Origin of the sequence: Melghiribacillus thermohalophilus, assembly GCF_004342905.1 — a bacterium.
In the GTDB taxonomy this organism is placed as follows: Bacteria; Bacillota; Bacilli; order Bacillales; family Alkalibacillaceae; genus Melghiribacillus; species Melghiribacillus thermohalophilus.
Genome location: NZ_SMAN01000023.1, coordinates 1 through 50,064 on the forward strand (window position 1 = coordinate 1; position 50,064 = coordinate 50,064).

The 50,064-nt window shown below is 42.4% G+C and carries 49 protein-coding genes, 2 tRNA genes and 1 rRNA gene; 49 read left to right on the forward strand and 3 right to left on the reverse strand.

Translation table 11 applies throughout. The annotated features are described in order from the left end of the window. The 11 genes from rrf to rsmI all read left to right on the forward strand — a co-directional run. Positions 1-89, forward strand: a 5S ribosomal RNA gene (rrf, locus tag EDD68_RS13005); the annotation flags it as partial. A gap of 386 nt (positions 90-475) precedes the next feature. Continuing rightward, positions 476-670 (forward strand): sigma factor G inhibitor Gin, encoded by a 195-nt coding sequence (locus EDD68_RS13010; protein WP_132372727.1) that lies wholly within the window; start codon positions 476-478, stop codon positions 668-670. 206 nt (positions 671-876) lie between these two features. Beyond that, complete coding sequence (locus EDD68_RS13015) at positions 877-2,301, forward strand: aminotransferase class I/II-fold pyridoxal phosphate-dependent enzyme (protein WP_132372728.1); 1,425 nt, start codon at positions 877-879, stop codon at positions 2,299-2,301. 13 nt (positions 2,302-2,314) lie between these two features. Beyond that, the gene (tmk, locus tag EDD68_RS13020; protein ID WP_132372729.1) at positions 2,315-2,947 is read left to right on the forward strand and encodes a dTMP kinase; all 633 of its coding nucleotides are present in this window, start codon (positions 2,315-2,317) and stop codon (positions 2,945-2,947) included. Positions 2,948-3,006: 59 nt separating this feature from the next. Next, on the forward strand, positions 3,007-3,336 hold the full coding sequence (locus EDD68_RS13025) for a cyclic-di-AMP receptor (protein ID WP_132372730.1): 330 nt from the start codon (positions 3,007-3,009) through the stop codon (positions 3,334-3,336). 27 nt (positions 3,337-3,363) lie between these two features. Continuing rightward, on the forward strand, positions 3,364-3,804 hold the full coding sequence (locus EDD68_RS13030) for a YaaR family protein (RefSeq protein WP_132372731.1): 441 nt from the start codon (positions 3,364-3,366) through the stop codon (positions 3,802-3,804). A gap of 15 nt (positions 3,805-3,819) precedes the next feature. After that, positions 3,820-4,806, forward strand: a complete 987-nt coding sequence (holB, locus tag EDD68_RS13035; RefSeq protein ID WP_132372732.1) for a DNA polymerase III subunit delta' — start codon at positions 3,820-3,822, stop codon at positions 4,804-4,806. A 6-nt stretch (positions 4,807-4,812) separates the two neighbouring features. Continuing rightward, the gene (locus EDD68_RS13040; RefSeq protein ID WP_132372733.1) at positions 4,813-5,640 is read left to right on the forward strand and encodes a PSP1 domain-containing protein; all 828 of its coding nucleotides are present in this window, start codon (positions 4,813-4,815) and stop codon (positions 5,638-5,640) included. Between the two features lie 16 nt (positions 5,641-5,656). Next, entirely contained in the window at positions 5,657-6,016 is a 360-nt protein-coding gene (gene yabA / locus EDD68_RS13045; protein WP_132372734.1) for a DNA replication initiation control protein YabA, read from the forward strand. Positions 6,017-6,160: 144 nt separating this feature from the next. After that, positions 6,161-6,922 (forward strand): tRNA1(Val) (adenine(37)-N6)-methyltransferase, encoded by a 762-nt coding sequence (locus EDD68_RS13050; protein WP_132372735.1) that lies wholly within the window; start codon positions 6,161-6,163, stop codon positions 6,920-6,922. A gap of 14 nt (positions 6,923-6,936) precedes the next feature. After that, a complete protein-coding gene (gene rsmI, locus EDD68_RS13055; protein ID WP_132372736.1) occupies positions 6,937-7,809 on the forward strand; it encodes a 16S rRNA (cytidine(1402)-2'-O)-methyltransferase in 873 nt (290 codons plus the stop codon). 229 nt (positions 7,810-8,038) lie between these two features. Here the strand turns inward: rsmI and EDD68_RS13060 are convergent, their stop codons facing one another. Further along, positions 8,039-8,317, reverse strand: a complete 279-nt coding sequence (locus EDD68_RS13060; RefSeq protein WP_132372737.1) for an AbrB/MazE/SpoVT family DNA-binding domain-containing protein — start codon at positions 8,315-8,317, stop codon at positions 8,039-8,041. Between the two features lie 367 nt (positions 8,318-8,684). Between EDD68_RS13060 and metG the strand changes: the two genes are divergently transcribed. The 25 genes from metG (at position 8,685) to EDD68_RS13185 (ending at position 33,272) form a co-directional block, all read left to right on the forward strand. Continuing rightward, positions 8,685-10,631: a methionine--tRNA ligase gene (gene metG / locus EDD68_RS13065; protein WP_132372738.1), complete on the forward strand. Its 1,947-nt coding sequence runs from the start codon at positions 8,685-8,687 to the stop codon at positions 10,629-10,631. Positions 10,632-10,771: 140 nt separating this feature from the next. Continuing rightward, the gene (locus tag EDD68_RS13070; protein ID WP_132372739.1) at positions 10,772-11,542 is read left to right on the forward strand and encodes a TatD family hydrolase; all 771 of its coding nucleotides are present in this window, start codon (positions 10,772-10,774) and stop codon (positions 11,540-11,542) included. Positions 11,543-11,688: 146 nt separating this feature from the next. Continuing rightward, a complete protein-coding gene (locus EDD68_RS13075) occupies positions 11,689-12,918 on the forward strand; it encodes a G5 and 3D domain-containing protein (protein WP_132372740.1) in 1,230 nt (409 codons plus the stop codon). A 119-nt stretch (positions 12,919-13,037) separates the two neighbouring features. Beyond that, positions 13,038-13,595, forward strand: coding sequence for a ribonuclease M5 (gene rnmV, locus EDD68_RS13080; RefSeq protein ID WP_207902591.1), 558 nt, complete (start codon positions 13,038-13,040; stop codon positions 13,593-13,595). Beyond that, positions 13,588-14,475: a 16S rRNA (adenine(1518)-N(6)/adenine(1519)-N(6))-dimethyltransferase RsmA gene (rsmA, locus tag EDD68_RS13085; protein ID WP_132372742.1), complete on the forward strand. Its 888-nt coding sequence runs from the start codon at positions 13,588-13,590 to the stop codon at positions 14,473-14,475. The genes rnmV and rsmA overlap by 8 nt, the downstream gene beginning before the upstream one ends. A gap of 62 nt (positions 14,476-14,537) precedes the next feature. Beyond that, positions 14,538-15,449, forward strand: coding sequence for a sporulation peptidase YabG (yabG, locus tag EDD68_RS13090; protein ID WP_132372743.1), 912 nt, complete (start codon positions 14,538-14,540; stop codon positions 15,447-15,449). A 257-nt stretch (positions 15,450-15,706) separates the two neighbouring features. Then, entirely contained in the window at positions 15,707-15,961 is a 255-nt protein-coding gene (gene veg / locus EDD68_RS13095) for a biofilm formation stimulator Veg (protein WP_132372744.1), read from the forward strand. A 307-nt stretch (positions 15,962-16,268) separates the two neighbouring features. Further along, positions 16,269-16,451 carry a small, acid-soluble spore protein, alpha/beta type gene (locus EDD68_RS13100; RefSeq protein WP_132372745.1) on the forward strand — a complete coding sequence of 61 codons (183 nt, stop codon included), beginning with the start codon at positions 16,269-16,271 and terminating at the stop codon, positions 16,449-16,451. Positions 16,452-16,589: 138 nt separating this feature from the next. Continuing rightward, positions 16,590-17,456 (forward strand): 4-(cytidine 5'-diphospho)-2-C-methyl-D-erythritol kinase, encoded by an 867-nt coding sequence (ispE, locus tag EDD68_RS13105; protein WP_132372775.1) that lies wholly within the window; start codon positions 16,590-16,592, stop codon positions 17,454-17,456. A gap of 55 nt (positions 17,457-17,511) precedes the next feature. Beyond that, a complete protein-coding gene (gene purR / locus EDD68_RS13110; protein ID WP_132372746.1) occupies positions 17,512-18,327 on the forward strand; it encodes a pur operon repressor in 816 nt (271 codons plus the stop codon). Between the two features lie 210 nt (positions 18,328-18,537). Continuing rightward, positions 18,538-18,828: a septation regulator SpoVG gene (spoVG, locus tag EDD68_RS13115; RefSeq protein WP_132372747.1), complete on the forward strand. Its 291-nt coding sequence runs from the start codon at positions 18,538-18,540 to the stop codon at positions 18,826-18,828. A 415-nt stretch (positions 18,829-19,243) separates the two neighbouring features. Next, complete coding sequence (glmU, locus tag EDD68_RS13120) at positions 19,244-20,623, forward strand: bifunctional UDP-N-acetylglucosamine diphosphorylase/glucosamine-1-phosphate N-acetyltransferase GlmU (protein WP_132372748.1); 1,380 nt, start codon at positions 19,244-19,246, stop codon at positions 20,621-20,623. Positions 20,624-20,640: 17 nt separating this feature from the next. Further along, positions 20,641-21,594: a ribose-phosphate diphosphokinase gene (locus EDD68_RS13125; protein WP_132372749.1), complete on the forward strand. Its 954-nt coding sequence runs from the start codon at positions 20,641-20,643 to the stop codon at positions 21,592-21,594. Positions 21,595-21,688: 94 nt separating this feature from the next. Further along, a complete protein-coding gene (locus EDD68_RS13130) occupies positions 21,689-22,309 on the forward strand; it encodes a 50S ribosomal protein L25/general stress protein Ctc (RefSeq protein WP_132372750.1) in 621 nt (206 codons plus the stop codon). A gap of 219 nt (positions 22,310-22,528) precedes the next feature. Next, positions 22,529-23,086, forward strand: a complete 558-nt coding sequence (gene pth / locus EDD68_RS13135) for an aminoacyl-tRNA hydrolase (RefSeq protein ID WP_132372751.1) — start codon at positions 22,529-22,531, stop codon at positions 23,084-23,086. Positions 23,087-23,156: 70 nt separating this feature from the next. Beyond that, the gene (gene fin / locus EDD68_RS13140) at positions 23,157-23,387 is read left to right on the forward strand and encodes an anti-sigma-F factor Fin (protein WP_132372752.1); all 231 of its coding nucleotides are present in this window, start codon (positions 23,157-23,159) and stop codon (positions 23,385-23,387) included. A gap of 121 nt (positions 23,388-23,508) precedes the next feature. Beyond that, positions 23,509-27,060: a transcription-repair coupling factor gene (gene mfd, locus EDD68_RS13145; RefSeq protein ID WP_132372753.1), complete on the forward strand. Its 3,552-nt coding sequence runs from the start codon at positions 23,509-23,511 to the stop codon at positions 27,058-27,060. A gap of 376 nt (positions 27,061-27,436) precedes the next feature. After that, complete coding sequence (spoVT, locus tag EDD68_RS13150) at positions 27,437-27,970, forward strand: stage V sporulation protein T (protein WP_132372754.1); 534 nt, start codon at positions 27,437-27,439, stop codon at positions 27,968-27,970. Positions 27,971-28,115: 145 nt separating this feature from the next. Further along, positions 28,116-29,693 carry a putative polysaccharide biosynthesis protein gene (locus EDD68_RS13155; RefSeq protein WP_165902186.1) on the forward strand — a complete coding sequence of 526 codons (1,578 nt, stop codon included), beginning with the start codon at positions 28,116-28,118 and terminating at the stop codon, positions 29,691-29,693. After that, entirely contained in the window at positions 29,690-31,171 is a 1,482-nt protein-coding gene (gene yabN / locus EDD68_RS13160; RefSeq protein WP_132372756.1) for a bifunctional methyltransferase/pyrophosphohydrolase YabN, read from the forward strand. Before EDD68_RS13155 ends, yabN begins: the two co-directional genes overlap by 4 nt. An 8-nt stretch (positions 31,172-31,179) precedes the next feature. Next, positions 31,180-31,455 (forward strand): RNA-binding S4 domain-containing protein, encoded by a 276-nt coding sequence (locus EDD68_RS13165; protein WP_132372757.1) that lies wholly within the window; start codon positions 31,180-31,182, stop codon positions 31,453-31,455. Between the two features lie 79 nt (positions 31,456-31,534). Next, positions 31,535-31,834, forward strand: coding sequence for a sporulation protein YabP (yabP, locus tag EDD68_RS13170; RefSeq protein ID WP_132372758.1), 300 nt, complete (start codon positions 31,535-31,537; stop codon positions 31,832-31,834). Further along, positions 31,831-32,430: a spore cortex biosynthesis protein YabQ gene (gene yabQ, locus EDD68_RS13175; RefSeq protein ID WP_132372759.1), complete on the forward strand. Its 600-nt coding sequence runs from the start codon at positions 31,831-31,833 to the stop codon at positions 32,428-32,430. The genes yabP and yabQ overlap by 4 nt, the downstream gene beginning before the upstream one ends. A gap of 6 nt (positions 32,431-32,436) precedes the next feature. Further along, a complete protein-coding gene (locus tag EDD68_RS13180; protein ID WP_132372760.1) occupies positions 32,437-32,817 on the forward strand; it encodes an FtsB family cell division protein in 381 nt (126 codons plus the stop codon). Between the two features lie 74 nt (positions 32,818-32,891). Then, positions 32,892-33,272: a S1 domain-containing RNA-binding protein gene (locus EDD68_RS13185; RefSeq protein WP_132372761.1), complete on the forward strand. Its 381-nt coding sequence runs from the start codon at positions 32,892-32,894 to the stop codon at positions 33,270-33,272. A gap of 314 nt (positions 33,273-33,586) precedes the next feature. Here EDD68_RS13185 and EDD68_RS13190 read toward each other — a convergent pair. After that, positions 33,587-33,658, reverse strand: a tRNA-Glu gene (locus tag EDD68_RS13190). A gap of 16 nt (positions 33,659-33,674) precedes the next feature. Further along, positions 33,675-33,748: transfer RNA gene (locus tag EDD68_RS13195), tRNA-Met, on the reverse strand. Positions 33,749-34,259: 511 nt separating this feature from the next. Between EDD68_RS13195 and spoIIE the strand changes: the two genes are divergently transcribed. From spoIIE to lysS, 13 genes are all read left to right on the forward strand, one after another. Next, complete coding sequence (spoIIE, locus tag EDD68_RS13200; protein ID WP_132372762.1) at positions 34,260-36,713, forward strand: stage II sporulation protein E; 2,454 nt, start codon at positions 34,260-34,262, stop codon at positions 36,711-36,713. A gap of 87 nt (positions 36,714-36,800) precedes the next feature. Next, positions 36,801-37,571, forward strand: a complete 771-nt coding sequence (locus EDD68_RS13205) for a vWA domain-containing protein (protein ID WP_341540283.1) — start codon at positions 36,801-36,803, stop codon at positions 37,569-37,571. Beyond that, on the forward strand, positions 37,540-38,493 hold the full coding sequence (locus EDD68_RS13210; protein ID WP_132372764.1) for a protein kinase domain-containing protein: 954 nt from the start codon (positions 37,540-37,542) through the stop codon (positions 38,491-38,493). Before EDD68_RS13205 ends, EDD68_RS13210 begins: the two co-directional genes overlap by 32 nt. Before the next feature lie 109 nt (positions 38,494-38,602). Further along, the gene (hpt, locus tag EDD68_RS13215; RefSeq protein WP_165902188.1) at positions 38,603-40,555 is read left to right on the forward strand and encodes a hypoxanthine phosphoribosyltransferase; all 1,953 of its coding nucleotides are present in this window, start codon (positions 38,603-38,605) and stop codon (positions 40,553-40,555) included. Positions 40,556-40,677: 122 nt separating this feature from the next. Beyond that, positions 40,678-42,660, forward strand: coding sequence for an ATP-dependent zinc metalloprotease FtsH (gene ftsH, locus EDD68_RS13220; RefSeq protein WP_132372766.1), 1,983 nt, complete (start codon positions 40,678-40,680; stop codon positions 42,658-42,660). A 338-nt stretch (positions 42,661-42,998) separates the two neighbouring features. After that, complete coding sequence (hslO, locus tag EDD68_RS13225; protein ID WP_132372767.1) at positions 42,999-43,874, forward strand: Hsp33 family molecular chaperone HslO; 876 nt, start codon at positions 42,999-43,001, stop codon at positions 43,872-43,874. A gap of 13 nt (positions 43,875-43,887) precedes the next feature. Next, positions 43,888-44,799 carry a peptidylprolyl isomerase gene (locus EDD68_RS13230; RefSeq protein ID WP_165902189.1) on the forward strand — a complete coding sequence of 304 codons (912 nt, stop codon included), beginning with the start codon at positions 43,888-43,890 and terminating at the stop codon, positions 44,797-44,799. 378 nt (positions 44,800-45,177) lie between these two features. Beyond that, positions 45,178-46,014 carry a dihydropteroate synthase gene (folP, locus tag EDD68_RS13235; RefSeq protein ID WP_132372769.1) on the forward strand — a complete coding sequence of 279 codons (837 nt, stop codon included), beginning with the start codon at positions 45,178-45,180 and terminating at the stop codon, positions 46,012-46,014. Then, the gene (gene folB / locus EDD68_RS13240; protein WP_132372770.1) at positions 46,007-46,366 is read left to right on the forward strand and encodes a dihydroneopterin aldolase; all 360 of its coding nucleotides are present in this window, start codon (positions 46,007-46,009) and stop codon (positions 46,364-46,366) included. The genes folP and folB overlap by 8 nt, the downstream gene beginning before the upstream one ends. A 2-nt stretch (positions 46,367-46,368) precedes the next feature. Then, entirely contained in the window at positions 46,369-46,893 is a 525-nt protein-coding gene (gene folK / locus EDD68_RS13245) for a 2-amino-4-hydroxy-6-hydroxymethyldihydropteridine diphosphokinase (protein WP_132372771.1), read from the forward strand. Continuing rightward, on the forward strand, positions 46,845-47,051 hold the full coding sequence (locus EDD68_RS13250; RefSeq protein WP_132372772.1) for a helix-turn-helix domain-containing protein: 207 nt from the start codon (positions 46,845-46,847) through the stop codon (positions 47,049-47,051). The genes folK and EDD68_RS13250 overlap by 49 nt, the downstream gene beginning before the upstream one ends. Before the next feature lie 25 nt (positions 47,052-47,076). Continuing rightward, positions 47,077-48,066: a tRNA dihydrouridine synthase DusB gene (gene dusB, locus EDD68_RS13255; RefSeq protein ID WP_132372773.1), complete on the forward strand. Its 990-nt coding sequence runs from the start codon at positions 47,077-47,079 to the stop codon at positions 48,064-48,066. Between the two features lie 60 nt (positions 48,067-48,126). Further along, on the forward strand, positions 48,127-49,608 hold the full coding sequence (gene lysS, locus EDD68_RS13260; RefSeq protein WP_132372774.1) for a lysine--tRNA ligase: 1,482 nt from the start codon (positions 48,127-48,129) through the stop codon (positions 49,606-49,608). Positions 49,609-50,064: the final 456 nt, after the last annotated feature.

Sequence of the window (50,064 nt, forward strand, 5' to 3'; positions counted from 1 at the left end):
CCTGTTCCCATTCCGAACACAGCAGTTAAGCTCTCCAGCGCCGATGGTAGTTGGGGTTGTTCCCCTGCGAGAGTAGGACGCTGCCGGGCGGAGTATAAACCAGGAAGTTTTAAAAAACTTCCTGGTTTTTTATTTTGTTTTTCAATTATTCGAACAAGTATGCATGTTGAAGAAAGCCGGCAGGGGGAGCTTTGCGAATCTAACATCAAATCTAACAGCACCGGATCAGTTTTGCATGCCGTTTGATTGATAAAGCAAAAGATGTAGAGATGGAACATCAGCAGAGGTCTGATGGAAATTGGATGGAAGACTGTTTAAATTGCTCACCAGGACAGGCTACCGATAATACGTATATATTACTTAACTATTTGAAAAATACAATCAAAAACCAGGATCTCAACGGTTTAAAATCAAGATACTCTAGAGTATAAATTTTTTAGATTCGGAGATGATAGTGATAGGGGAGGTGGGGAACATGAGCAAACAAAGTACAACCCGGCAAATATGCCAGATTTGCCAGAAAGAAAAGAAAGAAGGAATCGTTATATATCAAGCATTTATATGTTCAGAATGTGAACAGGAAATGATTATGACGGAACCAGAAGATGAAAGGTATCAGTATTTCGTAAAAAAATTGAAAGCAATCAATCAAACTACACAATATTCATAGAAATATGTACCGAACTATTAATGGTTCGGTTTTTTTATAGGCTGTTCATACCGGATGTTAAACTGGTTGTATAACAAACTCAACATCAACTTTTATCGAAATTCTAAAGTTCATTTGAAAAACATCGTTTCGTTCATTGTATAAACGTGATTTTTTCGATAAGATGAAAAAGATTAAAAGAATGTAAAAAGGAGCAATGGTGTGCAATGGATCAGAAACGCACCCCTTTGTTTGATGCCTTAAGGGATCATGCCAGAAGAAATCCGTTGTCCTTTCATGTTCCGGGACATAAAAATGGGACCATTTATACCGGGGAAGCCCGGGACTGGTTTGAAAAACTGTTAAACATCGATTTGACTGAACTACCGGGACTGGACGATTTGCATCAGCCGGAAGGGGTTATTAAAGAAGCACAGAAGTTAACCGCTTCTTTTTATCAGGCAGATCATACATTTTTCCTGGTCGGTGGCAGTACAAGCGGAAACCTGGCCATGATTTTTGCGATCTGTCAGCCAGGAGATACTGTCATTGTTCAGAGAAACTCTCATAAGTCAATTATGCACGCTCTGGAACTGGCCGGTGCCCATCCAGTTTTTTTAACTCCATTATATAGCAAGCAGACTGGCCGCCTAAGTGAAATCACCCTTCACCAGTTAAAAGAAGCTCTGGAACAATATCCGGAAGCGAAAGGTGTCGTCCTTACCTATCCGGATTATTTCGGCCATACCTATCCGTTAAAAAAACTAATTGAGACAGCACATGATCATCACATTCCGGTTATTGTAGATGAAGCCCATGGTGCCCATTTTGTTCTTGGGAATCCTTTTCCAACTTCAGCTTTAGAACTGGGTGCAGATATCGTTGTACAATCAGCTCACAAGATGCTCCCGGCGATGACCATGACGGCATGGCTCCATCTGCGCTCGGAACTCATTGCTTATGAAAGGGTTTCCAGATATGTACATATGTTTCAATCAAGCAGTCCTTCTTATCCTTTAATGGCATCTCTGGATCTTGCCCGCTACTATCTGGCCAACTTGTCCAGAAAACAAATTCACGAGATTATTCAGTCTGTGAAAGGTGTAAGGGCGATGTTTAAGATGCTGCCATACTGGGAGGTTCTCCCATGTGAAGCCCACGTCGATGATATGTTAAAAATAATCGTTCAGGTAAAAGAGGGTTATCAGGCGCGGGATATAGCCAGGGCTCTTGAAAGAAACGGAATATACCCTGAAATGGTAACGGATGATCAGATTTTGTTTATTTTTGGCTTGTCACCTTATACAGAAATGCAAGTTTTAGAAAAAGCTCTAGAACGCTTAGACCCTGAAAAAACAGATAATAGTATAAAACTGACGCAAGCAGAAATGAAACCTATTCAGGACCTGGCCATATCGTACGATCAAATGAGAAAGATGAAAACGGAATGGGTTGTTTGGGATAAAGCTGTAGGAAGAATTACTGCTGAGTCTGTAACTCCTTATCCGCCGGGTATTCCATATTTGTTAAAAGGAGAACGGATTAACAAAGAGCATGTAAAGACCCTCCAACAATATATTGGACAAAACCAGTATATTCAATATGCCCGGGACAGGCTGAAAGAAGGAATATATGTTTTTAAACAAGAATAAAAGGAGAATAGTGATGTCTGGCGTATTTATAACATTTGAAGGTGTAGAAGGTGCAGGAAAAACAACGGTATTAGACTTGCTTTATGAAAAAATGATACAAGAAGGATACAAAAACCTTTTGCGGACCCGCGAACCGGGAGGAATTGAAATCGCGGAACAAATCCGGAATATCATTTTAAACCCGAGTCATACGAAAATGGATGGTAGGACAGAAGCGCTGTTATATGCAGCTGCAAGAAGACAGCATTTAGTAGAAAAAGTCATTCCGGCTTTGGAAGAGGGAAAAATAGTGTTGTGTGACCGTTTTGTGGACAGCAGTCTCGCCTATCAGGGTTATGCCAGGGGTCTTGGAATAGATGAAGTTTGGCTCATTAATCAGTTTGCCATTCAGAACCGGATGCCTGATCTGACTCTTTTTCTCGATTTGCCGCCGGAAAGAGGGTTAGAACGGATTACGAACAATGGGGACAGGGAACAAAACCGCCTGGATTTAGAAGCATTAAGTTTTCACAAAAAGGTATATGAAGCCTACATGATGCTTATGGAACAATTTCCTGAGCGCATTAAAAGGGTTAATGCAGATCAGCCCGTCGAGCAGGTTGTAGAAGACTGCTACCAGGCTCTATCTGATAAGGTGAGAAAATGAAACATTTTGGGACTTCCTGTTATAATAATAATAAAGGTATTTCCTAAAGGAGGAACATTATGAAGCTGATCCTGGCTGTCGTACAGGATAAGGATGCAAATCGTCTGGTGGATGCCCTGGGGGATAAGGATTTTAAATCTACAAAACTATCCTCAACGGGCGGTTTTTTAAAAGAAGGGAACACAACATTAATGATCGGCTGTAAAGATGATCAGGTCGATCAGGCACTAGAGATTATAAAGGAAAATTGCAGCCATCGGGAACAGATGGTAGCACCGATTTCACCGATGGGGGGAAATGCGGATTCATATATTCCGAAACCGGTTAAGGTTGAAGTAGGGGGAGCAACCGTATTTGTGCTTCCAGTAGATTCATTTCATCAATTTTAATCCAGATGGAAAAGGGAGAGGCTTGCGTTGAAAATAAGTCAGGAACTGCGATCTCAGCTGGAAATTATTAAACAGAACGCCGGAACGAAACAGACCAATAGTCATTCCTTTCAAACCGTTGTCAATGAAGCGGCTGTGAAGATGAAAGAGGACGAATTGAACCGTTTAATGAACGAAATATCCAGACAGGGAGAAAAGGTGGCCCGCTTTCGTTCCTTTAAAGATCTGTCAAAATATAAAAAGCTGGTCAAACAATTTATTCAGGAAGTCGTCAAATATGGTCTTGAGACCAAAGATTCCCACACCTGGAGCATGAACGGACAAAACAGAAAACTGACCATTGTGCAGGCTGTGGATGAAAAACTGGTGGAACTGACCGATGCTGTACTGGATCAGGAACAAAAGGCCATCGATCTCCTGGGGGTTATCGGAGAAATAAAAGGTCTGCTCATTCATTTATATGCATAAAGGTGTGAAGCGAAATTGAAATCCTGGACGGACTTAGAAACGATTCAACCTGTTGCAGTCAAAATGCTTATGAACAGTCTGGTGAAGAACCGTCTGGCTCACGCGTATCTGTTTCATGGCCCCCGGGGAACCGGAAAGAAAGATGCAGCTAAACTGCTTGCTAAAAGTTTTTTTTGTTTGAATCGAAACGGGGCAGAGCCCTGTCATAAATGCCGGGAATGTTCCCGGATTCATTCCGGAAACCATCCCGATGTCCACTGGATTGAACCCGATGGACAATCGATTAAAAAAGATCAGATTTTACATTTGCAAAAAGAATTCACGTATACAGGGCTAGAGTCGAACAAGAAAGTTTACGTGATTCACGAGGCGGACACCATGACCGTCAATGCTTCTAATCGGTTATTGAAATTCCTCGAGGAACCGGGAAAACAAACCGTTGCAATATTATTGACGGAAAATAGCCAGTCCATCCTGAATACGATCCGCTCCAGATGTCAAATCATAGCCTTCCAGTCCTTATCGGCCAGAGAACGGCAGAAGCAATTAATGGAAAAAGGCATTCCTGAATCCACAGCCAGAATCTGTTCAACCCTTACCAGCAGTGTAGATGAGGCCATCTCCCTGAGTGAAGACGATTGGTTTGCGAAGGCAAGAAAATTAGTGATAAAATTAATTGAAGTACTGCATGAACAGCAAAACGAAGCGTATTTGTTTATTCATAAACAGTGGCTGGGTCATTTTAAAAACCGGGACCAGCTTTCCCTTGGACTGGATTTGCTTTTAATCTGGTATAAGGATTTTATACAATATCAGATTGGGCGCGAACAGGCCATCGTTTATGATCACGAAAATGTGAGGTTTGAGAAATACGCGTTTCATATATCTATGCAAAAAGCGACAGAATCGTTGACAAATATACTGGATGCAAAGCGCAGGCTCATGGCAAACGTTCATTCAACCCTTGTCATGGAACAATTGGTGCTTCAATTACAGAGGTGATGCAGATTGGTTGAAGTTGTGGGAGTCCGGTTTAAACAGGCCGGTAAAATATATTATTTTGACCCCGGGGACTACCAGATCAGCACAGATGATTATGTAATCGTGGAAACCGTCAGGGGCATTGAATTTGGAAAAGTCGTAATTGCCCATAAACAGGTCGATGAAAATGATATCGTCCTTCCGCTGAAAAAAGTCATTCGCATTGCAGATGAAAAAGACAAATTAACCGTTGCAGAAAATAAAGAAAAAGCTGAACAGGCTTTCGGAATCTGTGAAGAAAAAATAGCTGAACATGGGCTGGAAATGAAACTGGTTGACGTCGAATACACTTTTGACCGCAATAAAGTTATTTTTTACTTCACGGCTGATGGTCGTGTTGATTTCCGAGAACTGGTTAAAGATCTCGCAGCCATTTTTAAAACTCGTATTGAACTTCGTCAGATCGGGGTTCGGGATGAAGCCAAAATGCTTGGAGGCATTGGTCCCTGCGGTCGCATGCTATGCTGTTCAACATTTTTGGGGGATTTCGAACCTGTTTCCATTAAAATGGCCAAAGATCAGAACCTGTCTTTGAATCCTGCTAAAATATCAGGCCTATGCGGGAGGTTGATGTGCTGCTTAAAATATGAAAATGACGATTATGAAATTGCCAAACAGCAGCTCCCTGATCTCGGTGATCCAATTGCAACGCCACTTGGTGATGGAAAAGTGGTGGGATTAAATATTCTGGAGAGAATTGTGCAGATTGAAATTAAGGAACGGGAACGTGTGATAGAATATACGCTGGACGAGCTGATTGAAGAGGGTGTTTTGCCTGGTCAAGCCACAGAATAATGGGGTGGAAGAGAGCGTGAATAAAAAAGAGCTGTTGGAAAAATTCTCTCATATGGAAAAACAAATCGGAGAGTTGTATGAAGAATTTGGAACATTAAAGGAAAGTCTTGTACGATTAATCGAGGAAAATCACCATTTGACTGTTGAAAATCATCACTTAAGAAAACGACTCGAAGGCCATCATTCGACCGGGGCTTCACAAGAAAAACACGGACAGAAAATAGAAAAGGAAAAAGCGATCGGTGAAGGCTATGATAATTTAGCCAGAATTTACGAAGAAGGTTTTCACATTTGCAATGTACACTTTGGCAGTCCCCGGGATGAAGAGGATTGTCTGTTCTGCCTCTTATTTTTAAATAAACAGCATAATGCTTGACAGGCCCTTTCTTGACAATAAGGAAGGGCCCTTTTTTAGCAGCTGTTTGACTGACCTGGACCCGGGCAGTAAAAATCAATCATCACAGGAGATCTTTGCTTCAAATCGCTAAAAATACAGAATATCAGGAAAGGAACCGTAACCATGGTGGAATTAAAGCAGGACGAAAGGCTGGATTATTTGCTGGCGGAAAAGGATATGCGGATTATTCAAAGCCCAAATGTATTTGCTTTTTCGCTGGATGCTGTGTTGCTTTCTAAATTTGCCTATGTACCCATCAAAAAAGGAAAAATCCTTGATTTATGTACGGGAAACGGGGTGATTCCTCTCCTCCTGTCCCGGCGTACCCGTGCTACAATTACCGGGGTGGAACTGCAGGAGCGAATATATGATATGGCTGTACGAAGTGTTGCGGTCAATGGTCTTCAGGATCAGATTGAGATCATTCAAGGGGACTTAAAGGATATGCCCGAGACCCTTGGTCATGGAAAGTTTGATGTTGTCACCTGCAATCCTCCGTATTTTCCTACCCCGAAAAAAGATGAACAAAACATCAATGAGTATCTCGCCATAGCCAGACATGAAATTTATTGTACGCTGGAGGATGTGGTATATTCCTGCGCAAAATTAGTTCGTCCCGGGGGAAAAGTAGCCATGGTTCACAGGCCTGGACGTCTGGTGGATCTGATTACACTGTTTCGAACCTATCACCTGGAACCGAAGCGAATCCGTCTCGTTTACCCAAAAATAGGGAGAGAAGCAAATATGCTGCTGATAGAAGGAATTCGAGATGGAAAGCCTGATCTAAAAATTCTCCCTCCGCTGTATGTGTACACCGATACAAATGAATACACAAAAGAAATGGAAAAAATACTATATGGAAATAATGATCATGAACTTGAATGAAAGAGGTTTCTAGTATGAATATCCAAAAAAGCTTTAAGCATGAAGATCACGGAAAACTGTATATTGTCCCGACTCCGATCGGTCATTTAGAAGATATGACTCTGAGGGCTATCAATACCCTAAAACAAGTTGATATGATTGCTGCAGAAGACACGAGACAAACGAAAAAACTGCTCAATCATTTTTCCATCCAGACACCTTTAATCAGTTTCCATGAACACAATAAAAACGAAAGGGGAAAACAGCTTTTAAAGGAATTGCAAGGAGGAAAGAAGATTGCCGTTGTAAGCGATGCAGGCATGCCTTTAATTTCGGATCCGGGGTATGAGCTGGTCAATGAGGCCTCAAACAGAGAAATAGACGTCATCGTATTGCCTGGTGCCAATGCAGCATTGTGTGCCCTTGTAGGTTCAGGTCTTCCAACAGGACACTTTTTGTTTTATGGATTTTTGCCCCGGAAAAAAAAGGATCTTGTAACGGAATTGGAGAAATTACGGTACACAGACTACACGATGATTTTTTATGAATCGCCCCATCGAATGAAAGAAACGATGAAGGTGATGAAAGCTGTATTTGGAAAAGATAGACGTATGGCACTGGCCCGGGAATTGACAAAACGCCATGAAGAGTTTATCAGAGGAACCGCAGAAGATATCCATGAATGGATGGAATCGGATCAGGCTGAAATCAGGGGTGAGTTTTGCGTGGTTGTCGAAGGGACAGAGGAACGACAGGAGGAAGGCCAATGGTGGGAACATTTGTCCGTTGTTGAGCATGTTGAACATTATACAAAGCAAAACTACTCCAAGAAAGATGCCATTAAACAGACGGCAAAAGACAGGGGTCTTTCCAGACGGGAAGTCTACCAGGTCTATCACCAGTTATGATGGAACATACAAAAAGTGAACGTGAGCCCCTGCTTTGAATCAGCTTTAAAGGTCAGGGATCACCTTAATCTGAAACGTTTAAAGGAGATTCCTCCCTTTTCCTTTTCTTTTGAAAAAAAGTGATGCCGCCATTCGCAGCATCACTTTTTTTCAGACATATTGTCTGCATTGGCGAAATCACATTCGATTTCACCTGGTTACATCGTCATAGGACGAGTATGGTGTGGATTTAGCTATTTAAGCGTCTTTTAATTTCTTCCAATAACTGCTCTGCGCCCTCTTTACTTAAAATCAGTTTTCCATCAGCTAAAGTCATGTTGTCGTCTGAAACTTCGCCAGTGATATGGCAGGTCATGTTTGGCTTATATTTTTTTAGTACGATTCGATCATCGTCTACGTAGATTTCAAGGGCGTCTTTTTCTTTAATGTCTAACGTGCGACGCAGTTCAATTGGAATAACAACGCGACCTAGCTCGTCCACTTTGCGAACAATGCCAGTAGATTTCATAGCCCGATTTCTCCCCTCAAAAATAATTTCGTCATGATTCGACATTAATCATACCATTGATTCCCAATGTTGTCAATAAGTTTATAACATTATTGTAAAAAAATGTTTATTCTAACACCTGGACCATCTAGGTTTTTTCACAGAAAATGAATCGAATAAGCTCTCGTAAAAAAACAAAAAAATTGCAGGCGAATGTGGTCCGGTTTTCTTGACATGTTCGAAATGCTTTCGGTATAGTTTTTTGTTAGATATGGAAATTATGAAAATGTATGCGAGTGCAAGTGAGCCAGGGACAACGAAACCAGCCGAGTAAAACTCATTACAGAATGAGTTTTCTTTGCCGGACAGGGAATAAGGAGGTCAAAACATGCCAGAGAAAAACAAGACGTTTTATATCACTACCCCCATTTATTACCCGAGTGGCCACCTTCACATCGGACATGCCTATACAACAGTTGCCGGTGATGCGATGGCCCGGTATAAGCGTTTACAGGGATACGATGTGATGTATTTAACGGGGACAGACGAGCACGGTCAAAAAATTCAGCGGAAAGCAAAGGAAAAAGGGGTTACTCCCCAGGCATATGTAGATGAAATCGTAAACGGCATTCAAGAACTCTGGAAAAAGCTTGACATTTCCACTGATGATTTTATCCGCACCACCCAGGAACGCCATAAAACAGTCGTAGAGAAAATTTTTGCCCGTCTGGTAGAAAAAGGGGACATTTACCTGGATGAATATGAAGGCTGGTACTGTACACCATGTGAATCTTTTTTTACTGACAGACAGCTGGAAGAGGGAAATTGCCCGGATTGCGGCCGTCCAGTTGAAAAGGTAAAAGAAGAATCCTATTTCTTTAAGATGAGTAAATATGTCGACCGTTTACTCGAGTATTATGATGAAAATCCCCAGTTTATTCAGCCGGAAAGCCGGAAAAATGAAATGATTAACAATTTTATTAAACCGGGACTGGAAGATCTGGCGGTTTCTCGAACGACATTTGACTGGGGCATCAAAGTTCCTGGAGATCCCAAACATGTCATCTATGTATGGATAGATGCATTAACGAACTACATTACAGCCCTTGGCTATGGCACTGAAAATGAGGAGAAATTCAAGAAGTACTGGCCGGCAGATGTTCATCTCGTTGGGAAAGAAATCGTCCGTTTCCATACCATTTACTGGCCGATTATGCTGATGGCCCTTGATCTTCCGCTGCCGAAAAAGGTTTTTGCCCACGGGTGGCTCTTAATGAAAGACGGGAAGATGTCCAAATCCAAAGGGAATGTAGTGGATCCCGTCGACTTAATTGATCGTTATGGACTGGATGCATTACGTTATTATCTGCTGCGTGAAGTGCCATTTGGTTCGGATGGTGTATTTACACCAGAAGGCTTTGTTGAGCGGGTCAATTATGATCTGGCCAATGACCTGGGCAACTTGCTCAACCGTACCGTGGCCATGATTGGAAAATATTTTGACGGGGAAATTCCAGCATTCCAGGGGCATGAAAACGAATATGACTCCAGCCTGGAAGAGATGGCAAGGGAAACTCGTGAAAAAGTAGAAAATGCCATGGAGAATATGGAATTTTCTGTTGCTTTGTCACAGCTCTGGTCTTTCATCAGCCGCACCAATAAATATATCGATGAGACAGAACCATGGATACTGGCAAAGGATGAAGGTCGAAAAGATCGTTTAGGCAACGTCATGGCTCACCTGGTTGAAGGGTTGCGCCATATCGCTATCATGTTGAAACCTTTCCTAACCAGCACGCCGCAAAAAATATTTGACCAGCTTGGCATTGAACAGGAAGAGTTGCAGACCTGGGACAGCCTGGATCAGTTTGGGACTGTGAAGGAAGGAACAAAAGTACAGAAAGGAAAGCCAATTTTCCCTCGCCTTGAGACAGAAAAGGAAGTAGAAGCCATTAAACATATGATGTCTAGACCTGAACCCAAAAAAGAAAAACAGAAAGAAAAAGAGCATGAAATATCCATTGATGATTTTATGAAAATCGACCTTCGGGTTGCCGAAGTCATTCGCGCTGAAAAAATGGAAAATGCCGATAAGCTCCTACGCATTCAGCTGGATCTGGGAAGTGAGAAGCGGCAGGTTGTTTCCGGCATTGCTGAGCATTATAAGCCTGAAGATTTAGTCGGAAAGAAAGTAATCTGTGTAGCCAACTTAAAACCGGCAAAACTGCGGGGCGAATTATCCCAGGGCATGATTCTGGCCGGGGAAGACGAGAATGGCAGTCTGTCCCTTGCAACGGTTGACGAAACCCTGCCGAATGGTACAAAGGTGAAATAGATGTTCAATAAAAAGGGGTCTTCTCATGAAGCCCCTCTTTTTTTGAATGAAGTTTGAGTATTTCTTTTATCTTGTACAGAGCCATCCAGTTCACAGCTCGCGAAATGAGGGTAACGCTTTTGCGAAAGGAGAGGTTATGGATGTTATTTGATACCCATGTTCATTTGAATGCGGATCAGTTTGAGGAGGACCGGGAGGAAGTCATAAAACGGGCCCGGGCAGCGGGAGTCAAAAATATGGTCGTCGTGGGATTTGACCGTAAAACGATTCCCCTTGCCCTTGAAATAGCCGAATCGCATCCCGATATTTATGCTTCCGTCGGCTGGCACCCGGTAGATGCCATTGATATGACAGAAGAAGATTTAAAATGGCTGGAAGAGCTTACTGAACATCCTAAAGTTGTGGCTCTTGGTGAAATGGGACTAGATTATCACTGGGATAAATCACCCGCCGATGTACAGAAGGATGTATTCCGGAAACAGATCCGCCTGGCCAGAAAGGTTGGCCTTCCCATCATCATTCATAACCGGGAAGCCACACAGGATATTGTCGATATTTTAAAAGAAGAGCATGCTGAAGAAGTGGGGGGAATTATGCATTGTTTCAGCGGTTCCCCGGAAATCGCCAGGGAATGTGTCCATATGAATTTTTATATTTCTCTGGGAGGTCCCGTGACCTTTAAAAACGCCAGACGCCCAAAAGAGGTAGCGAAAGAAATTCCCCTTGACCGGTTGCTGATCGAGACGGATTGCCCATTTTTAGCACCCCATCCTTATCGGGGAAAACGAAATGAACCGGCTTATGTGAAACTGGTAGCGGAAAAAATCGCAGAACTGAAAGGGATTTCTCTGGAAGAAGTTGCTGAAAAAACTACCAGAAATGCCAAAAAATTGTTTAATCTTGACGATTAGATTCCTGTAGTATTACAGTTGTATTACATTTCCTCCAAATCTATTTTATTAGCATCAAAAATCTGCATAATGTTATAGAGAGCCTAGAAAAGATTTTCAGGCTCTTTTGTTTTGGTGTTACGCTCCGGTAATAAGGAGGAAATGACATGATGGAAACAAAATCACACCCCCCCCAGCGGGTAACCGGGCCATTTAAGTTTTTGCTGTTTTTTCTGACCGTCATTGTATTCTTCGTATCAATCAGTATACTATTGTACGAGGCAACTATGGCCGAAGTCACGATCGATTATAATGGCAAAGAGGTTCAGGTTCGAACCCATGCAGATACCGTGGAAGAATTAATGAACGAATTAGAAATTGAAGTCGATGATCATGACTATCTATCCAGGGATATGTCAGCTTCGATTCGACAGGGAATGGAAATTACATATGTTCCAGCTAAAGAAGTAATGGTTACGATTAATGGGGAAGAGAAAACGTACTACACAACAGCCGACACAGTAAAAAGCTTTTTAAATCAGGAAAACATAGATGTTTCAGAACATGATGTTGTTATTCCATTCATGGAAACGTCCATTGTAAATGGAATGGATATTTCCATCAACAGAGCAGCCAAAGTCACGATTAACGACGGTGGAGAAACGGAAACGCTCTGGACTACCGAAAAATATGTAAAAGATTTGCTGGATTCCAAAAACATTACACTGCAAGCATTAGATGAAATTGATCCCTCTCCCAAACATCCTATTGAAGATGGTTTAACGATTAATATTACAAGAGTAAAGAAAGAAACAGAAGTAGTGGAAGAACGGCTGGATTACAAGACGATTACCCGTTATGACAGTAACATGTCACAGGGCCAAACCCGTGTCATTCAACCCGGAGAATACGGGGTGGTCGAACATCATTATGAAATCACTTACAAAAATGGCGAGGAAGTCGAACGGGAACTGGTCAAACAGGTTACGAAGCAGGAAGGACAGGATGAAATCGTCGCTGTAGGCACAAAATCATCATCCAGTATCCAATTATTATCCAGTAAAAAGTCATCCGGTGGCGGATCATGCGGCAAAGGTGAGCCAATCAAAGAATTAACGATGAGAGCAACGGCATATTCGGCTTACTGCAATGGATGCTCAGGAGTTACTTATACGGGTATAAACCTTCGCGCCAATCCTGATGCAAAAGTAGTAGCTGTGGATCCCAGTGTGATACCGCTTGGCTCAACTGTCTGGGTGGAAGGGTATGGATGTGCTGTAGCCGGTGACACAGGTTCTGCCATACAGGGGAACAAAATTGATTTATTTTACTCGAATCAAAGCAAGGTGGAAAGTTTCGGTTTCAGGATCGTCCGAGTAAAGGTGTACGGAAACTAATACAATTAATGAAAAACAGAGGGGAGATCAACCCCTCTGTTTTATGTTTTCAAGAAAAAGGTATAAAATACGAATTAGTTATGAGTTTTAACCAGACTTTAGAATCAGGAGGAACAGCATTGTATATTAAAGAGGTTATCGTTGTTGAAGGAAAAGATGACACCATGAATATCAAGCGGGCAGTTCAATGTGATACGATAGAAACCAACGGGTCAGCCATTGATGAATATATCCTCAAGCAAATCCAACATGCCCAACAAAAGCGAGGTGTGATTATTTTTACAGATCCGGATTATCCCGGGGAGCGGATTCGGCATATCATTTCTGAAGCAGTTCCTGGCTGCAAGCATGCTTTTTTGCCCAGGGAAAAGGCGAAAGGCAAACATGGCCTTGGAATTGAACACGCAAGCCCTGAAGATATCCGCAAAGCCCTGGAAAAGGTATATGAGGTCATGGAACAGCCGGATACTGTATTTACAAAACAGGACCTGATGGAATATGGTTTAATCGGCGGAATACATGCCCGAAAAAGAAGGGAACAATTAGGGAAAAAATTACATATAGGATTTGCCAATGCCAAACAGCTCGAAAAACGGCTGAACATGTTTCAAATTTCAAAAGCCGTATTTAAACAGACGATGGATGAAATGATCCAGGAGGAAAAAACGAATGAGTAAAGAAAAAGCGATTGCCACGCCAAATCGAACCAGAGAAATACTTGCGAAATTTCATTTTTCTTTCAAAAAAAGCCTGGGACAAAATTTTTTGATTGATGTTAACATCCTGGAGAATATTGTGAAATATGCAGGCATAGACGAGCATTGCGGAGTCATAGAGATTGGGCCCGGCATAGGAGCGTTAACGGAGCAGCTGGCTAAAAAAGCAGATCGTGTGCTCGCTTTTGAGATTGATCAGCGGCTTATTCCCGTTTTGAAGGAGACCTTAAAGGATTATCCGAATGTAACTGTACGAAATGAAGATATTTTAAAGGCCGATATCAGAAAAATCTTACTGGAGTATTTTCGGAAAGATCAGCCTGTCAAAGTCGTGGCTAACCTGCCTTATTATATAACTACACCGATATTAATGAAATTGTTGATGGATCAGCTACCAATCACGGATATTACAGTAATGATCCAAAAAGAGGTCGCACTCCGTATGTCGGCTCAGCCCGGCACAAAAGATTACGGTTCCCTCTCCATCGCTGTACAGTATTTTACTATACCGAAAATAGTTATGAATGTCCCCAAAACCGTATTTATGCCACAACCAAATGTGGATTCTGCAGTTCTACATCTGGACATGAGAGATGAACCGCCCGTCGAAGTGAAAAATGAACGTTATTTCTTTGACCTGGTTCAAGCCTGTTTTGCCCAGCGAAGAAAAACCATCATGAATAATTTAAGCCGACATTTTCACACCAGGCTTTCGAAGGAGGGCATTGCGGACATTCTTTCATCAGCGAAGATCGAACCAAATCGTCGGGGTGAATCCCTGACGATGGCGGAGTTTGCCCGACTTGCCAATCATTTTTATGACCGTATAGGGGAAAGTTAGGAACATCCTGCTCCTCCTCACAATAGGCTATTATAGGAGTCAGCCATGGAGGAGGAAAAGGGATGCAGTGGAAAAAAGGCGATATTGTCACACGGAAATCCTACAATCATGATTTATTATTCCGGATCCAGTCCATCAAGAGAGACCTGGCACAATTGTACGGGGAAGATTACCGATTGGAAGCCGATGCCCCGGTAGATGACCTGGAAAAGGTGGATAAACGGGAGCTATTGAAAAGAAAAAAGGCTGAAAGAGAGAAAGAGGACTATTCCTTCCGACTGTTTCGCCAGGACTATCACCTTTTAAGGAAAAAACAGGAATATGAAGTAACCTCCACAGCTGGAGACAATGTTAAATATTTCCAAATTCCTCCGAGGGTTTTGCATGTTGATGGAGACGCAATATATTTAAAAAAATGTATCCATCTATACCGTCGTCTCGGCCTTCAGGTTCACGGCCTTCATATTGACGAACGGGAAATGCCTTTAAAAATTAAAGAATTGCTGGAAAAAATACAGCCGGATGTTCTCGTCGTTACCGGTCACGATTCTTACACCAAAAATAAAGGAGATAAGAACGATATTCGGGCATACCGCAATTCAAAATTTTTTTCTGAAACGGTCAGAGAGGCACGAAAGTACACCCCCAGCTTAGATCAGCTCGTCATTTTTGCTGGAGCATGTCAATCCCATTTTGAATCGTTGATTCGGGCCGGTGCGAATTTTGCCAGTTCCCCCTTAAGGGTAAATATACATGCTCTGGATCCTGTATACATTGTTGCGAAAATCGGCTATACATCCTTTATGGAAAAGGTTGGAGTTTGGGATGTACTTAAGCATACCATCACAGGGGAAAAAGGACTGGGTGGCGTAGAAACAAGAGGGCTATTTCGAACGGGGCTTCCATATCCAGAAGATGATAAAAATCTGGCAGTTGAACATCCACAAGTTTATCAACAGGACACGGATGAATAAGTAATTATTTCCTCCACCATTCAAGTGAACAGAGGGGGTCTTTTCCCAATGATTCGATTTTTATTCGATGGTTTTAGATAAAAATTTCCTTTTCTTCGGGAAAATATGCATGTTTTTTATGTTTTTTAGAAAAAATAAAATAGAAGAACTTAAACAGTCGTCATTGACATAGTGAATGTTTGACTGTTATAATATTAGTTTTTACTTGACTTGAGTACTCTGTTTGTGTTACTATGTTATTAGTGAGGTGGAGTGAAGTGCCTAAGACTTTAGCGGAAATTAAACAGGCTCTGGATTGTCAGATTGGGAAGCGGTTGACACTGAAAGCGAACGGAGGTCGGCGCAAAACCATTAAACGTACAGGGGTACTTGCTGAAACTTATCCAGCGGTTTTTATCGTAGAACTTGATCAGGAAGAAAACGCGTTTGAACGAGTCTCATACAGCTATGCTGATGTGTTGACCGAGACAGTTGAATTAACCTTCGTGGACGATATGGGCAAAATGGCCTGATGGAGCAGTAAACACTTGTTTACTGCTTTTTTATTGTTTAGGAGAAAATAAAAAATCGCGGAAATGTTGGTCATTTGGTAATGGTTCAGTCTTTTGAGCCGCTCTGTGGCTTTAGCGGAACACTTCCCTTTTCCTGTTGAATTCTGCCCTCAACAGCTTTCACCCTCGTACAGTCCGACAATAAGATCCTGCGCATGCTTGACTGGAATGAAATAACCCTTTTGCTTACATATAACGTAGTGAAATACCGGAAATGACATACAATAAGAATGTCGTAAAAACTCACTTTGAAAGGAGCTGTTGTCCTTTGGCCAGAAATCGGGGCGTCATGTCCGATGAGTTGAAAGAGGAAATTGCGAAAGAGTTAGGTTTTTACGACACTGTGCAAAAAGAAGGCTGGGGCGGAATAAAAGCACGAGATGCTGGGAATATGGTAAAAAGAGCTATTGAAATGGCTGAGGATCAGGTTAGAAATCAAGGAAGGAAATAGTCATATTTTCGGGCAGGTCCATACCGGGTCTGCCCTTTTTCCGTTATGACTTATAGTAGAAGAGGTGCTTCCGCTTTTTCCGGAAAGTATGATACAATGCTTTAGAACAAACGGAGGGGAAAAGGTGTGAACAACCGCATGATTTATGAGAAAGCGCCAGCAAAAATTAACCTTGCATTGGATGTATTACATAAACGGGAAGATGGTTACCATGAGGTTAACATGATCATGACGACCATTGATCTGGCTGACCGGATTGAACTGAAGTCCCTTGAACAAAATGAAATAAAAATTGTGTCCGATAATCGGTTTGTCCCTGATGATGAGCGCAATCTAGCCTATAAGGCAGCATTCATCATTAAAGAAAAACTCGGTATACAAAAAGGCGTACAGATTACCATAGACAAACAGATTCCGGTAGCAGCAGGTCTTGCCGGAGGAAGCAGCGATGCTGCTGCTGTTTTAAGGGGATTAAACAAAATATGGAAGTTGCAATTAACCCATGAACAACTTGCGGAAATCGGATCAGAAATCGGGTCGGATGTTCCCTTCTGTGTGTACAGCAGTACAGCTTGTGTGACCGGAAGGGGAGAAAAAATTCACGAACTCCCGGCTCCGCCCCCATGCTGGATTGTATTGGCAAAACCATCGATCGGTGTGTCAACAAGGGTCGTTTATGAACAGCTCACTCTGGAATATTTAAATCATCCGGATATTGAGGGAATGAAGCAGGCTATTCAAAAACAGGATTATTCCGGTATGACTGCCAAACTGGGGAATGTACTCGAAACGGTAACTTTCCGGCTGCACCCTGAAGTAAAAACAATGAAAGAGCGTATGTTAAAGGCAGGAGCAGATAATGTGTTGATGAGCGGAAGCGGTCCGACCGTGTTTGGTTTAACGAGAAAAGATCAGAAAGCTGAACGAATTTACAACAGCTTAAAAGGGTTTTGCAATGAAGTTTACGTTGTACGAATGCTGGGACAGCGTTTACCAGTTGATTAAAACCGTATATTAGTGTAATATTCTTCATGAAACATTCGGATTTGGGGTGGACATGGTGAAACGAAGTGAACGACTGGTGGCTATGACAAATTATTTGCTGGAACATCCGCAAAAGCTGATTTCCCTGCCATATTTTGCGGAAACATTGAATGCTGCAAAATCATCGATTAGCGAAGATCTCGACATTGTGAATGATATGTTTCAAAGGGAAGGGATCGGAAAATTAGTGACGATTGCCGGAGCTGCCGGAGGAGTAAAATATATACCTCAGCTTTCAAAAGAGAAGGCGGAACGGTTTATTGAAAGTCTTTGTAAGCGTTTAGAGGATCCGGGACGGCTTTTGCCCGGGGGATATTTGTATATGAGTGATCTTTTGGGAGATCCTGAAACCGTAAGAAACATCGGTAAAATATTTGCCTCGGCCTTTGCAGAAAAGGATATTGAGTACGTGATAACCGTTGCTACGAAAGGGATTCCCATCGCTTACGCAACTGCTAATGTTTTAAATGTTCCTGTCATCATCGTACGGAGGGATCCGAAAGTAACAGAAGGATCAACTGTCAGCATCAATTATGTTTCCGGTTCATCCAGGAAAATACAGACGATGGTGTTATCGAAAAGAAGCCTTCCGGAAGGTTCCAATGTGTGTATCATTGATGATTTTATGAAGGCGGGGGGAACCATCAACGGAATGAAAAGCCTGCTTGCGGAATTCCAGGCAAATGTGAACGGGATTGGAGTTCTGGCTGAAGCAGAGGATGAAGAAGAGGAACGAATTGTAACGGATTATATTTCATTGATTCAAATTCAGGATGTGGATTTAAACGAGAATAAAATTGAAGTGGTTAAAGGGAATTATTTTAAGGGTTAAAAACTGTCCCATATTGGGGCAGTTTTTTGTTATATCTGCATTTTTTAACCGGGACGCACCTGAGTTCCCGGGGCTCTAGAGTGTATGGTTTATTACTTATTTTTACAGCAAAAAATTGCGGGCAAAATTTTTTAAAAATTTAGAAGGAATTTTTTTATATTTGTGGAAATAAAGTTAATAAGTTCTAAGGGAAAAGGTGGTGAGACAGGAATGGAAGTGACTGACGTAAGATTGCGCCGCGTGAACACTGATGGTAGAATGCGCGCCATTGCATCAATTACCTTAGATCAGGAGTTTGTTGTTCACGACATTCGTGTTATCGACGGTAACAACGGGTTGTTTGTGGCTATGCCAAGCAAACGCACGCCTGATGGGGAGTTCCGGGATATCGCACATCCGATTAATTCAGACACCCGGGCAAAAATTCAGGATGCTGTGTTAGCAGAATATCACCGTGCTGGCGAGGAAGAGGAAAAGTATGAAGAAGCCGGCGCATCATAATCTTAACAGCACAGGAGTCTAATCACCAAAGATTAGGCTTCTTTTTTATGCTTTTTTATAAAATGGAACATTGAAAAAACCTCCATGCTTTTGCCTCAGAACCCCATTCAGGATTGATTCCTAATTTCCTTCAGAAAACCTCGCATCGCTTTTGTCTTATAGAAGCTGTTCAGTTCATACGTCCGCTATACAGACACCTCCCTGGGGTTATAAACTCTGGCTTCAGGCCCTGAGACGTTTTTGCCCCGCTGTAAATCAGTCAGCTTCTCCGCAGACCATTCAGCGCTTTCACGGTCAGGCAGCAGCTTCTGCGTAGTATAATTTTTTGAAATATTCGGTTTCTATAGGTTCTTTATTGAAATCACACATATTTTAAGATATATTCGTAATGGACATTAAGGATGGAGGGTATCGAATGACCAGGCGTTTTGCGATTGTTTTAGCTGCAGGACAGGGAACGAGAATGAAATCTTCTTTGTACAAAGTACTGCATCCGGTATGCGATAAACCGATGGTTCAGCATGTCATGGACCAGCTGGAGCCGCTAAAACTTGATGCAGTGATTACAGTTGTAGGATATGGTGCTGAGCGTGTCAAAGAACAACTGGGAAATAGAACCCGTTATGTGATGCAGGAAGAACAGCTCGGTACGGGTCATGCTGTGATGCAGGCTGCTGTACACCTGGAAGATAAAGAAGGGACGACCATTGTTGTATGTGGGGATACACCGCTATTGACCTCTCAAACAATGGAAGCGCTTTTAGATCACCATGAAAAAAAACAGGCCAAGGCTACAATCTTAACCGCACTGCATCAAAATCCTGATGGTTATGGAAGAATCGTGCGCAATGAACAAAACCATGTTGAAAAAATCGTGGAACATAAAGATGCAACGGAAGAGGAACGAAACATAACTGAAATTAATACGGGCACTTATGTCTTTGATAATCGGTCATTGTTTTATGCATTAAAACACGTATCAAATGACAATGCTCAGGGGGAATACTATTTACCAGATGTCATTGAAATATTAAAAAGACAGGGAGAAAAGATTTCTGCCTATCAAACAGACCGTTTTGAGGAAACCATTGGGGTCAATGACCGTGCAGCGCTGGCCATGGCTGAACAGATCATGAGAAAACGGATTAATGAAGAGCATATGAAAAACGGTGTTACGCTAATTGACCCGGATCATACGTATATTGGAACGGATGTAGCCATTGAACAGGATGTAACGATTTATCCGGGCTGCATGATTCTAGGAAATACAACGATTAAAACCGGAGCAGTTATCGGACCGAACAGTGAAATCAGCAATTGTGAGATCGGAGAAGATTCTGTCATCAGACAGAGTGTTGCCCATGACAGCAAGATCGGCGCAAGAGTAAACATTGGTCCATTTGCCCATATTCGTCCAAATTCTGAACTCCATGATGATGTCAAAATAGGAAATTTTGTAGAAGTGAAAAAATCGGTCATAGAACACGGTAGCAAGGCTTCTCATCTCAGTTATATCGGGGATGCAGAAATTGGCAGAGATGTGAATATTGGCTGCGGCACGATTACGGTGAATTATGACGGTGAACGCAAATACAAAACCATTATTGAAGATGACGCCTTTATCGGCTGTAATTCCAATCTGGTTGCTCCTGTTACAGTTAAAAAGGGTTCTTATGTTGCTGCGGGCTCAACCATTACAAAAGACGTTCCTGAAAAAGCTTTATCCATTGCGCGTTCCCGCCAGGTAAATAAAGAAGGCTATGCTGATAAGCTAAAAAAGATGAAAAAAGATTAATGGAGGTTTATCTGACCATGTCTAATCATTATCAAGACCCGTCACTAAAAGTGTTCTCGCTGAATTCAAACCCTGAGCTGGCTAAGGAAATTGCCGACAATATTGGCGTGGAATTAGGCAAATGTACCGTCTCCCGGTTCAGTGATGGTGAAATTCAAATCAATATTGAAGAGAGTATTCGAGGCTGTGATGTATACGTGGTACAGTCGACCAGCCAGCCGGTCAATGAGCACATGATGGAACTGTTAATCATGATCGATGCGCTGAAGCGGGCGTCTGCCAGAACAATTAATATCGTGATGCCTTACTACGGATATGCCCGTCAGGACCGGAAAGCACGTGCAAGGGAGCCAATTACAGCCAAGCTGGTGGCTAACTTATTACAGACTGCAGGAGCATCCCGCGTCATTATGCTGGACTTGCATGCGCCCCAAATCCAGGGATTTTTTGATATTCCCATCGATCACCTTGTGGGAGTACCGATTTTAACGGAGTATTTTGAGAAGAAAAATTTTGAGGATATCGTGGTTGTTTCACCTGATCATGGAGGTGTAACCCGGGCACGTAAAATGGCAGATCGCCTCAAAGCACCGATAGCGATTATTGATAAACGCCGTCCCCGTCCAAATGTGGCTGAAGTAATGAACATTGTAGGAAATATTGAAGGAAAAACGGCCATTATCATTGATGACATTATTGATACGGCCGGTACCATTACCCTTGCCGCAAACGCATTAATTGAAAACGGGGCGAAAGAAGTGTATGCCTGCTGTACCCATCCGGTACTTTCCGGACCGGCCATCGAACGGATCGAAAGTTCTAAAATTACAGAGCTTGTAGTAACCAATACGATTCCCCTTTCAGAAGAAAAGCGAATTGAAAAAATTACACAATTGTCTGTCGGTGAACTGATCAGTGAAGCCATTATGCGGGTACACGAACGCAAATCAATCAGTGTTTTATTTGATTAATCTGGAAAAAATCAGAAAATAGGTTTAATCACTCTGCATTCAGGGAAAGTAAGGATAGTAGGTGTTTTTATAAACGGATGGAGGGTGATTGATCATGCCGGCAAAAATTCAGGCAAAACAAAGAGAGGATTTAACCCGTTCGACAACTAGAAAACTGCGCAGGAAAGGGTTGATACCAGCAGTTGTATACGGAAAGACAAAAGATCCTTCTACAGTTTCTGTCGATAGTGTGGAGCTGTTGAAAACAGTCCGTCAGGAAGGAAAAAACGCCGTGTTTCTGCTGGAGGTAGAAGGCGGAAATACGATGCAGGTCATGCTTCATGACTACCAGGCTGATCCAATAAAGGGTGAATTAATCCACGCTGATTTTTATGTTGTGGATATGAAAGCAACCGTGGATGTAGAAGTGACCATTCATCTGGACGGAGAAGCAGCTGGAACCAAAAATGGCGGTGTTTTGCAGCAGACACTTCGGGAGTTAAATGTCCGCGCCAGGCCGAATGAAATCCCGGAAGAAATTCGAATTGATGTATCGAAGCTTGAAATAGGTGATAGTATCACAGTAGGTGATTTAAAGCAAGAAAAGGGCTATGAAATACTGGACGATGACGACCGGACGATCGTTACGGTATTGCCTCCGCAAAACCAGAAAGAAGATGATGAAGAAGAAGACGCACCACAGGAACCTGAAGCTATCCATGGAGGAGAAGAATAGATCAAGGAAAAAGGACAGCCCGTGCGGTTTGATGAAAACCGTTCGGGTTTTTATTTGTTGATCACGAGGATCCGCAGGTAGATCAGTACCGTTAAGCTACCCTGCGGTTTCTGTGTTAAAATGATGAGAGCAAGGAGAATAAAAATTTTCAGTCGCACTGATATTTCTGGTAAAATGATGGACGGGTAATAAGGTATATAAAAAGGAGTCTGGCATAGAATGAAGTGTATCGTAGGTCTTGGGAATCCAGGTGTAAAATATGAAAAAACAAGGCATAACATTGGTTTTATGGTTATAGATGAACTGCTTCAACGTCATCAGTGGACGTTAGATAAAGAGAAATTTAAGGCTTTATACACAATAGAGACCTATCGTGATGAAAAGGTCATGCTGGTGAAACCTCTGACGTATATGAATTTGTCAGGAGAGGCTGTCCGTCCGATTCTGGACTATTATGATATAGATCTCAGTGATTTGCTGGTGATTTATGATGATCTGGACTTGCCTCCGGGGAAAATCCGCCTCCGTCAAAAAGGCGGACACGGGGGACACAACGGTATCCGCAACATGATCGATCATCTGGATACTAAATCATTTAAACGTATTCGGATTGGTGTAGGAAAGCCTGCCGGTGCAACATCGGTCGTTGATCATGTATTAGGCTCTTTCACTTCCGACGAACAACCACTAATTGATGAAAGCATCCAGAAAGCGGCTGATGCCTGTGAAATATGGACAGAGAAAACGTTTGCGGAAGTAATGAATATTTTTAATTAGTCTGGAATAACTTGCTCCCTTCCCGGGCAGACTAGAAGATGATTTTTCTTGTCCGAGGGAGGGTTTAGCGTTGGCTATCGTATACCGCTGTCATCATTGCCATCGTGTGGTCGGTAAGCTGGATGAGCCATATATTGAAGAGGAACAGCTCGGCCTCGATCGTCTTTCACTCGAAGAAAGACGGGAATTGATAACACATTTGGATAATGGAGATATTGAGATTAAAACAATCTGCGAGTTTTGTCAGGACGCGTTAGATCGGAATCCTTTTTACCATGAACTGGATACATTTATTCAATAAGGAAATCCCATTACATCTTATGGAGATGTCCCGGCCGAATCCATGAACGGTCATATCTGCACCCTGGATTCGGGGCATCCCTATTTTTGTATTGGGAGAGGAACTCAAGGGGGAGTAAAGGTTGCAAGGGTTGAAGAATTATTTAAAAAAACAAGATGAGATCCATTCAATCATTTCTGGACTTTCATCAGGCATGAAGGAGCAACTGATTTCCGGGTTAACCGGGACGGCCCGCAGTGTTTTTATCTCCCTGCTGCATGAATCCATGGACCGTCCGATAATGGTTGTTACCCATCACCTGACTCAGGCCCAGAGGCTTTATGAAGATTTGCTGGAGTTAACGGGAGAACAATTTGTTCACCTTTATCCCGTAAATGAATTATTGGCCTCTGAAATCGCGATTGCCAGTCCGGAATTAAAAAGCCAGCGTCTGGATTCTCTTAATCAATGGATTCGGAATCAAAAAGGAATCTTAATTACACCGGTTGCAGCATTGAAACGCATGCTTCCCCCTTTATCATACTGGGAAAAGAACCAATTGCGGATAGAACTGGGGTCTACCATTGATTTTGACCTTATGCTCAAGATGCTCATAGATATGGGATATAAACGGGAAGAAATGGTCATGACTCCAGGAGAATTCAGTATCCGCGGGGGGATTATCGATATTTATCCATTAACGGAAGAATACCCTGTCCGTATTGAGCTTTTCGATGACGAAGTAGACTCCATACGGCTTTTTGATCCTGAAAATCAGCGCTCGCTGGAAAAAATGAAACAGATGATCATTGGCCCTGCCGATGAATTGATGGTTTCAGATGAAGATATCTCCAGATCCATCCAGCGTCTTGATGATGCTTTGCAGCAGTCGTTAAAGAAAATGAAAACGAACACGGGACAGGAACAGCTTATCGAAAACATTGAATATGACATGGAGCGGTTAAAAAACGGCGAGCGATTTCAAGAAATGTATAAATATGTTTCCCTGTTTTACCAGCAGCCTGCTAGTTTAATAGACTTTCTCCCAAACAATGGGATTATCATTATGGATGAAATGAGCCGTATTCAGGAAACAGCTTCACAGCTAGACCGGGAAGAGGCTGAATGGGTCCAGAGCCTTCTTGAAAACCGTCAAATCGTAAGGGGCGTTTCCACTTCGTTTGACTGGCAGGATATCCTTGATAAGATGAATCATCAAATGTTGTATCTGTCTGTATTTTTACGTCATATTCCAAACACACAGCCAGAAAATATTGTGAATCTGTCCTGCCGTGCTATGCAGCAGTTCCATGGACAAATGAATCTCCTGAAAAATGAGATGCAACGCTGGAAAAAGGGGAATTTTTCTGTTTTCATTGTTGCACCGAATAAAAAACGTATGGAAAAAGTTCAGTCCGTACTCGAAGACTATGGCATGGAAGCGATGGCCGGTAATCAGGAAATCGAGCCCCCTTTCCCTGTTCCAGCTGTCATAGAGGGGAATATCCATGGCGGTTTTGAAATGCCATTATATAAAATTGCGATTTTAACGGAGGAAGAATTATTTAAAAAGAAAACGTCCCGCCCAAAGCGAAAACAAAAAATCTCCAATGCAGAACGAATCAAAAATTATCAGGAATTAAAAACAGGAGACTATGTAGTCCATTCCAGCCATGGAATCGGAAAATATCTCGGCATAGAAACTCTTGAAGTAGGCGGCAATCATAAAGATTATATGTTGATTAAATACTCGGGGAATGACAAACTTTATGTTCCTATTGACCAAATTGATCTCGTACAAAAATATGTAGGATCGGAAGGAAAGGAACCAAAACTTTATAAATTAGGCGGAAGCGAATGGAAAAAGGTTAAGAAAAAGGTTCAGTCCTCTGTAGAGGATATTGCAGATGATTTAATTAAGCTATATGCGGAGCGAGAGACATCGAAAGGTTACGCTTTTGCTAAGGATACAGACCTCCAGCGGGAATTTGAAGCTGCATTTCCATATCAAGAGACCGCGGATCAGCTCCGCTGTATCGAAGAGGTAAAAATGGACATGGAAAAGCCCCGTCCTATGGATCGCCTGCTGTGCGGAGATGTGGGCTATGGAAAAACGGAAGTGGCCATTCGCGCCGCCTTTAAAGCGGTTCTTGATGAAAAACAGGTGGCGGTGCTGGTGCCGACCACGATTCTGGCACAGCAGCATTTTGAAACGTTTCAAGAGCGATTTCAGGATTTTGGTGTGAAAATTGGGCTGTTAAGCCGGTTCAGATCCCGGAAACAGCAAAAAGATACCATCAACCAGTTGAAAAAGGGGTTAATTGATATTGTCATCGGTACCCACCGGCTGCTATCTAGAGATGTAGAGTTTAAAGATCTGGGCCTGCTCATTGTAGATGAAGAACAGCGCTTTGGTGTAAAACATAAAGAAAAAATTAAACAAATGAAAACCAATATAGATGTATTGACGCTGACAGCTACTCCCATTCCCCGAACTCTCCATATGTCCATGCTGGGTGTTCGGGATTTGTCCGTGATTGAAACACCGCCGGAAAATCGTTTTCCGATTCAAACGTATGTCATCGAATACAATCCGGTTTTTATCCGGGAAGCTATTGAGCGGGAGCTGGCCCGGGGCGGTCAGGTATTTTTCCTCTATAATCGGGTGGAAAACATTGAGCGCATGGCCAAAGAAATTGCTATGCTTGTGGAAGATGCCCGGGTTGCTTTTGCCCATGGGCAAATGAATGAAACAGAGCTGGAACATGTGATGTTTAATTTTCTTGAAGGCCAGTACGATGTTTTAGTGAGTACCACGATTATTGAGACAGGGGTGGATATCCCTAATGTGAATACCCTTATTGTTTATGACGCGGATAAGATGGGATTAAGTCAGCTGTATCAATTGCGGGGACGGGTAGGTCGCTCCAATCGGGTCGCCTATGCTTATTTTACGTATCAGAAAGATAAAGTCTTGTCTGAGGTAGCGGAAAAACGGCTTCAGGCCATCAAAGAATTTACAGAACTAGGATCGGGTTTTAAAATCGCCATGCGGGATTTATCCATTCGGGGTGCCGGGAATCTCCTGGGTGCTGAACAGCATGGTTTTATTGATTCAGTAGGATTTGATATGTACTCTCAGATGTTAAAAGACGCCATAGACGCTAGAAAGGGCGGCAAACCCTATGAAGAATCAAGGCCTTTTGAGCCAGAGCTAAATCTTAAGATGGATGCGTATATTCCTGCTTCATATATTAAGGATGAAAAGCAAAAAATTGATATATACAAACAATTTCAAGCGATCCGCACAATGGAAGATGTGTATGAGCTTCAAGAAGAGCTAATCGATCGGTTTGGTGATTATCCTGAAGAAGTGGATCGGCTCTTTCAAGTTTCAAGGATTAAAATGTATGCAAGGCGTGAGTCGATTGAATCGATTACAGAACAAAGCAAAAAAATTGAATGCCTCATGACGGAAAAAGAAAGTCAAAAGGTGGACGGGGTCAGTCTGTTTGAATTAGCCAGTGAGTATGATCGATTGATTCAGCTTGGAACCGAAGATATGAAGCTAAAAATCGTGTTTAAACCGGACCAGAGCCACCTTCCCAGAAAGTATGACCTGCTGGAACAATTTTTAGCACGGCTTCACGAAGTAAAAAGAGAAAAAAATGATCAAAACCGACATATCCAGTAGCAGAGGAACCGAATATATGTACAAAAAGTACATGTGATGGTACCTATTTCCTGGCTGTCGGCTAGTTATGACCCGGCTGAAATTATACACGGTTTGTTGAATGGATCCGACAGGGTGTTGATGCATAACTGGGAAATGTCTGTCAACACTATAAATGAACACCATCTTTAGGGGATGGTATACACCCTCATAAGAGCATGATTGAAAAAGATGTTTTCCTTGAATGACAGGCCTTGCTTTGGCATGAAAATCATTGTCATGGTGTATAGTTTTTAGGTTATGTCAGATACTATTTGTACAACCCTGGTGACATAAGTCATACGGTATATGAAATCACCAGCAGAAGAACATCAAAGAAAGCGAGGAATTCAAAGATATGAAGGCAACAGGAATTGTTCGTCGCATTGATGACCTGGGAAGAGTAGTGGTTCCAAAAGAAATAAGAAGAACACTCCGAATAAGAGAAGGGGATCCGCTGGAAATATTCGTCGACCGCGAAGGCGAAGTCATATTAAAAAAATATTCTCCAATCAATGAGCTTGGAGATTTTGCACAGGAATATGCAGAAGCTTTGTTTGATTCCATTGGCCAGGTAGTCTTGATTTCGGATCGGGATGAATTTATAGCAGTAGCAGGGACTTCTAAAAAGGATTACTTAAATAAAAAAGTTGGGACAATGGTTGAAAATGTGATGGAAGATCGGTCGGTTAAAGTGGAGAAAAATGAAAGTTCACTGGAAATCGTTGACGGACACGAAGAAACCATTTCTTCATATGTGATGTCTCCCATCGTGGCTAATGGGGACCCTGTCGGTTGTGTCATTATGATTTCTAAAGACCGGCCGGTAGGGGATGTGGAACAAAAAGCAGCAGAGACAGCATCCAGCTTCCTTGCAAGACAAATGGAATAACAGGAGTATGAGATCACAAAGGCTGCCAGATTGAGGCAGCCTTTTTTCCGTATCCTGGATGGAGATGTCCAGTTCCCTAAACGGGGCTTGTGCTTTTTTGATGTGGTATAATGTTGGTTAAGTTTGTGATAGAAAGGCGAAAATGATGAAACCGTACAGGGGACTTTTGCATGGGGTGCTGGTATTCTCAATTGCAGGTGTCATCAGTAAGGTATTGAGTGCAGGATACCGGATTCCGTTACAAAACATAGCCGGTGACCAGGGGCTGTATATTTATCAGCAGGTTTATCCCTTTCTTTCTCTTGCCTGGCTTTTGTCCATATACGGATTTCCGGCGGCTATATCTAGCCTGATCGCGAAACAAATCAACAGTAACGATTCCTCTGCACAGGGGTTATATACGGCTGTTTTCCTGTATTTATATGCATTTGGCGGAGCCTTATTCTTCATTCTTTATTCAAGCTCCGAACACCTGGCCCGCTGGATGGGGGATCCTGAGCTGGCTGAACCTTTACGGATGGCGTCATATGTTTATTTAGCTTTTCCGTTGACCTCGCTGTTTAGGGGCATTCAACAGGCCTCCTATCATATGTCAGCTGCCGCATGGTCACAAATCCTGGAACAATTCGTGCGTGTGAGCGGTATCATGTTTGCAACTGTCATGTTTCTGGAGAAAAGAAGCCTGTATGAGCTGGGAGCAGGTGCCGCCTTTGCTTCAACAGTCGCGGCTTTGACTGCGGCCCTGTTTTTGTTATGGAAAAGCCGAGAGGTGTTTACATCAGTAAATGTGAGCCGAAAAATCTTTACGAATGTATTTCAGTACCTGAATGTCTGGAAAACATTGTTGGTCACGGGGTTTGTTTTTAGCCTGAATTATATGATTCTTTTGCTGTTTCAGCTGGTGGATGTGTTCACGATGATTCCAGCTCTGCAGGAGTATGGTCTTACCCTGGAAGAAGCGAAAAAGGAAAAAGGGGTTTTTGACCGAGGGCAACCCCTTGTTCAATTTGGGATTGTTTTTGGATCTTCACTATCCCTAGCCATGATTCCGGTATTTCAGAACAAGAGAACAGAGGTCGTAACCGATGATATTAAAAGTGTTTTCAAATTAACCTTTTTATTTTCCTTCGGGGCGGCTGCTGGATTGATCACCATATTTCCGGCAGTGAATGTACTTCTTTATAAAACCAATGAGGGCACAGGAGCATTGCAGCTTTTTTCCCTGCTGATTTTTCTCCTGTCTTTAACGATGAGTTTATCGGTCATTTTACAAAAGTTTGGTTATGTGAAAAGGCAGATTATATGGTTTTTCGGTGCCATGGTGGCCAAGGGAATTTTGAATATCTGGCTCATTCCGGTTGCGGGTATAACCGGAGCGGCCCTGGCATCGGTCGTAAGCACTGCTGTACTGTTATGGATATTTTTAGTCATCTTAAAACAGCATGTATCCATATCTATTGTTAAAATCATTCCCTGGAGAAAAGCCGGTTTTGCTTTACTTATGATGATAGCTGTTGTTTATGGAATTACATCTGGGGCAGTCAACTTGTTTACTATTGAAGAGCGGATCGAGTTTTTGTGGGTTGTTTTAACCTCCTGCATGACGGGTGCGTTATTGTATTTAGGTTTGCTGTTAAAATTGAATACTTTTACAGAAGAAGAATTAAGGGAAGTACCTTACCGTGATAAAATTTTTCGGATTTTAGGGGTGAAATCACGATGAAGTCCAGAATAACCGTCATAGGGCTGGGAGCAGGCGATCTGGATCAGCTTCCGGTCGGCATTCTCCGTCAACTGGAGCGCAGGGAACAAAAACTGTTTGTTCGAACGAAGGATCATCCAGTAATGGAAAGCCTTGAGCAAAAACATATCCCCTTTGAATCCTTCGACGATATATATGAACAGTTTGATGAATTTGATGAAGTGTACCAGGCTATTGCGAATCGTCTGCTGGAGGAGGCAAAGGGAGGGGAAATTGTATATGCAGTACCGGGACATCCCATGCTTGCCGAAAGAACGGTCCAATTACTGCTGGAGCAGGAAAAACAGAATCCCAGTATGGAAGTATCTATTCGGGGCGGAAAAAGCTATCTCGATGACCTGTTTTCCATTTTAAAAATCGATCCTATCGAAGGATTTCAGTTTGTCGATGCTACCCGGTTTAAACGGGGAGATTTACAATATCGAAACCATATAATTTTTTGCCAGGTTTATGATGAAGTCATCGCGTCTGAAGTGAAATTATCGCTTATGGAAGATTTGCCCCACGATTACACCGTTTATGTGGTCCATGCAGCGGGGAGCAGAGATGAGTGGGTGAAAAAGGTTCCGTTGTACCAGCTCGATCGGGAGATGCCGGTCAGCAATTTCATATCTGTTTATGTCCCGCCTGCTGAGGAACAGCTCCTCAATCACCGGTTTCAGCGGCTCAGGGAAGTCATTGCTGAGTTAAGGGGACCGAATGGCTGCCCGTGGGACAAACAACAGACCCATGAAACCCTGAAACCGTATTTAATTGAGGAAGCCTATGAAACCCTGGAAGCCATTGATGATCAGGACGATGAACAAATTGCCGAAGAGCTCGGAGATGTCCTGCTTCAAGTCATGCTCCACAGCCAGATTGGAGAGGACAATGGCTATTTTTCCATCGACGATGTCATCCGTCATATCACCGAAAAGATGATTCGCCGCCATCCTCATGTCTTTGGAGAAGGAACCGCTGAAACACCAGAAGAAGTGGTGGAAAAGTGGGAGGATATTAAAGACAAGGAAAAGGGGGAGGCTCCATCGTCCGTGTTAGATGGCATTGCAAAATCCCTTCCGGCCATCCTCTATGCCTTAGAATTGCAGAAAAAAGCAGCAAAAGTTGGTTTCGACTGGGATCATCCTGAACCGATACTGGAAAAAATCCAGGAAGAATTGAAGGAATTTCAGGAAGCAGTTGCGAATAAAAAGCTACAAGAAGCTGAAATGGAGTTTGGAGACGTATTATTTGCAGCTGTTAATTTAGCCAGATACTACAAGATTAATCCGGAAATCGCACTACAGCGGACAAATCGAAAATTTGAAGAAAGGTTTCATTTTATAGAAGAACAAATCGCCAGAAATAACAGAACGTGGGAGGATTATTCCCTGAAAGAACTGGATCATTTCTGGAAGGAAGCAAAACTCGTTCCAAAAAAGGCGAAAAGAAGAGGATGATAAGCGAGATGAGACTGGATAAGTTTTTGAAAATTTCCCGTTTAATTAAAAGAAGAACCCTTGTCAAAGAAGTGGCTGAACAGGGAAGAATTGAGATTAATGGCAGCGTGGCCAAGGCATCTTCAAAGGTTTCCGCTGGAGATGAACTGACGATCCGCTTTGGTCAGAAAATCTTGACAGTAAAAATCCAGGACTTAAAAGAGCATGTAAAAAAAGAAGATGCGTCCTCTCTCTATACGGTTATAAAGGAAGAAAACATACAGCAGCCCACCAGGCATGAGTAGTTTTTGAAAATTTTCCGGCTGAAAGTTCTAGTCTTGTCCCTTTAAGCATACATTTTTATTGAAAAGGAGGGACAGGATGATGAACAATGAGATCCAGCATTTTGGAACAGAACGGAATAAAGAACATTCAATCAAAATGTCAAACAGAAGATTGCTTGATCTGACCGGCGTCAAAGAAGTGGATAGCTTTGATAATGAAGAATTTTTACTGCAGACCACAATGGGCTATCTTGTCATACGCGGAGAAAACCTTCATATGAAAAACCTCGATGTAGAGGAAGGATTAGTATCCATTAAGGGGCGAATTTATGAAGTTGCTTACCTGGATAATCACCAGGGAGAGAAAACAAAAGGACTCTTCAACAAGCTGTTTAAATGAGCCTGAATATACAGTTTATCACTATGGCGGCGATGATAGGCAGCGGCTTTTATATCGGAATGGCAGCGGATACGTTTTACCGGTTTCACAGACGAAAAAAAAGAAATAAACTCACTGTATATGTCTATGAAATATTATTCTGGATTTTGCAGTCCCTCATTATTTTTTACATTTTGTTTTTGATCAATCAGGGGGAAATTCGTTTTTATATCTGGATCGCTATACTCTGTGGTTTTGCCGGGTATCAGGCTCTGTTTAAATCTCTGTATTTAACCATTTTAGAGCAATGTATCATGTTTGCCGCTCGCCTGGTCCATGTTTGCCGCCGTCTTGTCGAATTGCTGATCATCGCCCCGGTCCAATGGATGCTGAAACTTCTGATTTACATATTATCGCTAATTTGGGGAATATTATTCTGGCTTTTGTCAATGTTGTGGAGAATTATTCAATACCCTGTTATGAAGGTTGGGAAACTCATCCTGGCCATTGTGCCAAAAAATGTGAAAAAATGCTTAGTCCAAAAAGGGAAAAAGTATAGTAAAATAAAAGGTATCATCAACCAGTGGTGGAAGAAACTGATGAGGAACAGGAGGTAATCGGTGATGGGATCAAGGAAACAACAGATTGCCAAAATTCAGTCCCGGTATATGGAGCAATATAATGAGTACATAGACCAGCGAAAACAAAAGAAAAAGTTTCTCTATCGCCGCCTGGCCCTTTTTGCGGCCGTAGTTCTGATTACTTTCGGTTCCCTTATGGTCTATCACCTTAACCAGCGGGAATTATACAAGCAAAAGCAGGAGGAGTATAATGAGCTTGAAGCAAGGCTGGAACAATTAAAATCCGAGGAAAAGCACCTGAAGGAAGAGGTCCAGCTGTTAAACGATACAGATTATTTGCTGCAAATTGCCCGTAAAGATTATTTTTTCTCTGAAGAAGGGGAAATTATATTTAAGATTCCTGACGAGAAGCCATCTTATTGACACGCTTTTTCTGACTTATATATAATAAATACTAATGAATACTTTTAAAACTTTTAAGGAGGAGCATTTTTTTTATGTCAGTTGAAGTAGGCAGCAAGTTGCAGGGCAAAGTGACTGGTATTACAAACTTTGGAGCATTTGTTGAACTGCCAGAAGGTTCAACCGGCCTCGTTCACATCAGTGAGGTAGCAGACAAATACGTCAAAGATATCAACGACCATTTAAAAGTAGGAGATCAGGTTGAAGTCAAAGTGATTAATGTTGAAAAAGATGGTAAGATTGGACTATCTATTAAGAAAGCGAATGAACATGCGGAAAAGAAACGCATGAAGAGAAAAAATGAATCCTTTGAAGCAAAAATGAACCGTTTTTTAAAAGAAAGCGAAGACCGTTTAGCTTCATTGCGGAAACACACAGAATCAAGACGTGGAGGTCGAGGCGCGAAGAGAGGATAACTTGCTGTCTATCGAAAGTTAACTGATAAAAATTTAAATAAGGAACAACATTTTCATAAAAAAAGGAGAAGCTGTACAACCAGCTTCTCCTTTTTGGTGCAACCGGATAAAGACCAGGCCTGTTAAAAAAGTGGTGCTTACCAGTTTATGTGGTGCGCACCACTTTTTTTATTTCAAGTACCGGAAGAAGATATCTTTTGTTCAAATTATTCTCGCCATTTCTAATATTAAACCTTCATCTCGTATATGCTGAGTCCGTCTGAAAAATAAAAAATCCGCACGTATATGTGCGGATAGGACAAGGATTTGGATGATGACCCGTACGGGATTCGAACCCGTGTTACCGCCGTGAAAGGGCGGTGTCTTAACCACTTGACCAACGGGCCCCTGTTTGAAAGCAAATGGCGGTGGAGGGAATCGAACCCCCGACCTCACGGGTATGAACCGTACGCTCTCGCCAGCTGAGCTACACCGCCACGGCAACTTTTTCTCAAGTCACAAGCAATATAGTACAACAGGTTTATACAGGCTGTCAATAGATTTTTAAATATTTTTGGCCATTTGCTTCAAGCATTCATACAATCGATCAGGCGTTGTCAGACAGGGTGCTTCCGCTTTCCTTTATCGTTTATCTCCAGCACCCGCCCCCGGGTTCACTTCAACTTTCCGATGGTGGCGGCAGCTTCCTCGCTGATCTTCCATTGCTAAGCGTGCGCTTCCGCTATTCTTTGCAGTTTGTCCAAATGTGGGGAATTTTTACTCAGTCTTCAGGGGAGCGCAAAATTTTTTCAAGGGGATTCTGGATGTTTTTTCACGATTCCGACACGGTTTAGGATACACTCTCCTAACTCTACTAACCGAATTGTTGAAAACTACTTCGTTTTTCAGAATGGAGTCGAACTTTTTTTGGTGATGCTCCTGTTGTTTTGACAAAAATTATAAAGGACTTGTGATTCAATAAAGAAACAAAGAAGGAGGATTGGTTATATGATCGGATCTATTTCAAAAACGCATTCAAAAACATCCCAAAAATTAAATGGGGATACATGGACAAAGTGGAAGCGTATAGCCGGGGAAAAATCCAGAAAATTGCTCATCGATCGTGGCTGGCTTCTTATTTTTATCGCCTTTTTACTGGGACGGGTCATCATTTTATCTGCCGTTTCTCCTTTTGCTGTCGCTTTTGTGGCTTCGGTATGGATGCTCAGGAGAAAGCTGACGTTGAAGCTGGCACTGGCTGCACTGACTGGTGCTTTAACCATCCATATGCAGCATACCATTCTTCTCTTTGCTGCCATCATGTTTTTCTTTACCTTCGCTGTACTGTTTAAAAAGGTAAAACACCAGCAGCGGATGATTCCTATACTTGTTTTTGCATCTTATTTTATATCCAGGATGGGAATGAATTATATTCAGGGGAACTGGTCTTCATATGAATGGATGTTTTCCATTGTGGAAGCCAGCTTAAGTGTGGTTCTCGTTTACATCTTTATGCAGGGTGTACCCCTTTTATCACCAAAACGTTATAAACAAACCCTAAAAAATGAAGAGATTGTCTGCATGATGATTTTATTAGCCTCCGTACTGACCGGAACCATTGGCTGGACCATTTATGATGCATCGGTCGAACAGGTGTTATCCCGGTACTTCGTGCTCTGGTTTGCTTTTGTAGCCGGGGCAGCCATAGGTTCTACGGTTGGCGTTGTTACTGGACTGATTTTAAGCCTTGCGAATGTGGCGAGTTTATATCAAATGAGCCTGCTGGCTTTTTCGGGATTACTGGGAGGGCTTTTAAAAGAAGGCAAAAAGCTCGGAGTCGGACTGGGCCTGTTCGTGGGAACGCTGCTCATCGGCATCTACTGGAATGAAGGCCGTGAGTTTACAACCATGTTAATGGAAACGGGTTTCGCTGTATTGCTGTTTTTTATGACTCCCGAGAGCTGGATTTCAAGAGTGGCCCGATATATTCCGGGGACAAACGAACATTCAAAGGAGCAGGAAAAATACATGCAAAAAGTTCGGGATGTGACAGCAAGCAAAATAGAACAATTTTCAGATATGTTTCAGGCCCTTTCAAAAAGTTTTTCAAAAATCGACCCGGATGAACATGATAAAGAAAACAAAAAAGAAATGGACTATTTTTTAAGTAATGTCACAGAAAAAACATGCCAATCCTGTTTTAAAAAAGAAAATTGCTGGGTCAGGAACTTTGATCAGACATATCAACTGATGCGGGAAATGACAGAAGGCATTGAAGACGGTTCACTGATGAAGCGTCGTAAGTTGCTGAGGGATTTTGAAAATCACTGTATCAAATCGAGCAAGGTAATCGAAACAATGAAACAGGAATTTTCCTTTTATTTGGCCAACCAGCGGCTGAAAAAACAGGTGATTGAAAGCAGAAGATTTGTAGCTGATCAGCTAAAAGGAGTATCGGATGTGATGGAGGAATTTGCAAAGGAAATTATGAAGGAGAGGAAAATTCAGGAGAGGAAGGAAACAGAGATTATGGACACAATAAAGGAACTTGGATTTGAAATTGAAAAGTTAGATATATACAGCCTTGAGGCCGGCAATGTGGATATCGAAATGACCTTATCCTTTTATGATTACCATGGTGAGGCATCAAAAGTCATCGCTCCTGTCCTGTCAGAAATATTAGGGGAGACCATTGAAGTCAAGCATGAGGAAGTTTCCCCTTTTCCCAATGGTTACGGCTATTTTGTGTTCAAATCTGCCAGGAAATATTCCATAAAAACCGGTGTTGCCCATGCTGCTAAAGGGGGAGGCCTGGTCTCCGGTGACAGTCATTTAACGATGGAACTTGGAACTGGACGATATGCACTGGCCATCAGTGATGGAATGGGGAATGGTGAGAGGGCTTATATTGAAAGTATGGATACGTTAAGCCTTCTGCAGCAAATCTTACAGTCGGGCATTGATGAAAAAGTGGCGATCAAATCGATTAATTCTGTATTGTCTCTACGCACAACAGATGAAATTTTTTCTACCCTGGATCTGGCGGTAATAGATTTACATAGTGCCGATGCGAAATTTTTAAAAATCGGCTCAACGCCAAGCTTTATCAAGCGGGGTGATCACGTATTGAAAATCGAGGCGAGCAATTTGCCTATAGGCATTATTCAAGAATTTGATGTAGATGTGGTCAGCGAACAGCTGAAACCAGGGGATCTGTTAGTTATGATGAGTGATGGTATTTTTGAAGGACCGAAATATGTGGAAAATACGGATGCATGGCTGAAGCGGAAAATTAGGGAAATGGAATCTGATGATCCCCAGGTTGTATCCGATTTGATCCTGGAAGAAGTATTCCGTTCAAAAGATGGTAAAATTGATGATGATATGACCGTGCTTACGGCAAAGATTGACAACAATATTCCAAAGTGGGCATCTTTTTCCTTATATAAAGAAGCGAAATAGAATCAAGTGACTTCCTCCTCTAGTAGAAGAAAAAAATTTCCAATCACTCCTTTTTAACAGGTATAAAATCGAAAGCAATCGTCGAGGATGATAATAGCAAAGGAGGAGGGAAGCAAATTGAGAAGAGGGACATTGAAGCAAATTTTACTAATTACCGACGGTTGTTCAAATCAGGGTGAAGATCCTGCAGCAGTCAGTTCCCTCATTCGGGAACAGGGGATTACGGTTAATGTCATCGGTGTACTGGAAGACGATCAATCGGAGCAGCCTGAAGGTCTTCAGGAAGTGGAAGAGATTGCATCAGCCGGGGGAGGGGTAAGCCGAATTGTTTTTGCAAAAGCCCTTTCCCAGACGGTTCAGATGGTGACCCGACAGGCCATGACCCAGACCATCCAGGGAGTTGTCAATCAGGAATTGCAGGAAATTTTAGGGTCAGAAAAATCCATGGATGATCTGCCCCCTGAGAAACGGGGAGAAGTGATGGAAGTTGTAGAAGAGTTGGGGGAAACATGCGATTTAGAAGTACTTGTTTTAGTGGACACAAGCGCAAGTATGACCAAAAAATTGCCTACAGTGAAAGAAGCCCTGGAAGATCTGTCATTAAGTCTTGGGGCCAGACCCGGAAAGAACAGATTTGCGATTTTCAGTTTTCCAGGGAAAAAACGGCATATTTCCAGGCTCCTGTCCTGGACCCCTTCCATCCAAAATATTTCATCGATATTCCCAAAATTGACGAGCGGAGGGATTACTCCAACAGGCCCTGCTTTAAAAGAGGCGTTGTTCCAGTTTGCCCGCACGCCGGAAATAAAAGAACGGAGAACATCAGATGAAATCTACTATGAAGAACCCGGTCATTGATGTAAAGCCTGGTACTTTTATAAACGGGAAGTGGCATCATCATACGTATCAGATTGTAAAAAAGCTTGGACATGGGGCGTGCGGCACCGTCTATTTAGCCTGCACTCAGTCGCAATATGTAGCATTGAAAATCAGTCATCAGCAGGCGTCCATTACAACAGAAGTCAACGTGCTAAAGGCACTGAATCAGGTCCAGGGAGCCCGCCTTGGGCCTTCTTTAATGGACGTGGATGACTGGCAAACCTCTACAGGAGAAACCCTGTCATTTTATGTTATGGAATATCTGAAAGGCTATGAATTGAATGCCTTTATTAGCCGAAAAGGCGAGGAATGGCTGGGTATTTTGGCGCTTCAGCTATTAGATGATTTGGATGCGCTCCATCAGGCGGGGTGGGTATTCGGGGATTTAAAACCAGAAAATCTCATTGTAATTGCTTCTCCGCCAAGGCTGCGCTGGATTGATGTCGGGGGCACAACCCGAATAGGCAGGGCGATTAAAGAGTATACGGAATTTTATGACCGGGGATACTGGGGGCTGGGCAGCAGAAAAGCTGAACCGGGGTATGATTTGTTCGCTCTGGCAATGGTGATGCTTCAGGTGTACTATCCAGGGCGGTTTGAGAAGGGGGCTGACCCGGTAAAAACGTTAAAAGAAAAACTGCACCAGCAGCAGATGCTTCAAAAATATTCCCCCTGTATCGAACGGGCATTATTTGGAAAATATAAATCCAGTAAAGAAATGAAGCAGGACTTATTAAACCATCTGACAACAAAACCAAAAAATCATGGGAAATCTGTTCAAAAAAGAGCACAGCCTGGCAAACATTCATCCCCTGATCATTATCGGATGCTGGAGTCTTTAGGGATTGGGCTTGTCCTGCTTTTGTTCAGCTTCGTATTTTTCATATTTCAATCCCTGTAAATCAAAAATGATAAAAAAATTCATTTTTTGTGATGTTCTCTTTGCAGTTCCTCCTTAGAAAGTGTAGGATATAAATGATACAGGAACAGCCGGGATCGGAGTGTGAGTGTTGATTCAAAAAAAGGTTCTTCATTTTGCAAAAAGACATAAGCTATTTAAAAAAGGTAGCCACATTTACATAGCTGTCTCCGGAGGACCTGACTCTCTGGCACTTCTCCATTTTTTTTCATCCATACGTAAAGAATATGAACTTACCCTGACAGCTATTTCCGTTGATCATCAGCTGAGGAAAAACGAATCTCTGCAGGATTTAGCATATGTCAGCGAAATTTGCAAGCGGTGGAATATTGAGTTTGCTGGAACTTCTCTAGATGTTCCTTCGTATAAAAAAAAGACAAAGATGGGGACTCAATCCGCTGCCAGAGAACTCCGCTATCGCTTTTTTGAACAGGTGATGAAGCAGGATTCGGAGCAATCTCCGCTTCTTGCTATGGGACACCATGGGGATGACCAGGTGGAGACGATGTTTATGCGGCTGATCAGAGGAACAAAGCCCGGGGGGATGCCGGTTAAGAGAAAGTTTGCAAACGGCTGGATCATCCGTCCGTTTTTATGTTTGACCAAACAGGAAATACTCACATACTGTGAACAACAGGGCATTGACCCGCGCGTCGATTCGTCGAATCTGTCACCTGTTTATACCCGAAACGCGTTTCGGCTTCATATGTTGCCATTTATCAAAGAATACAATCCCTCCATTCATGAAAATGTCCAATTGATCAGTGAATCTATACAGGAAGATGAACAATTTTTGGTTCAGCAGGCTGAAAAAGCAGTTGAACAGGCCGTTTCCTTTGCGGGGGTAAACACAGGTGCAAAAGTGAATCTGACATTATTTCGGTCCTTTCCTCGTCCTTTACAAAGACGTGCCTTTCATCTAATATTAAACTATCTTTACAGAAAACCTTCAGACGAACTTACATCTGTTCATCTGGAAAACATTTTTGAAGTCATGGAATCCAAGGACCCGAATAAAACCCTTCATTTTCCAAAACAATTGATGGTCAGAAAAACCTATGATGAATTGCTTTTTACGTTTGAAAAACGAAAAGAAACATCTTTTATCACTGTCATGCATCCTGGTGAGCCGATTGTACTGCCGAATGGATGGACAGTATATGCAGAGCGGATCGAGCAAAATCAGCCCCCTCCAGAACATTCGGAATGGGAGTTTGTTTGTGATGCTGAAGCAGTACCGATGCCTCTGGTTGTTCGGTCCAGAAAAGAAGGGGATCGCATTCGTGTTCGGGGATTGAATGGGAGAAAGAAGATAAAAGACATTTTTATTGACGAGAAGATTCCCAGAATGTTGAGGGACAGCTGGCCTGTTATAACGGATCAGAAGGGAAATATTCTCTGGCTTGCCGGTCTGAAAAAAGGGGAAGTTGACCACAAAACGGCTTCGAAATGGCTTAAAATCATAGTTGAAAAACCGGATACAAATAGGAGGAGCTGCAACATGTACAGTGATATTAAAGAAGTCTTAATCACCGAAGAGGAACTGCAAAAAAAGATCAAAGAAATCGCTGCACAATTAACAGAAGAATATAGCGGGAAATTTCCTCTGGCTATCGGGGTTTTAAAAGGCGCCATGCCATTTATGGCTGATTTGCTCAAACGGATGGAAACCCATCTGGAAATGGATTTTATGGATGTATCCAGTTATGGATCTGATACAAAGTCTTCCGGAGAAGTGAAAATTATTAAAGATTTAGACACAAAAGTAGAAGGAAGAGACCTGTTGATTATTGAAGATATTATTGACAGCGGTTTAACTCTGAGTTACCTGGTGGACTTGTTCAAATACCGGGGGGCAAAATCCATTAAAATCGTTACATTGCTGGATAAACCTGCCGGGAGAAAGGTGGATATAGAAGCGGATATTGTCGGGTTTAATGTGCCTGACGAATTTGTGGTGGGCTATGGACTCGATTATAATGAAAAATATCGGAATTTACCTTATATTGGTGTGTTAAAACCGGAAGTTTATTCCGAAAAATAAGAGTATGCAGAGAAATTTTGATCAGAGGCAGAGTTATTTTATAATAGTGTTTATTAGTTGTTCTTATACAAATGAATGTGGTACCATTCTATTAGTTTTGTCGTTTTGGGAGGAGGTAGGCAATGAACCGGATATTTCGCAACACAATCTTTTATCTAGTCATATTCCTGGTAGTCATTGGAGTCGTTGGTTTATTCCGCGGAACAAACCAGCAGACACAGAATTTAAATTACAGTGAGTTTTACGAAGCATTGAATAATGGTCAAATAGAAAGCATGACCATTCAATATACAAATCAAGTTTATGCCGTAACAGGTGAACTTGAATCAGGTGGTGAAAACCAGCCATTTGTTGTTGAAATTCCATCAACTGATCAGGAAATTGAACGGATTACAGCTGTCGCGGAAGAGCAGGGTGTCGAACTGGATTTTGAAGCGGCGGAAGAAGCAAGTGCATGGGTGAGATTCTTCACATCCATCATTCCGTTTATCATCATTATTATTCTGTTCTTCTTCCTGCTCAATCAGATGCAGGGCGGCGGAAACCGGGTCATGAATTTTGGAAAAAGCAAAGCAAGACTGTATAACGAAGAGAAAAACAAAGTTAAGTTTAAAGATGTAGCAGGCGCAGATGAAGAAAAGCAGGAATTGGTTGAGGTAGTGGAATTCTTAAAAGACCCGCGTAAATTTTCGCAGCTGGGAGCACGGATTCCTAAAGGGGTCCTGCTTGTCGGACCTCCGGGAACCGGTAAAACCTTGCTGGCAAGAGCTGTTGCCGGTGAAGCGGGAGTTCCGTTTTTCTCCATCAGCGGTTCTGATTTTGTAGAAATGTTTGTCGGTGTTGGTGCGTCCCGGGTACGTGATTTATTTGAAAATGCGAAGAAAAATGCACCGTGTATTATATTTATTGATGAAATTGATGCTGTTGGACGTCAGCGTGGCGCCGGATTGGGCGGGGGCCACGATGAACGGGAACAGACCCTGAACCAGCTCCTGGTTGAGATGGATGGCTTTAGTGCCAATGAAGGAATTATCATCATTGCTGCCACAAACCGTCCGGATATTCTTGACCCGGCGCTGCTCCGACCTGGCCGGTTTGACCGTCAAATTACGGTAAACCGTCCGGATGTAAAGGGCCGGGAAGAAGTGCTTAAAGTCCATGCGAAAAATAAACCACTGGATGATACGGTTAATCTGAAAACCATTGCCCTTAGAACGCCTGGTTTCTCAGGGGCTGATCTTGAAAACCTGTTGAACGAGGCTGCTCTTGTTGCTGCAAGAGCCAATAAAAATGCGATCGATATGGAAGATGTGGATGAAGCCATTGACCGGGTCATTGCCGGACCGGCGAAAAAAAGCCGTGTGATTTCCGAGAAAGAACGGAAAATTGTTGCTTATCACGAAAGCGGGCATACGGTGATCGGTATGGTCCTGGATGAAGCCGATATGGTGCACAAAGTAACCATTGTACCACGCGGGCAGGCAGGCGGTTATGCTGTTATGCTGCCAAAGGAAGACCGTTATTTTATGACGAAGCCAGAGTTGCTGGATAAGATTACAGGTCTGTTAGGGGGCCGGGTTGCTGAAGAAATTATTTTCGGAGATGTATCTACCGGTGCTCATAACGATTTTCAGCGTGCAACAGGCATTGCGCGTAAAATGGTTACCGAATATGGCATGAGTGATAAACTGGGGCCTGTACAATTTGGCAATCCAAGTGGACAGGTATTTCTTGGCCGGGATATCCAGAGTGAACAAAATTATAGCGATCAGATTGCCTATGATATTGATCAGGAGATTCAAAACATTATTAATGAGTGTTATGACCGGGCTAAACGAATCTTAACAGAAAACCGGGATAAGTTGGAGTTAATTGCTAAAACACTTCTTGAAGTGGAAACCCTTGATGCGGAACAGATTAAATCTCTGTTTGAAAAAGGGGAACTTCCGGAAAAGCCAGAGCCTGCCTCAGGCGAAGAAAAAGAAGAAACCAGTGACCAAAAACAGGATCAGGCATCCGGTGATGTCAAGGTCAATATTCAGACAAAACCGGATGAAAAAAATGATTCTGAAAAGCAGGATGACGAAAACAAAAATAATGATTAGTGATCCTGTCAACCAGCTGTATTTTTACCCTTGCTATTTTAGCAGGGGTTTTTCTTATTAATCAGGAAATGATACGATACGATTCAGCGTATATGCATCACTTTGTGTTCCTTCAGCTTCCGTCCTTGGCCTCTTGAAGTCCGGCCCTCCCCGGTTATTTTTCAGCAGTCTTCGCGGATAAGCGAATCACTTTGAGCTGTTCTTGTTTCTCTTTAGGAATAACTGCATGATGTGTGGTATGATGTCGGTAGTAAATGGTTCATATGCAGGATGGAAACCAGCTTTTTTTCATAAACAGACAGGAATGGCCAGCAACAAGAAAAAGGAGATGAAAACAGATGAGTGACTATTTAATTCGCGCAACAGCTTTTGATGGAAATGTACGTGCATATGCCATCAAATCTACTGAAACGGTCAATGAAGCATGCAGAAAACAGGACACATGGGCCACTGCATCTGCGGCTCTTGGACGGACGATTACGATAGGTGCCATGATGGGGGCTATGCTAAAAGGGGATGACCAGTTAACGATCAAGATTGAAGGAGATGGGCCGATTGGTGCCATTATTGTTGACAGCAATGCAAAAGGAGAGGTGCGCGGATATGTAAAAAATCCCCATGTACATTTTGATGAAAAAAATGAAAAAGGAAAACTGGATGTCAAGAGAGCTGTCGGAACCAGCGGATTTGTCAGTGTCGTGAAGGACCTTGGGCTTCGGGATTACTTTACTGGACAGGTTCCCATCGTTTCCGGAGAAATCAGTGAGGACTTCACGTATTATTTTGCAAGGTCAGAACAAATCCCTTCTGCAGTAGGTGCCGGGGTGATTGTGAACCCTGATTTATCCATTCAGGCATCCGGGGGATTTATCATTCAAATGATGCCAGGGGCAGAAGAAGATACGATTACACAAATTGAGAAACGTCTGGAAACGATACCTCCGATTTCCTCTATGGTTCGGGACGGCAAAACTCCTGAGGAAATATTAGATGTTTTGCTGGATGGGGGAAAGGTAAATGTATTAAATAAAATGCCGATTGCATTTAAATGCCGCTGTTCCAAAGAGCGGATCGGAAACGCGATTGCTGCACTCGGGGATGAAGAAATTCGGAAAATGATTGAGGAAGACCAGGGTGCTGAGGCGGTATGTCATTTTTGTAATACCAGATATCACTTTACAATCGGTGAACTGGAGAAGCTAAAGTCTAGATAAAGAGGTGGCCGATTTGTCAAGAAGGTTGTTGTGGGGAATCATTATTCTTCTTATAGCGACGAATATTGCAACTTTGATTGGATTTATAAACTATCAGTCGGAGGGGTCAATACCCCTTGATGTCGAAAATAAGGGAAAGGATTTGGGTAAACAAGTTGCGATTGTGGGTGATTCATCCATTGATCGGGAGGACTGGCTTCAGGAGTTAGTTGATGCTCACGGAGAAAAAGTTCTCGAACAGATGATTGATCGCGAGGTTGTTTCCAAGCTGGCGGATCATTATGAACTGAAATTGAACGAAAAGTGGATCGACAGAGAACTATCTCATATAGAAAACACCATTCATACATTTGATGAGAAGACAGTTAAAGAGATGCGAAAGGAACTGAGGGAGAACATTAAATACCGCCTTTATCTGGAAGAGTTGCTGACAAAGGACATCGTCGTTGAAGAACAGCGGATAAAAGCGTATTTTGACGAGAACGGCGATCAGCTGAATTTCCCGAAATCGTATCAGCTATCCCATATCGTTCTGGATGATGATCATGAAGTTCAAAAAGTACTTGCAGAACTTGAAGCGGGTGCTTCCTTTAGCATGCTGGCAAGGGAATATTCGATTGACCCTTTTACTAAGGATAAAGGTGGTTATCTCGGCTATTATGCTGAAGGGAATGTATATTTGCCACAACAGTATTATGATATTCTGGAGCAAATAAATCATGGGGAATATAGTTCTCCTTTTAAAACAGAAGAGGGTACTGTCATTTTATATCTTCATCGCACTTTGCCAGAAATTACGTTTACGTACGATGAGGTGAAGCACGCCATCAAACGAAGACTGGCTCTAGAACAGATAAATGTCAATCAGGCGAAAAAATATTTATGGGAAGAAGTTGGAGTGGAATGGATTTATGAAGAATCATAATCATGCCGCTGCATCCGCGATGGATTTGATCAATTGGCCGACAGACTCGTCAAAGGACGAGTTTTCTTTTTGAAAGAAAGATAAAACCAATGAAGCTGCACAGGGACGATGGCAGTTTTTCCGACTGGGAGGATTTGATCAGCCTCGGAGAGTCTGTATCCAGTGCTCTGGCCTGCTGCTTTCGAGCAGCGTCATGACTGGTTTTCCTGTAGATTTCTATAAATAGGGATCCTTTTTCTTAAGGTTTGTTCTGTCATGAGCTTTTTTACCAGCTAATGGACTTCCCTGTTTTCCTCGATTTTGGATTATTCATGATTTTGAAAGCGAGATTGTGTACAATAGAAAAAGCAGATCATGGACGAGAAAGGGCGATGTAGAATGGTCTACCGGTTGCGTGCAGGCAATCATTATTATGATATACATGAACAAACACTGGTTATGGGTATTTTAAATGTAACCCCTGATTCCTTTTCCGACGGGGGTAAGTATGAAGAAATCGATCAAGCGCTCCAACATGCCAAACAAATGGAACAGGATGGTGCCCATATCATAGATGTCGGGGGTGAATCGACCAGACCGGGACATGAACCAGTATCTGCCGAAGAAGAAATAAAACGTGTGATCCCGGTTATTGAACAGATAAAGGATGAAGTCAGCATTCCCGTCTCGATTGATACGTACAAGGCGGAAACGGCCCTGCAAGCCATTCGTGCCGGTGCCCATATCATAAATGACGTCTGGGGAGCGAAAAAGGATCCGGAAATTGCTGATGTAGCTGCAGAATACGATGTTCCAATTGTATTAATGCATAATCGTGACCATACCGATTACGATGACCTTCTAGAGGATATAAAAAAAGATTTAGAAGAAAGTATAACGATAGCTAAAAAGCGAGGGGTTAAGGATGATCAGATTATCCTGGACCCCGGAATCGGATTTGGAAAAACGATGGAGCATAACCTGTATATTATGCGGAGGCTGGAAGAACTAACTGTTTTAGGCTACCCTCTCCTGCTTGGGACATCAAGGAAAAGATTTATTGGACATGTTCTCGATTTACCTGTTCATGAACGGGTAGAAGGCACCGGAGCATCTGTATGTCTCGGTATTCAAAAAGGAGCGTCAATCGTTCGGGTTCATGATGTGAAAGAAATGGCAAGAATGGCAAAGATGATGGACGCCATGTTAGGGAAACGGGGGTTCAGCATTGGATAAAATTTTTATCAATGGCATGAAGTTTTATGGATATCACGGGGTCTTTCCCGAAGAAAACAGACTGGGCCAAACGTTTATCGTCGATGTCACACTGGAAGTTGACTTAATACCAGCAGGAAATAGTGATGATATAAAAGACAGTGTTGATTATGGGGAAGTTTATGAATGGACGAGACAGGTTGTTGAGGGCAGCGCCAGGAACTTAATCGAGACCGTAGCTGAAGATCTGGCTGCATTACTTTTCAGGAAGTACGAAACCATTCAGAGGGTGAAGATTAAGGTTACCAAGCCGAATCCCCCTATTCCTGGTAATTATGAAGGAGTAGGCGTGGAAATTTGCAGGGAGCGTTGAACATGAACCGTTTTTATATCGCTCTGGGTTCTAATATTGAACCCAGAAAAGATTATTTAGATCTGGCCATTCAAATGCTGCAGGAACATCCTCAAATAAAAGTGGCCGCACGGTCATCGGTGTATGAAACGGAGCCTGTCGGCTATGTGGATCAGTCTTCATTTCTGAATATGGTGATTAAAGGGAAAACTCTGTTATCACCGTTTGAGTTGCTGGATGTTTGCCAGACTATAGAGTACCGGCTTGGCAGAAAGAGGGAAATGAAGTGGGGACCAAGGACCATTGACCTTGACATTCTGATGTATAATAATGAGAATATTGAAACTGAGCACCTGATGATTCCACACCCCCGGATGTTTGAACGAGCATTTGTATTAATACCTTTTTCTGATCTCGATGGCGATTTGCCCATTGACGGAATCACCATCAATCATTATATCCGAAAGTTATCAGATCAAGAGAGAAAAGGAGTGCGAAAATGGATGCCGATAAGTGGGGAAGAAGGATTCGATCATTCCGCAAATTAAAAGGATATACCCAATTGGAATTAGCTAAAGCGTTAGGTTATTCTGTTTCTGTGCTTGGAGAAGTGGAAAGGGGCATACGAAAACCAGATGATTTAATGATTGAAAGGATTTGCACTGTATTGGAAGTTAGCCCTGAGGAATTGTCTCCGGAGGAATAAACATAAGTTTGAAGGAGGGGCCGCGATGTTTAAAATTGGAGATATCACCATCCCGAACAGAGTTGTTCTTGCACCAATGGCTGGTGTGTGTAACTCAGCTTTCAGGCTGACGGTCAAAGAGTTCGGAGCTGGACTCGTTTGTGCCGAAATGGTCAGCGACAAAGGGATTGTTTATAAAAATGAAAAAACTTTAAATATGCTGTATATAGATGAAGATGAAAAGCCGATGAGCCTGCAGATTTTTGGCGGTGAAAAAGAAACCCTGGTGGAAGCAGCATCGTTTGTTGACCATCATACCAATGCCGATATTATTGATATCAATATGGGTTGTCCGGTGCCAAAAATCACAAAATGCGATGCAGGCGCTAGATGGCTACTGGAGCCGGAAAAAATATATGAAATGGTTTCAGCTGTAGTTCAAACAGTTGAAAAGCCAGTAACCGTTAAGATGAGAAGCGGCTGGGATGAAGATCATATCTATGCAGTAGAAAATGCAAAGGCGATTGAAGAAGCAGGTGCCAGAGCAGTAGCCGTCCATGGACGTACGCGGGCACAAATGTATGAAGGAAAAGCGGACTGGAACATTATTAAACAAGTTAAAAAAGCGGTAAATATTCCGGTTATCGGCAACGGGGATATTACCACTCCTCAGGAGGCGAAGCGCCGCCTCGATGAAACGGGTGTTGATGCCGTAATGATTGGAAGAGCAGCATTAGGCAATCCATGGATGATCTATCGTACGGTAAAATATCTCGAAACAGGTGAATTAATCGGAGAACCGGAACCCAGGGAAAAAATCGATGTATGTAAGCTGCATATGGATCGCCTCATCCGTCTTAAAGGAGAAAAGGTAGCCGTCATGGAAATGAGGAAACACGCAGCATGGTACTTGAAAGGCATGCGGGGCAATGCCAGAGTAAGGCAGCGAATTAACGAATGCGAGACCCGTGAACAACTGGTGAATGTCCTGGATTGTTATGTTCAGGAGTTAGAAGCCGAAGAAAAGGTTTCCTGATCGCAGGCTTTATTTGAATCATTCACGTTTTACAATTATGATGAACTGGAGTGATCAACCATGACTGAGGAATTAAACGATTTAATGAGGGCCCGGCTTGAAAAGTTAGAAACCTTAAAAGAGCAGGGGATTGAACCTTTTGGTGATAAGTTTGAACGCACGTTTCAGTCCGGTGACCTCAAACAAACATATGATCATTACTCTAGAGAAGACCTTGAGGAACAAGCGGTCGAGGCTGTCATTGCCGGACGTATAATGACCAAAAGGGGAAAAGGAAAAGCCGGATTTGCCCATATTCAGGATCTGACAGGCCAGATCCAAATTTATGTTCGCAAAGATACAGTAGGCGATGAAACTTACGAATTGTTTAAAACAGCTGATATCGGAGACATTGTGGGCGTAACAGGTGTGCTGTTCAAAACAAAAGTCGGCGAATTATCTGTGAAAGCCAGAGACTTTCACATTTTAACCAAATCCCTGCGCCCGCTTCCTGAAAAATTCCACGGATTAAAAGATATCGAGCAGCGTTACCGTCAACGGTATCTTGATTTAATTATGAACCCGGAAAGCCGGGATACTTTTATTACTCGAAGCAAAATCATTCAATCGATTCGGCGCTATTTAGATGAAAATGGTTTTCTGGAAGTGGAAACACCGATGATGCACTCCATACCGGGGGGGGCTGCGGCCCGTCCATTTATTACCCATCACAATGCGCTGGACATTCCTTTATATATGCGTATCGCTATTGAACTGCATCTTAAGCGTCTGATTGTGGGTGGCCTGGAAAAAGTCTATGAAATCGGACGAGTCTTCCGAAATGAAGGCGTTTCAACCCGGCACAACCCAGAATTCACCATGCTGGAACTTTATGAGGCTTATGCAGATTTCCATGACATTATGGACTTAACGGAAAACTTAATCGCACATGTAGCTAAAGAAGTATTGGGTACGACTAATATCAAGTATGGAGATTTCGATATCAACCTTGAGCCGAAATGGAACCGGGTTCACATGGTTGACGCCATTAAAGAACATACGGGAGTAGACTTCTGGAAAAAGATGAATGACGAAGAAGCAAAACAGCTTGCAAAAGAACATGGTGTAGAAATAAAGGAAACAATGACCTTTGGCCATATTGTTAATGAATTTTTTGAACAAAAAGTTGAAGATAAACTCATTCAGCCTACTTTTGTATATGGCCACCCAGTAGAAATCTCACCCCTTGCCAGGAAAAACAAAGAAGACGCCAGGTTCACAGATCGATTTGAATTATTCATCGTAGGAAGAGAACATGCCAATGCTTTTTCGGAACTTAATGATCCAATCGATCAGCGAGAGCGCTTTGAGGCTCAGTTGAAAGAAAGGGAGCAGGGAAATGATGAGGCTCATATGATGGATGAGGATTTCATCGAGTCTCTGGAATATGGCATGCCTCCAACAGGCGGTCTGGGAATCGGAATTGACCGACTTGTGATGTTATTAACAGATTCACCATCCATCCGTGACGTTCTTTTATTCCCACAAATGCGCAATAAATAGAATAATATTCAAGAACTACTTTACTCAGTTCTCCTCAGAGAGGGCTGAGTTTTTTATTGTCATATAAGTGTAGAATAGGAACAGTGCCACGGACATTGATCTAATCTCCAGGGAATAACCGATCCGGATGTTCTTCATATCCCCCTTCTTACTCGTGAAAATCAGAGAGGTATAGGTAAACGAACTTCTTCTTATAATAATTTGCTAAAAAATAACAGAAAAAAGTTTATTTTAAGGACTTGATTTCATTGTTTAATCGTGATAAATTATTAAACGTTGCGATAAGAAAAGACAAAAAAAATTGACAAAAAGAATTGCATTTGTTATACTAAAAAGGTCGCCATTTTTAGAAAACGCGGCTTTTCGAACCTTGAAAACTGAACAAAACAACTTGTAACGCCAGAAGCGAGAATCAAATGATTCAAACAAATTTTTTGGAGAGTTTGATCCTGGCTC

Bases quoted from the DNA above. Each gene is read 5' to 3' on its own strand.
- EDD68_RS13130 (WP_132372750.1), top strand. From the start codon at position 21,689: ATGCCGGCAAAAATTCAGGCAAAACAAAGAGAGGATTTAACCCGTTCG.
- spoIIE (WP_132372762.1), top strand. From the start codon at position 34,260: ATGATCGGATCTATTTCAAAAACGCATTCAAAAACATCCCAAAAATTA.
- dusB (WP_132372773.1), top strand. From the start codon at position 47,077: ATGTTTAAAATTGGAGATATCACCATCCCGAACAGAGTTGTTCTTGCA.
- yabG (WP_132372743.1), top strand. From the start codon at position 14,538: ATGCAGTGGAAAAAAGGCGATATTGTCACACGGAAATCCTACAATCAT.
- tmk (WP_132372729.1), top strand. From the start codon at position 2,315: ATGTCTGGCGTATTTATAACATTTGAAGGTGTAGAAGGTGCAGGAAAA.
- pth (WP_132372751.1), top strand. From the start codon at position 22,529: ATGAAGTGTATCGTAGGTCTTGGGAATCCAGGTGTAAAATATGAAAAA.
- ftsH (WP_132372766.1), top strand. From the start codon at position 40,678: ATGAACCGGATATTTCGCAACACAATCTTTTATCTAGTCATATTCCTG.
- yabP (WP_132372758.1), top strand. From the start codon at position 31,535: ATGAACAATGAGATCCAGCATTTTGGAACAGAACGGAATAAAGAACAT.
- EDD68_RS13165 (WP_132372757.1), top strand. From the start codon at position 31,180: ATGAGACTGGATAAGTTTTTGAAAATTTCCCGTTTAATTAAAAGAAGA.
- EDD68_RS13180 (WP_132372760.1), top strand. From the start codon at position 32,437: ATGGGATCAAGGAAACAACAGATTGCCAAAATTCAGTCCCGGTATATG.
- rsmA (WP_132372742.1), top strand. From the start codon at position 13,588: ATGAGTAAAGAAAAAGCGATTGCCACGCCAAATCGAACCAGAGAAATA.
- EDD68_RS13050 (WP_132372735.1), top strand. From the start codon at position 6,161: ATGGTGGAATTAAAGCAGGACGAAAGGCTGGATTATTTGCTGGCGGAA.
- spoVG (WP_132372747.1), top strand. From the start codon at position 18,538: ATGGAAGTGACTGACGTAAGATTGCGCCGCGTGAACACTGATGGTAGA.
- yabQ (WP_132372759.1), top strand. From the start codon at position 31,831: ATGAGCCTGAATATACAGTTTATCACTATGGCGGCGATGATAGGCAGC.
- ispE (WP_132372775.1), top strand. From the start codon at position 16,590: ATGATTTATGAGAAAGCGCCAGCAAAAATTAACCTTGCATTGGATGTA.
- EDD68_RS13070 (WP_132372739.1), top strand. From the start codon at position 10,772: ATGTTATTTGATACCCATGTTCATTTGAATGCGGATCAGTTTGAGGAG.
- EDD68_RS13025 (WP_132372730.1), top strand. From the start codon at position 3,007: ATGAAGCTGATCCTGGCTGTCGTACAGGATAAGGATGCAAATCGTCTG.
- lysS (WP_132372774.1), top strand. From the start codon at position 48,127: ATGACTGAGGAATTAAACGATTTAATGAGGGCCCGGCTTGAAAAGTTA.
- folK (WP_132372771.1), top strand. From the start codon at position 46,369: ATGAACCGTTTTTATATCGCTCTGGGTTCTAATATTGAACCCAGAAAA.
- metG (WP_132372738.1), top strand. From the start codon at position 8,685: ATGCCAGAGAAAAACAAGACGTTTTATATCACTACCCCCATTTATTAC.
- folP (WP_132372769.1), top strand. From the start codon at position 45,178: ATGGTCTACCGGTTGCGTGCAGGCAATCATTATTATGATATACATGAA.
- yabN (WP_132372756.1), top strand. From the start codon at position 29,690: ATGAAGTCCAGAATAACCGTCATAGGGCTGGGAGCAGGCGATCTGGAT.
- hslO (WP_132372767.1), top strand. From the start codon at position 42,999: ATGAGTGACTATTTAATTCGCGCAACAGCTTTTGATGGAAATGTACGT.
- EDD68_RS13250 (WP_132372772.1), top strand. From the start codon at position 46,845: ATGGATGCCGATAAGTGGGGAAGAAGGATTCGATCATTCCGCAAATTA.
- EDD68_RS13125 (WP_132372749.1), top strand. From the start codon at position 20,641: ATGTCTAATCATTATCAAGACCCGTCACTAAAAGTGTTCTCGCTGAAT.
- EDD68_RS13205 (WP_341540283.1), top strand. From the start codon at position 36,801: ATGATAATAGCAAAGGAGGAGGGAAGCAAATTGAGAAGAGGGACATTG.
- glmU (WP_132372748.1), top strand. From the start codon at position 19,244: ATGACCAGGCGTTTTGCGATTGTTTTAGCTGCAGGACAGGGAACGAGA.
- EDD68_RS13210 (WP_132372764.1), top strand. From the start codon at position 37,540: ATGAAATCTACTATGAAGAACCCGGTCATTGATGTAAAGCCTGGTACT.
- EDD68_RS13015 (WP_132372728.1), top strand. From the start codon at position 877: ATGGATCAGAAACGCACCCCTTTGTTTGATGCCTTAAGGGATCATGCC.
- EDD68_RS13185 (WP_132372761.1), top strand. From the start codon at position 32,892: ATGTCAGTTGAAGTAGGCAGCAAGTTGCAGGGCAAAGTGACTGGTATT.
- EDD68_RS13060 (WP_132372737.1), bottom strand. From the start codon at position 8,317: ATGAAATCTACTGGCATTGTTCGCAAAGTGGACGAGCTAGGTCGCGTT.
- EDD68_RS13155 (WP_165902186.1), top strand. From the start codon at position 28,116: ATGAAACCGTACAGGGGACTTTTGCATGGGGTGCTGGTATTCTCAATT.
- EDD68_RS13075 (WP_132372740.1), top strand. From the start codon at position 11,689: ATGATGGAAACAAAATCACACCCCCCCCAGCGGGTAACCGGGCCATTT.
- rsmI (WP_132372736.1), top strand. From the start codon at position 6,937: ATGAATATCCAAAAAAGCTTTAAGCATGAAGATCACGGAAAACTGTAT.
- EDD68_RS13010 (WP_132372727.1), top strand. From the start codon at position 476: ATGAGCAAACAAAGTACAACCCGGCAAATATGCCAGATTTGCCAGAAA.
- spoVT (WP_132372754.1), top strand. From the start codon at position 27,437: ATGAAGGCAACAGGAATTGTTCGTCGCATTGATGACCTGGGAAGAGTA.